51 protein-coding genes (2 of these 51 running past the window's edge) are annotated in these 56323 nt (G+C 71.8%); 33 read left to right on the forward strand and 18 right to left on the reverse strand.

What is annotated here, in order from left to right; translation table 11 throughout:
* Together ACZ4D5_RS31535 and ACZ4D5_RS31540 are read left to right on the forward strand one after the other, a co-directional pair.
* Positions 1 to 174 carry the 3' portion of a hypothetical protein gene (locus ACZ4D5_RS31535; protein WP_467775862.1) on the forward strand. Its footprint begins 294 nt before the window's first position, so the window shows 174 of its 468 coding nt (coding positions 295-468); its start codon lies beyond the left edge, outside the window; the stop codon is at positions 172 to 174.
* Between the two features lie 16 nt (positions 175 to 190).
* Positions 191 to 1441 (forward strand): ATP-binding protein, encoded by a 1251-nt coding sequence (locus ACZ4D5_RS31540; RefSeq protein ID WP_467775863.1) that lies wholly within the window; start codon positions 191 to 193, stop codon positions 1439 to 1441.
* On the opposite strand, the gene ACZ4D5_RS31545 is transcribed toward ACZ4D5_RS31540, so the two are convergent.
* Positions 1438 to 1959, reverse strand: coding sequence for a GNAT family N-acetyltransferase (locus ACZ4D5_RS31545; protein WP_467775864.1), 522 nt, complete (start codon positions 1957 to 1959; stop codon positions 1438 to 1440). The two genes, ACZ4D5_RS31540 and ACZ4D5_RS31545, sit on opposite strands and share 4 nt — an antisense overlap.
* Positions 1960 to 2027: 68 nt before the next feature.
* Here ACZ4D5_RS31545 and ACZ4D5_RS31550 point away from each other — a divergent pair, with 68 nt between their 5' ends.
* Entirely contained in the window at positions 2028 to 2819 is a 792-nt protein-coding gene (locus ACZ4D5_RS31550) for an exodeoxyribonuclease III (protein WP_467775865.1), read from the forward strand.
* A gap of 146 nt (positions 2820 to 2965) precedes the next feature.
* Entirely contained in the window at positions 2966 to 4021 is a 1056-nt protein-coding gene (locus ACZ4D5_RS31555) for a DUF6528 family protein (protein ID WP_467775866.1), read from the forward strand.
* Here ACZ4D5_RS31555 and ACZ4D5_RS31560 read toward each other — a convergent pair.
* Positions 3972 to 4634, reverse strand: a complete 663-nt coding sequence (locus tag ACZ4D5_RS31560) for a MerR family transcriptional regulator (RefSeq protein WP_467776037.1) — start codon at positions 4632 to 4634, stop codon at positions 3972 to 3974. The genes ACZ4D5_RS31555 and ACZ4D5_RS31560 overlap by 50 nt on opposite strands.
* Before the next feature lie 184 nt (positions 4635 to 4818).
* Between ACZ4D5_RS31560 and ACZ4D5_RS31565 the strand changes: the two genes are divergently transcribed.
* The 3 genes from ACZ4D5_RS31565 to ACZ4D5_RS31575 are packed head-to-tail and all read left to right on the forward strand — an operon-like array spanning position 4819 to position 8233.
* Complete coding sequence (locus ACZ4D5_RS31565; protein WP_467775867.1) at positions 4819 to 6408, forward strand: flavin-containing monooxygenase; 1590 nt, start codon at positions 4819 to 4821, stop codon at positions 6406 to 6408.
* Positions 6405 to 7358 carry an alpha/beta fold hydrolase gene (locus ACZ4D5_RS31570; RefSeq protein ID WP_467775868.1) on the forward strand — a complete coding sequence of 318 codons (954 nt, stop codon included), beginning with the start codon at positions 6405 to 6407 and terminating at the stop codon, positions 7356 to 7358. The genes ACZ4D5_RS31565 and ACZ4D5_RS31570 overlap by 4 nt, the downstream gene beginning before the upstream one ends.
* Positions 7355 to 8233: an SDR family oxidoreductase gene (locus ACZ4D5_RS31575; protein WP_467775869.1), complete on the forward strand. Its 879-nt coding sequence runs from the start codon at positions 7355 to 7357 to the stop codon at positions 8231 to 8233. The genes ACZ4D5_RS31570 and ACZ4D5_RS31575 overlap by 4 nt, the downstream gene beginning before the upstream one ends.
* Before the next feature lie 127 nt (positions 8234 to 8360).
* Here the strand turns inward: ACZ4D5_RS31575 and ACZ4D5_RS31580 are convergent, their stop codons facing one another.
* Entirely contained in the window at positions 8361 to 8564 is a 204-nt protein-coding gene (locus ACZ4D5_RS31580; protein WP_467775870.1) for a hypothetical protein, read from the reverse strand.
* Between the two features lie 103 nt (positions 8565 to 8667).
* Positions 8668 to 11907 carry a S41 family peptidase gene (locus tag ACZ4D5_RS31585; protein ID WP_467776038.1) on the reverse strand — a complete coding sequence of 1080 codons (3240 nt, stop codon included), beginning with the start codon at positions 11905 to 11907 and terminating at the stop codon, positions 8668 to 8670.
* Between the two features lie 222 nt (positions 11908 to 12129).
* Here ACZ4D5_RS31585 and ACZ4D5_RS31590 point away from each other — a divergent pair, with 222 nt between their 5' ends.
* Together ACZ4D5_RS31590 and ACZ4D5_RS31595 are read left to right on the forward strand one after the other, a co-directional pair.
* Positions 12130 to 12720 carry a TetR/AcrR family transcriptional regulator gene (locus ACZ4D5_RS31590; protein ID WP_467775871.1) on the forward strand — a complete coding sequence of 197 codons (591 nt, stop codon included), beginning with the start codon at positions 12130 to 12132 and terminating at the stop codon, positions 12718 to 12720.
* A gap of 132 nt (positions 12721 to 12852) precedes the next feature.
* The gene (locus ACZ4D5_RS31595) at positions 12853 to 15102 is read left to right on the forward strand and encodes an MMPL family transporter (RefSeq protein ID WP_467775872.1); all 2250 of its coding nucleotides are present in this window, start codon (positions 12853 to 12855) and stop codon (positions 15100 to 15102) included.
* A gap of 72 nt (positions 15103 to 15174) precedes the next feature.
* Here ACZ4D5_RS31595 and ACZ4D5_RS31600 read toward each other — a convergent pair whose 3' ends face one another.
* Positions 15175 to 15519, reverse strand: a complete 345-nt coding sequence (locus ACZ4D5_RS31600) for an SsgA family sporulation/cell division regulator (RefSeq protein ID WP_467775873.1) — start codon at positions 15517 to 15519, stop codon at positions 15175 to 15177.
* Positions 15520 to 15718: 199 nt separating this feature from the next.
* Between ACZ4D5_RS31600 and ACZ4D5_RS31605 the strand changes: the two genes are divergently transcribed.
* The 4 genes from ACZ4D5_RS31605 to ACZ4D5_RS31620 are packed head-to-tail and all read left to right on the forward strand — an operon-like array spanning position 15719 to position 19600.
* On the forward strand, positions 15719 to 16831 hold the full coding sequence (locus ACZ4D5_RS31605; RefSeq protein ID WP_467775874.1) for an energy-coupling factor ABC transporter permease: 1113 nt from the start codon (positions 15719 to 15721) through the stop codon (positions 16829 to 16831).
* Complete coding sequence (gene cbiQ, locus ACZ4D5_RS31610) at positions 16831 to 17592, forward strand: cobalt ECF transporter T component CbiQ (protein WP_467775875.1); 762 nt, start codon at positions 16831 to 16833, stop codon at positions 17590 to 17592. The genes ACZ4D5_RS31605 and cbiQ overlap by 1 nt, the downstream gene beginning before the upstream one ends.
* Positions 17580 to 18365: an energy-coupling factor ABC transporter ATP-binding protein gene (locus tag ACZ4D5_RS31615; protein WP_467775876.1), complete on the forward strand. Its 786-nt coding sequence runs from the start codon at positions 17580 to 17582 to the stop codon at positions 18363 to 18365. Before cbiQ ends, ACZ4D5_RS31615 begins: the two co-directional genes overlap by 13 nt.
* 35 nt (positions 18366 to 18400) lie before the next feature.
* The gene (locus ACZ4D5_RS31620) at positions 18401 to 19600 is read left to right on the forward strand and encodes a serine hydrolase domain-containing protein (RefSeq protein WP_467775877.1); all 1200 of its coding nucleotides are present in this window, start codon (positions 18401 to 18403) and stop codon (positions 19598 to 19600) included.
* A gap of 379 nt (positions 19601 to 19979) precedes the next feature.
* Here ACZ4D5_RS31620 and ACZ4D5_RS31625 read toward each other — a convergent pair whose 3' ends face one another.
* Together ACZ4D5_RS31625 and ACZ4D5_RS31630 are read right to left on the reverse strand one after the other, a co-directional pair.
* Positions 19980 to 20270, reverse strand: a complete 291-nt coding sequence (locus ACZ4D5_RS31625) for a hypothetical protein (protein WP_467775878.1) — start codon at positions 20268 to 20270, stop codon at positions 19980 to 19982.
* Positions 20271 to 20275: 5 nt separating this feature from the next.
* The gene (locus ACZ4D5_RS31630) at positions 20276 to 20824 is read right to left on the reverse strand and encodes a hypothetical protein (RefSeq protein ID WP_467775879.1); all 549 of its coding nucleotides are present in this window, start codon (positions 20822 to 20824) and stop codon (positions 20276 to 20278) included.
* A gap of 117 nt (positions 20825 to 20941) precedes the next feature.
* Here ACZ4D5_RS31630 and ACZ4D5_RS31635 point away from each other — a divergent pair, with 117 nt between their 5' ends.
* A complete protein-coding gene (locus ACZ4D5_RS31635; protein WP_467775880.1) occupies positions 20942 to 21289 on the forward strand; it encodes a PadR family transcriptional regulator in 348 nt (115 codons plus the stop codon).
* On the forward strand, positions 21286 to 21957 hold the full coding sequence (locus tag ACZ4D5_RS31640; protein WP_467775881.1) for a permease prefix domain 1-containing protein: 672 nt from the start codon (positions 21286 to 21288) through the stop codon (positions 21955 to 21957). Before ACZ4D5_RS31635 ends, ACZ4D5_RS31640 begins: the two co-directional genes overlap by 4 nt.
* Positions 21958 to 22018: 61 nt before the next feature.
* On the opposite strand, the gene ACZ4D5_RS31645 is transcribed toward ACZ4D5_RS31640, so the two are convergent.
* The 5 genes from ACZ4D5_RS31645 to ACZ4D5_RS31665 all read right to left on the reverse strand — a co-directional run bounded on the left by ACZ4D5_RS31645 (position 22019) and on the right by ACZ4D5_RS31665 (position 28840).
* Entirely contained in the window at positions 22019 to 22870 is an 852-nt protein-coding gene (locus ACZ4D5_RS31645) for an EamA family transporter (protein ID WP_467775882.1), read from the reverse strand.
* Positions 22867 to 23367 (reverse strand): YbaK/EbsC family protein, encoded by a 501-nt coding sequence (locus ACZ4D5_RS31650; protein WP_467775883.1) that lies wholly within the window; start codon positions 23365 to 23367, stop codon positions 22867 to 22869. The genes ACZ4D5_RS31645 and ACZ4D5_RS31650 overlap by 4 nt, the downstream gene beginning before the upstream one ends.
* 102 nt (positions 23368 to 23469) lie before the next feature.
* A complete protein-coding gene (locus ACZ4D5_RS31655; protein ID WP_467775884.1) occupies positions 23470 to 25191 on the reverse strand; it encodes a penicillin-binding transpeptidase domain-containing protein in 1722 nt (573 codons plus the stop codon).
* Positions 25192 to 25308: 117 nt separating this feature from the next.
* Positions 25309 to 26940, reverse strand: a complete 1632-nt coding sequence (locus tag ACZ4D5_RS31660; RefSeq protein ID WP_467775885.1) for a penicillin-binding transpeptidase domain-containing protein — start codon at positions 26938 to 26940, stop codon at positions 25309 to 25311.
* 160 nt (positions 26941 to 27100) lie between these two features.
* The gene (locus tag ACZ4D5_RS31665) at positions 27101 to 28840 is read right to left on the reverse strand and encodes a dolichyl-phosphate-mannose--protein mannosyltransferase (RefSeq protein ID WP_467775886.1); all 1740 of its coding nucleotides are present in this window, start codon (positions 28838 to 28840) and stop codon (positions 27101 to 27103) included.
* 62 nt (positions 28841 to 28902) lie between these two features.
* Between ACZ4D5_RS31665 and rsmI the strand changes: the two genes are divergently transcribed.
* From rsmI to ACZ4D5_RS31720, 11 genes are all read left to right on the forward strand, one after another.
* Entirely contained in the window at positions 28903 to 29799 is an 897-nt protein-coding gene (gene rsmI, locus ACZ4D5_RS31670) for a 16S rRNA (cytidine(1402)-2'-O)-methyltransferase (protein WP_467775887.1), read from the forward strand.
* Positions 29800 to 29997: 198 nt separating this feature from the next.
* Positions 29998 to 30423 carry a hypothetical protein gene (locus tag ACZ4D5_RS31675; protein WP_467775888.1) on the forward strand — a complete coding sequence of 142 codons (426 nt, stop codon included), beginning with the start codon at positions 29998 to 30000 and terminating at the stop codon, positions 30421 to 30423.
* Between the two features lie 33 nt (positions 30424 to 30456).
* Entirely contained in the window at positions 30457 to 31326 is an 870-nt protein-coding gene (locus tag ACZ4D5_RS31680; protein ID WP_467775889.1) for a TatD family hydrolase, read from the forward strand.
* A 135-nt stretch (positions 31327 to 31461) separates the two neighbouring features.
* Positions 31462 to 32931, forward strand: coding sequence for a ubiquitin-like domain-containing protein (locus tag ACZ4D5_RS31685; RefSeq protein ID WP_467775890.1), 1470 nt, complete (start codon positions 31462 to 31464; stop codon positions 32929 to 32931).
* A 95-nt stretch (positions 32932 to 33026) separates the two neighbouring features.
* Complete coding sequence (gene rsmA, locus ACZ4D5_RS31690; protein WP_467775891.1) at positions 33027 to 33893, forward strand: 16S rRNA (adenine(1518)-N(6)/adenine(1519)-N(6))-dimethyltransferase RsmA; 867 nt, start codon at positions 33027 to 33029, stop codon at positions 33891 to 33893.
* Complete coding sequence (locus ACZ4D5_RS31695) at positions 33890 to 34777, forward strand: 4-(cytidine 5'-diphospho)-2-C-methyl-D-erythritol kinase (protein WP_467775892.1); 888 nt, start codon at positions 33890 to 33892, stop codon at positions 34775 to 34777. Before rsmA ends, ACZ4D5_RS31695 begins: the two co-directional genes overlap by 4 nt.
* A gap of 181 nt (positions 34778 to 34958) precedes the next feature.
* Positions 34959 to 36335 carry an acyltransferase family protein gene (locus ACZ4D5_RS31700; RefSeq protein ID WP_467775893.1) on the forward strand — a complete coding sequence of 459 codons (1377 nt, stop codon included), beginning with the start codon at positions 34959 to 34961 and terminating at the stop codon, positions 36333 to 36335.
* Positions 36336 to 36366: 31 nt separating this feature from the next.
* A complete protein-coding gene (locus ACZ4D5_RS31705) occupies positions 36367 to 38184 on the forward strand; it encodes an ABC-F family ATP-binding cassette domain-containing protein (RefSeq protein WP_467775894.1) in 1818 nt (605 codons plus the stop codon).
* A 158-nt stretch (positions 38185 to 38342) separates the two neighbouring features.
* Positions 38343 to 40169, forward strand: coding sequence for an outer membrane protein assembly factor BamB family protein (locus ACZ4D5_RS31710; RefSeq protein WP_467775895.1), 1827 nt, complete (start codon positions 38343 to 38345; stop codon positions 40167 to 40169).
* A gap of 70 nt (positions 40170 to 40239) precedes the next feature.
* A complete protein-coding gene (locus ACZ4D5_RS31715) occupies positions 40240 to 42144 on the forward strand; it encodes an outer membrane protein assembly factor BamB family protein (protein WP_467775896.1) in 1905 nt (634 codons plus the stop codon).
* Between the two features lie 212 nt (positions 42145 to 42356).
* Entirely contained in the window at positions 42357 to 43082 is a 726-nt protein-coding gene (locus ACZ4D5_RS31720) for a helix-turn-helix transcriptional regulator (protein WP_467775897.1), read from the forward strand.
* A gap of 38 nt (positions 43083 to 43120) precedes the next feature.
* Here the strand turns inward: ACZ4D5_RS31720 and ACZ4D5_RS31725 are convergent, their stop codons facing one another.
* Entirely contained in the window at positions 43121 to 43402 is a 282-nt protein-coding gene (locus tag ACZ4D5_RS31725) for a hypothetical protein (RefSeq protein WP_467775898.1), read from the reverse strand.
* Between the two features lie 22 nt (positions 43403 to 43424).
* The gene (locus tag ACZ4D5_RS31730) at positions 43425 to 45107 is read right to left on the reverse strand and encodes a sodium:solute symporter family protein (protein ID WP_467775899.1); all 1683 of its coding nucleotides are present in this window, start codon (positions 45105 to 45107) and stop codon (positions 43425 to 43427) included.
* Between the two features lie 212 nt (positions 45108 to 45319).
* Between ACZ4D5_RS31730 and galT the strand changes: the two genes are divergently transcribed.
* The 3 genes from galT to galK are packed head-to-tail and all read left to right on the forward strand — an operon-like array spanning position 45320 to position 48516.
* A complete protein-coding gene (gene galT / locus ACZ4D5_RS31735) occupies positions 45320 to 46402 on the forward strand; it encodes a galactose-1-phosphate uridylyltransferase (RefSeq protein WP_467775900.1) in 1083 nt (360 codons plus the stop codon).
* A complete protein-coding gene (galE, locus tag ACZ4D5_RS31740) occupies positions 46399 to 47358 on the forward strand; it encodes a UDP-glucose 4-epimerase GalE (protein WP_467775901.1) in 960 nt (319 codons plus the stop codon). The genes galT and galE overlap by 4 nt, the downstream gene beginning before the upstream one ends.
* Before the next feature lie 3 nt (positions 47359 to 47361).
* Entirely contained in the window at positions 47362 to 48516 is a 1155-nt protein-coding gene (gene galK, locus ACZ4D5_RS31745; RefSeq protein ID WP_467775902.1) for a galactokinase, read from the forward strand.
* Positions 48517 to 48534: 18 nt separating this feature from the next.
* On the opposite strand, the gene ACZ4D5_RS31750 is transcribed toward galK, so the two are convergent.
* Positions 48535 to 48990 carry a GNAT family N-acetyltransferase gene (locus ACZ4D5_RS31750; RefSeq protein WP_467776039.1) on the reverse strand — a complete coding sequence of 152 codons (456 nt, stop codon included), beginning with the start codon at positions 48988 to 48990 and terminating at the stop codon, positions 48535 to 48537.
* Positions 48991 to 49265: 275 nt separating this feature from the next.
* On the opposite strand from ACZ4D5_RS31750, the gene ACZ4D5_RS31755 reads away from it, so the two are divergent.
* Positions 49266 to 50042: a LuxR C-terminal-related transcriptional regulator gene (locus ACZ4D5_RS31755; protein WP_467775903.1), complete on the forward strand. Its 777-nt coding sequence runs from the start codon at positions 49266 to 49268 to the stop codon at positions 50040 to 50042.
* Here ACZ4D5_RS31755 and tamR read toward each other — a convergent pair.
* Entirely contained in the window at positions 50001 to 50498 is a 498-nt protein-coding gene (gene tamR, locus ACZ4D5_RS31760) for a MarR family transcriptional regulator TamR (protein WP_362339478.1), read from the reverse strand. The two genes, ACZ4D5_RS31755 and tamR, sit on opposite strands and share 42 nt — an antisense overlap.
* Positions 50499 to 50599: 101 nt before the next feature.
* Here tamR and ACZ4D5_RS31765 point away from each other — a divergent pair, with 101 nt between their 5' ends.
* Positions 50600 to 51424, forward strand: coding sequence for a trans-aconitate 2-methyltransferase (locus tag ACZ4D5_RS31765; RefSeq protein WP_467775904.1), 825 nt, complete (start codon positions 50600 to 50602; stop codon positions 51422 to 51424).
* The gene (locus ACZ4D5_RS31770) at positions 51424 to 51792 is read left to right on the forward strand and encodes a VOC family protein (protein ID WP_467775905.1); all 369 of its coding nucleotides are present in this window, start codon (positions 51424 to 51426) and stop codon (positions 51790 to 51792) included. The genes ACZ4D5_RS31765 and ACZ4D5_RS31770 overlap by 1 nt, the downstream gene beginning before the upstream one ends.
* A gap of 12 nt (positions 51793 to 51804) precedes the next feature.
* On the opposite strand, the gene ACZ4D5_RS31775 is transcribed toward ACZ4D5_RS31770, so the two are convergent.
* A complete protein-coding gene (locus tag ACZ4D5_RS31775) occupies positions 51805 to 52488 on the reverse strand; it encodes a TetR/AcrR family transcriptional regulator (RefSeq protein ID WP_362339481.1) in 684 nt (227 codons plus the stop codon).
* The gene (locus ACZ4D5_RS31780) at positions 52485 to 53525 is read right to left on the reverse strand and encodes an acyl-CoA desaturase (RefSeq protein WP_467775906.1); all 1041 of its coding nucleotides are present in this window, start codon (positions 53523 to 53525) and stop codon (positions 52485 to 52487) included. Before ACZ4D5_RS31780 ends, ACZ4D5_RS31775 begins: the two co-directional genes overlap by 4 nt.
* A gap of 262 nt (positions 53526 to 53787) precedes the next feature.
* Here ACZ4D5_RS31780 and ppc point away from each other — a divergent pair, with 262 nt between their 5' ends.
* Positions 53788 to 56323 carry the 5' portion of a phosphoenolpyruvate carboxylase gene (ppc, locus tag ACZ4D5_RS31785; protein WP_467775907.1) on the forward strand. It continues 209 nt past the right edge of the window, so 2536 of the gene's 2745 nt are visible here — the first part of the coding sequence; its start codon is at positions 53788 to 53790; its stop codon lies off the right edge, out of view.

The raw sequence follows: 56323 nt of genomic DNA on the forward strand, positions 1-56323 counted from the left end.
GGGTGCGCCGAGAAGCCGTACGACGCGACGCTGACGCTCAGCGGTCTGGAGCGGCAGGAGCGGGTCGCGTACTACCGGCGGGCGACCGTCGAGCCGAAGAAGCCGGAGGAGTTGCCCGCGGCTGCGGTGAACGTGCAGTTCCAGGGGATCCGGCTGTCGGTTCCGGAGTTCTGAGAGGGCTGGGGACGGCATGGGGCTGCGCACCAAGATCGGAATCGCCATCGCGGGCACCGCGGCCGTGGTGTCCGTCGTGATGGGGCTCCTCGTCCACCACCGCACCGTCGAGGCGCAGTACGCGGGCGCGCGCAGCCAGATCGGGGACCGGCTGCAGACCGCCGTGCAGGACCACGCGGCGGGGATCGACGGGGACCGCACCCTCATCGACCCCGCCGACCTGCCGGGGCCGCTCGCCGGGGCCGTGCGGAACGGGAACTGGGGCGTCTATCTGGACCGCGGCGGGCGGGTGCCGCAGCTGTGGGCGGCGAGCAAGTACGGCAAGGAGGTCGTCGCGCTGAAGCGGCCCTACGACAGGGAGGCGGCGACCGTGCGGGACCTGGACCGGGTGCTGTGGATCTCCGGGGGCATCGGGACGGCGCTCGCGTGTGTGGCGGGGCTGCTGGTGGCCACGCGGCTCGGGCGGCGGCTCAGGGCGAAGGCGGGGGCCGCGCAGCGCATCGCCGAGGGGGATCTGACGGCGCGGCTTCCGCTGCACGGCAAGGACGAGATCACGCAGCTGGCGTCCGCCGTGAACACCATGGCCGACGCGCTCGCGGCGCGGCTGCAGGCCGAGCGCGAGGTGACGGCGAACATCGCGCACGAGCTGCGGACGCCGGTGGCGGGGATGGTGACGGCGGCCGGGCTGTTGCCGCCGGGGCGCCCTTCCGAGCTGGTCCAGGGGTCGGCGCGGCGGCTGCGGGAGCTGGTCGACGACGTCATCGAGGTGGCGCGGCTCGACGGGGCGGGGGAGCAGGTGGCCGCCGAGGTGTGCGGCTTGGGGGAGCTGGTGCGCAGGTCCGCCGCGGCGGGGGCCGCGGGGGCGGAGGGGGTGACGGTGGAGGTGGTGCGGGATGTGGAGGTGGAGACGGATCCGCGGCGGGTGGAGCGGGTGGTGGCCAATCTCGTCAGCAACGCGTTGCGGCACGGGGCGGTGCCGGTGGTCGTCGAGGTCGACGGCGGGGTGGTGACCGTGCGGGATTCGGGGGGCGGGTTTCCTGAGGCGCTGCTGTCCGGGGGGCCGCAGAGGTTTCGCAGTGGGGGTGGGGAGAAGGGGGTGGGGCTGGGGTTGGGGCTGACGATCGCGCAGGGGCAGGCGGGGGTGTTGGGGGCGGGGGTGCGCTTCAGCAATGCGGTGGGCGGTGGGGCCGTGGCTGTGTTCGACCTGCGGTCGGCCGTGAAGCAGCCCTCGGGGGGAGGCGTGGCGTCCGCGGACAGGCGCGGCTAGAGGGCCTTGACGTAGCAGCGGCTCAGGTCGTCGAAGCGGTAGTGGCCGAACTTCTCCGGGGCCGGGGTGTAGCCCGTGGAGGTGTAGAGGGCTATCGCTTCCGGCTGCTTCGTGCCCGTTTCCAGGACCATGCGGACGCGGCCGGCCGCCTTCGCGTCGGTCTCCAGGGCCGCGAGGATGCGGCGGGCGAGGCCGAGGCCGCGGGCCTCCGGGGTGACGTACATCCGCTTCAGTTCGGCGTCGCCGTCCTCGTAGTTCTCGTCGTTCTTGTCCATGGCGCGCCAGCCGCCCGTGGCCAGTGCGGTGCCGTGCTCGTCGTACGCGATGAGGTACAGGCCGCGTGGGGGCTCGAACATGGACGGGTCGAGCGGGGTGACGTCGCCCTCGTCGCCGTAGCGCTCCGCGTACTCGAGCTGGACGCGGTCGTTCAGCCTGATCGCGTCCGGGTGCGCGAACGTGACCGTGCGCAGGTGGACGGCGGGGGAGGCGGCGGACTGCTGAGGCGTCTGGATAGTCATGCGAATCATCGTACTTCTATGCGGTGGCGTGTCGGCTGTGCGCTCCAGTGTGCCGGTATCGTGCCGGGATGCTCACTGTGACCACCGTGAATGTGAACGGGCTGCGTGCCGCCGCCAAGAAGGGCTTCGTGGAGTGGCTCGCCGAGACCTCGGCCGACGTGCTGTGCCTGCAGGAGGTGCGCGCCGAGGAGAAGCAGCTGCCCGACGAGGTGCGGGACCCCGAGGGGTGGTTCGTGGTGCACGCGCCCGCCGCCGCGAAGGGGCGCGCCGGAGTCTCGCTGTACACACGCCGTGAGCCGGACCGGGTGCAGGTCGGCTTCGGGTCCGAGGAGTTCGACGGCAGCGGGCGGTACGTGGAGGTGGATCTTCCGGGTGTCACCGTCGCCAGCCTGTACCTGCCCTCCGGCGAGGTCGGCACCGAGCGGCAGGACGAGAAGATCCGGTTCATGGGGGAGTTCCTCGCGTACCTGAAGGGGCTCAAGGAGCGGGCCGCCGCCGAGGGGCGCCACGTCGTCGTCTGCGGTGACTGGAACATCGCCCACCAGGAGGCCGACCTCAAGAACTGGAAGGGCAACAAGAAGAACTCCGGCTTCCTGCCCGAGGAGCGGGCCTGGCTGGACGAGGTCTTCGCGGAGTACGAGGACGTCGTGCGCGCGCAGCACCCGGGCGTCGAGGGTCCCTACTCATGGTGGTCCTACCGCGGGCGCGCCTTCGACAACGACACGGGCTGGCGCATCGACTACCACGTCGCGACGGCGGGCCTCGCCGAGCGCGCGGTGAAGGCGTACGTGGAGCGGGCCGCGAGCCACGCGGAGCGGTGGAGCGACCACGCGCCCGTGACGGTGGTCTACGACCTCTAGGCGGGCCCTGGATCCCCGCCGGTCCCCCGGGGCACAAAGTCCGGCAGAAGGCTGTCCCGGGCCCGCCCCGCGTGGCAGATTGCGGTCGCGTACATGACGAGTTGCGTGACCAACTGCCAAGGGTCCGGGGGGACTTCATGTCAGTCATGCCTTCGAGGCGTGCCGTGGTGCTCGGCGCCGCGGGCGCCGGGATCGCGGCGGCGCTGCCCGCCACGGGAGCGCACGCGACGGGCGGCGACGGCGGGATCCCCGCCGGCACGCCGCCCGTTCTGCTGACCGAGCAGGCGAGCAGGCGCCTGCTCGTGCTCGATCCGCGGCGGCGCGTCTGGGACCCGGCCGCCGACCCGTCCGCGGTGCGGTGGCAGTTCTCGCCGCTCGGCGATCCGCGCTACAAGGACCTGCGCCCCGACGTGAGTTGGGTGTATCCGTGCGAGGCGAAGGCGCGCGTGCACCGGCGGCGTACGTACGTCCTGACGACCGCGTCGTTCGGGTTCGTGGCGGTCGTCGAGCATCCGACGGGGCGGCGGTACTGGGGCACGGCGATCGGGCCCGGCGACGATCTGTTCAATCCGCACAGCGCGGAGATCCTGCCCGACGGCAACGTGGCCGTCGCGTGCAGCACGGGCGCGCTGGTGCGGCTGTACGCGGCCTCGCAGGGCCCGCGGGCCACGCGGTACGCCCAGGCGGAGCTCAAGGGCGCGCACGGGCTGCACTGGGACGGTGCGCGCAACGTGCTCTGGGCCGTCGGTGACGACGAGTTGGTGACGTACGCGGTCGGCGGGAGCGCCGCGCGGCCGACGCTGAAGCGCACCTTCGCGGTCGGCCTGCCGGTCGGGACGCCGGGCAGGACGCCCGGCGGGCACGACCTCTTCCCGGTGCTCGGGCGGCCGGGACGGCTGTGGGTGACGACCAACGCGGCCGTGTTCCAGTACGAGAAGAGCAGCGGTGCCTTCGTGCGGGACTTCGCCGGGGCCGCGGAGATCTCCCGCAAGTCCGTGAAGGCCGTCGGCGACGATCCGCGCACCGGGCAGGTCGTCACCACCGTGCCGGAGAGCGGCCTGGAGGAGACGTGGTGGACGACGACGGTGAGCGTCCATCGGCCCGAGAGTGCGTACAAGCTGGTCAACGGCGGTATCTACAAGGCCCGTTGGTTCATTCCGCTGGGCCACGGCCACTGGGGCCGGGGGGTGGTGGGTCGCTGAGCCTGCGGTCCAGCGCCATCGAAAGCTCCGCCTCGACCACGCTCTTGGCGACCGGGCGGAGCTGCTCGATGTCCACCTCCGCGCTGTCGGGCAGGTGGGTGCGCAGGATCGTGATGAACAACTCGGCCATGGCGTCGGCGTGTTCGCGTACGCGCTGACCTGCCTCCAGGACGGCCGCCAGGGGAACTCCCTTGCGTACGAGGGTGGATGAGGCGTCCAGGAGGCGGCGGCTGATGTGTACGAGCTCGTCGCCGTCGGTGCCGAGGTAGCCGAGGTCGAGGGCGGCGACGAGGTTCTCGGGGGTGACCTCGCCCGCGAAGTGGTCGGCGAGCTCCTCGGGGGTGAGGCGGACCGGCTGCTCCTCGGTCAGGCCGCCCATGCCGAGCAGTTCGCCGACGTCGCGGCCCTTGTCGAAGGCGTCGGAGAGTTCGGCGATGCCGCTGAGGGTGTGGCCCCGCTCCAGGAGGGCGGCGATGGTGCGCAGCCTGGCCAGGTGGTGGTCGTCGTACCAGGCGATGCGGCCCTCGCGGCGCGGCGGCGGGATCAGCCCGCGCTCGCGGTAGAAGCGCACCGTGCGCACGGTGATGCCCGCCTTCCCGGCCAGCTCCTCCATGCGGTACTCGCGTACGCCGCCTTCGCCCGCGGGGCGGTCTCTTTGGTCTGCCACGTGGGAAGCCTATGTTGTACCGCCGGTAACATTCCCCGGTCCGGCCCCTACCCATGAGTACGCAGGTGTTCTACTCTCCGAATTGCGCCAGTGGTTACTGGCAGAGTCGGGTACTTCGGGAGGCGGCGGCATGGCCGAGCGCGAGCGTGGCCCTGAGCAGGGGCGCGAGCAGGAGCATGTACGGGTGGCGGTGATCGGATCCGGCTTCGGGGGCCTCGGGGCCGCCGTGCGGCTGCGCCGCGAGGGCATCACCGACTTCGTCGTCCTGGAGCGGGCCGGCGCGGTGGGCGGCGCCTGGCGGGACAACAGCTATCCGGGCTGCGCCTGTGACGTGCCCTCGCACCTCTACTCGTTCTCCTTCGCGCCGAACCCCGACTGGCCGCGCACCTTCTCCGGCCAGGAGTACATCTGGGACTACCTGGAGGGCGTCGCCGACACCTTCCGGCTGCGCCCGCACATCCGCCTCAACACCGAGGTGACGCGGATGCGCTGGGACGCCGACGAACTGCGCTGGGAGATCGAGACCAGCAACGGCAGCCTCACCGCCGACGTCGTCGTCTCCGCCACCGGACCGCTCTCCGACCCCAAGACGCCGGACATCCCCGGCATCGGCACCTTCCCCGGCAGGGTCTTCCACTCCGCCCGCTGGGACCACGACTTCGACCTGCGGGGCAAGCGCGTCGCCATGGTCGGCACCGGGGCCTCCGCCATCCAGATCGTGCCGGCGATCCAGAAGCAGGTCGGCAGGCTCACGCTCTTCCAGCGCACGCCCGCGTGGGTGCTGCCGCGCGCCGACCGTGCCATCACCGGCGTCGAGCGCTGGCTGCACAAGCAGCTGCCGTTCACCACGCACGCCCGGCGCGGACTGCTCTGGGGCATCAGGGAGCTGCAGGTCCACGCGTTCACCAAGCGGCCCCACGAGCTCGGCGTCGTCGAGCAGCTCGCCAAGCGGAACATGTACCGGGCCATCAAGGACCCGGTGCTGCGGGACAAGCTGACGCCGGCGTACCGCATCGGCTGCAAGCGGATCCTGCTGTCCAACACCTACTACCCGGCGCTCTCCCGGCCCAATGTCGACGTCGTCGCGAGCGGCCTGAGCGAGGTGCGCGGCAGCACCGTCGTCGCCGCGGACGGCTCGGAGGCCGAGGTCGACGCGATCATCTTCGGCACCGGGTTCCACGTGACGGACATGCCGATCGCCGACCGCGTGATCGGCGACGAGGGCCTCACGCTCATGGAGACCTGGAAGGACGGCATGAACGCGCTGCGCGGCACGACCGCGGCCGGCTTCCCCAACTGGATGACGATCATCGGCCCGAACACCGGGCTCGGGAACTCCTCGATGATCCTGATCATCGAGTCCCAGCTGAACTACATGGCCGACTTCTTGCGGCAGTTGGACGTGCTCGGCGGCCGCGCCGCGCTCGCCGCCCGGCCCCGCGCCGTGCGCGCCTGGAACGAGCAGATGCAGCGGCGGATGCAGCGCACCGTGTGGAACACCGGCGGCTGCGACAGCTGGTACCTCGACGCGAACGGCGTCAACACGACCGCGTGGCCCGGCACGACCACCGAGTTCAAGGCGGCCACGCGCCGCGTCGACCTCTCCGAGTACGAGGTGCTGCGGGCGCCGAAGGCCGCCTCGCCGGCGGCGGCACCCGGGGCCGAGTCCGGTACGGGCCGGGGGAAGAGCGCGGCGGAGAAGGTCGAGGCGGGCGCATGAGCCGACTGACCCACGTCACCAGTGGCCCCTACGCGCCGCCCGTGGCCGCGCGTGAACTGAGCGTCGTCTCCGCCGACGGCGCCCGCGTCCACGTCGAGGTGCACGGCCCCGAGGGGGCGCCCGCCGTGGTGCTCGCGCACGGGTGGACCTGCTCGACGGCCTTCTGGGCCGCGCAGGTGCGCGCCCTCGCCGACGACCACCGGGTGATCGTGTACGACCAGCGGGGGCACGGCCGCAGCGCCGCCCCCGCGGACCCCGGCGGCTACAGCACGCGGGCGCTCGCCGACGACCTCGAAGCGGTCCTCGCGCAGACGCTCGCGCCGGGTGAGAAGGCCGTGCTCGTGGGGCACTCCATGGGCGGCATGACGCTCATGGCCGCGGGCGGCAGGGAGGCCTTCCGTGAGCACGCGGCCGCCGTTCTGCTGTGCAGCACGGGCAGTTCGGACCTGGTCGCCGAGTCCACCGTGATCCCGCTGCTGCGGGCCGGGCGGCCGCGGACCCGGATCACCCGCGCGGTCCTCGGCTCGCGCGCGCCGCTCGGGCCCGTGACGCCGGTGGCCAGGCGCGTGCTCAAGTACGCCACGATGGGCCCCGGTTCGGCCCCGGAGAAGGTCGAGGCGTGCGCGCGGATCGTGCACGCCTGCCCGGCCCCGGTGCGCCACGGCTGGTCGCACGTACTGGCCACGCTGCAACTGGACGTCGAGGTGGGGGAGTTGCGGGTGCCCACCGCCGTCCTGGCGGGCGAGGTCGACCGGCTCACGCCCGTGCCGCACGCGCGGCGGCTCGCGGCCGCGCTGCCCGAGTGCCTGGGGCTCACCGAGCTGACCGGGATCGGGCACATGACGCCGATCGAGGCGCCGGAGGCCGTCACGGAGCGGATCAGGGAGCTCGTCGGGACGTACGTACAGGTGAACGCGCAGGCGAACGCAGAGGTCAAGGAGGGCGCATGAGCAGGGTCAGCCTGGAGGGGCAGGTCGCGGTCGTCACCGGAGCGGCGCGCGGGGTCGGCGAGTTGCTCGCCCGCAAGCTGTCGGCGCGCGGCGCGAAGGTCGCGCTCGTCGGCCTGGAGCCGGACGAGCTGAAGCAGGTCTCGGAGCGGCTGCACGCCGAGTCCGACCACTGGCACGCGGACGTCACCGACCACGTGGCGATGGCGCGGGTTGCCCAGGAGGTCAAGGAGCGCTTCGGGAAGGTCGACGTCGTCGTCGCCAACGCGGGCGTCGCCGGCGGCGGTCCGTTCCTGGACTCCGACCCGGACGCGTGGCGCCGCGTCATCGAGGTGAACCTCATAGGCAGCGCGGTGACCGGCCGCGCCTTCCTGCCCGTCCTGATGGAGAGCCGCGGCTATCTGCTGCAGATCGCCTCGCTCGCCGCGATCACGCCGACGCCGATGATGACGGCGTACTGCGCGTCGAAGTCGGGTGTCGAGGCGTACGCGCACTCCCTGCGGGCCGAGGTCGGCTACAAGGGCGTCAAGGTCGGCGTCGGCTATCTGTCCTGGACGGACACCGACATGGTGCGGGGCGCCGACCAGGACGACGTGATGCGGGAGTTGCGGCAGCGGCTGCCGTGGCCCGCCAACAAGACGTATCCGCTGGGTCCCGCGGTGGACCGGATCGTCGCCGGCATCGAGCGCCGCTCCAGCCATGTGTACGCGCAGTGGTGGCTGCGGGGCATGCAGGGCATCCGCGGCTATCTGCCGGGGGTCATCGGGTCGGTGGGCCAGCGCGAGATGCGGCGCTTCGAGCCGCGGCTCGGCTCGGTCTCCACGGGCCTTGTCGGGGCGGGGGGTTCCGCGGACGAGGCGGTGCGCGGCCGGAGTTGAGCCGGAGTTCGTGCCCCGCAAGGGGCGCGGGGAACCGCGCGATCAGCCACGTCCGGCGCGCGGACGACATACGCAGGAGGCCCCCCGGCGTCCCGGGGGGCCTCCTTCGCGCAAGCATGGCGCAGCGTCAGGCGTCGTAGTCCTGGTTGAACTTGTCCTGCTGCTCCTGCGCCGCTTCCCGGGCCTGGTCAGGGGCCTGCGAGGCACGGTCACGGGCCTCGTCCTGGGCCTGCGAGGCACGCTCGCGCGCCTCGTCCTTGTCGCCCATGGCGTCCTTGGCCTTGTTGGCGAGGTCCTGAGCTTTGTCCTGGAACTGGTCCTTGATGCCCATGCGATTCACTCCCGATGTTGGGTGAGGGGATTGGGCCTCGACCAGACTGACACGCACGGACATACCTCGCATTTCGATCAGTGACGGGCGGTGACGAGGGCGGTCACGCACGCGGTGGCAGCGGCGGCCTGCGGCGGTCGGGGACGTTCGCGTAGCAGGGCGGCACGGAGGCCGGGTGCTGCTCCAGGAGGTCGAGCGCCAGCCTTACCGCGTCGTCGAGTTGGGCGTGCCGCCCCTCCGCCCAGTCGAGCGGGGTGCGCAGGGCCTCCAGGTCCGGGGTCACGCCGTGGTTCTCCACCGCCCAGCCGTACGCGTCGAACCAGCCCGCGTTCATCGGCACCGTGATCACCGTGCCGTCGCCGAGGGTGTGCCGCCCCGTCATGCCGACGACGCCGCCCCAGGTGCGCTGGCCGACCACCGGGCCGAGCCCGAGCAGTTTGAACGCCGCCGTGATCATGTCGCCGTCGGAGGACGTCGCCTCGTCGGCGAGGGCGACCACGGGGCCGCGGGGCGCGTTCGAGGCGTACGACACCGGCTGGGCGTTCCGTGTCAGGTCCCAGCCGATGATCTTGCGGGTCAGCTTCTCGACGACCAGTTCGCTGATGTGTCCGCCCGCGTTGCCGCGCACGTCCACGATCAGGGCGGGCCTCGACACCTCCAGGCGCAGGTCCCTGTTGAACTGGGCCCAGCCGGAGCCGCCCATGTCGGGGATGTGGAGGTAGCCGCACTTGCCGCCGCTCAACTCCCGCACCACGCCCCGGCGTTTGGCCACCCAGTCCTGGTAGCGCAGGGGCCTCTCGTTGATCAGCGGCACGATCGCGACCCTGCGGGCCCGCCCCTCGCCCTCCGCGGGCTGGAAGGTGAGCTCGACCGTCGTGCCGCCCGCGGCCGAGAGCAGCGGGTAGGGGCCGGTCACCGGGTCGACCGCGCGGCCGTCGACGTGCGTGAGGATCGCGCCCTCGCGGATGCCCGCGCCGGCCAGCGGCGAGCGGGCCTTGGAGTCGGAGGAGTCGCCGGGCAGGATCCGCTTGACCATCCAGCCGTCGTCCCTGCGTACGAGATTGGCGCCGAGCAGGCCCATGGCGCGCTGGTAGTGGGGCGGGCCCTCGTTGCGGCGCGAGGGGGACACGTACGCGTGCGACGTGCCCAGCTCGCCGAGGACCTCGCGCAGGAGGTCCGCGAACTCGTCGGGGGACGCGACGCGTTCGACGAGGGGACGGTACTGCGCGAGCACCGCGTCCCAGTCGATGCCGCACATCTGCGGCTCCCAGAAGTAGGCGCGGATGATGCGGCCCGCCTCGTCGTAGGCCTGGCGCCACTCGGCGGCCGGGTCGACCTCGTGCAGGATGCGGCGCAGGTCGATCCAGACGGTCGAGTCGCTGTCGCCCTGTTCGGTGGAGGGCATGGCGCTCAGGTCGCCGTCGTCGACGACCACGAGCCGGGTTCCGTCGCCGCTGAGCGCGAACCAGTCGAGGTGGTCGACGAGTTGGGACTTCTTCGTCTTGGTGATGTTGAAGTACTCGAGGGTGGGGCGGCCCGAGGTGTCGGCGGGGTTGGCGAAGGTCTCGCCGAGCGCGCCGGAGATCGGCCACCGCAGCCAGACCAGGCCGCCGTCGCTGACGGGGTAGAGGGCGGAGTACTTCGAGGCGGTGACCGGGAAGGGCGTGACCCGCGCCTCCAGGCCCTCGGCCTCGACGGTCGTCGTGCCGTCGCCCGCGCCGCTCTCGTCCGGGTCGAGGCCGCCGGTCGCCGGGCGCCCGTCGGGCAGCAGCGCGAAGGGGGACGGCGTCGCGGACGACAGGGGTACGAGGTAGGGGCGGCAGCCGAGGGGGAAGGACAGGTCTCCGGTGTGCACGTCGTAGACGGGGTCGAAGCCGCGCCAGGAGAGAAAGGCGAGATAGCGGCCGTCGCGGGTGAAGACGGGGTTCTCGTCCTCGAAGCGGCCGTTGGTGACGTCGACGATGGTCCGGTCCGTGATGCGGGCCATCTTGATCTGCCGGAGCGAACGGCCGATGCCCGGGTGCGACCAGGTCAGCCAGGCGCCGTCGGGGGAGAAGGCGAGGTCGCGGACGGGCCCGTTGATGGAGCGGATCAGCTCGGTGACCTCGCCGTCGGAGTCCTCCGTGGCGTCGATCAGGAGGAGGCGGCCGTCGTTCGAGGCGATGGCGAGGCGTTCGCCGTCCGGGTCGGAGACCAGTTCCTGGACGCGGCCGAGCTCGCCGCTCGCGAGCCTGCGCGGCTCGCGGTCGCCGCTGGCGCGCGGCAGATAGGCGATCTCGACGGCGTCCTCGCCCTCGGCGTCGGTGATGTAGGCGACCTGGCCGCCGGTGCCGAGCATCTCGGGCAGCCGGACGCGCACGCCGGGGGTGTCGACGATGGTGCGGGCCGGGCCGTCCCGGTGGGTGAGCCAGTACAGGGAGCCGCGCACGACCACGGCGCTGGCCCGCCCCGTGGTGTCCACGGAGAGCGCGTCGACGTGCTGCGCGGCCGGCACCTGGTAGACGCGCCGCCCGGTGCGCGGGCCGCCGAGCCGCACGTCGAGCCTGCGCGGCACGGAGTCGGCGGTGAGGTCGTCGACCAGCCAGATCTCGCCCGCGCACTGGTAGACGACGCGCGTCCCGTCGCTGGACGCGTGCCGGGCGTAGAAGGCGTCGTGGTCGGTGTGGCGGCGCAGGTCGGTGCCGTCGGGCAGGCAGGAGTAGAGGTTGCCGACGCCCTCGTGGTCGGAGAGGAAGGCGATGCGTCCGGAGACGAACATCGGCGCGTCCAGATGCCCGTCGAGGTCGCCGAGGATCTGCTCGCCGTGCACCCACAGGCGGCCCGTCGCGCCGCCGCGGTAGCGCTTCCAGGCGGCGGGTTCGTGCGGCGGCTTGCCGGTCAGGAGCAGGGTCTTGCGCTCGGCGTCGCCGTCGGCGAGGGAGTCGGTGATCGCGATGTCCCAGACCGGGCCCCAGGGCAGCTTGCCGCCGGGCGAGCCGTCGACGGGCACGCTGTAGGCCCAGCAGAAGTACGAGAAGGGCTGGCCGTGCGAGGAGACGGCGAGGATGTCGCCGTCGGGCGACCAGCCGCAGACCCGGGTGTCGGTGGAGCCCCAGTAGGTCAGGCGGCGCGAGGGCCCGCCGTCCACCGGGGCGAGGTGGATCTCCGGGTCGAGGCTGCGCCAGGTCGTGTACGCGATGTGGCGGCCGTCGGGCGAGAAGCGGGGGTGGCTGACCTTGGTGCGGTCCACGGTCAGCCGCCAGGCCCGTCCTGCCGGGGCGCCCTCGGCGGTGAGGGGGGCCACCCACAGGTCGTCCTCGGCGGCGAAGCAGAGGCGGTCGCCGCTGAGGTGGGGAAAACGCAGGTAGGCGTGGTCGTCCGGAGCACCGGCGTCCGGAGCACTGGCGTCCTGGGCTTCGTCGCGCGCGTCGGTCACCTCACCATGCTTTTCCGGGGGACGGACCCCGGCAACTTGTGGCGCAGCACACGTACGAAACCGTTTCGTTTCGTTAAGGGGAGGGGATACAGTCGTCGCGTACGAAACCGTTTCGTTCCCGAGCGGTAGGCCGAGCAGGAGGTGCGGATCATGGCCGAGTCGGCGTCGACGCGGCGCAGCAGGATCACGCCCGAGCGCGAGGCCGAGCTGTACGAGGCCGTGCTCGACCTGCTCCGCGAGGTCGGTTACGACGCCCTGACGATGGACGCCGTCGCCACCCGCACGCGGTCCAGCAAGGCCACCCTCTACCGCCAGTGGGGGAGCAAGCCGGAGCTGATCGCCAGGGCGCTGCGGCACAACAAGCCGGCCTCCCTGGCGGACATCGACACCGGGTCGCTGCGCGGCGACCTGTACGAGATGGTGGCCCGCTCGGACGACTGCCAGATGGAGAAGGACGCCGCGCTGATGCGGGGTCTGTTCCATGCGATCCACGACAACCCCGAACTCCACCAGGCGCTGCGGAACCTGCTCATCGAGCCGGAGCTCACCGGTCTCAACGACCTGATGCGCAGGGCGGTGGAGCGCGGCGAAGTCGCCGCGGACAACCCGGCGTTGGAGTACGTCGTCCACATGATGGTCGGCGGTTTCGCCGCCCGGGACCTCATCGAGGACCGCCCGGTCGACCGCGAGTTCCTCGCCTCGTACATCGATGCCGTGATCCTCCCCGCCCTCGGCGTCTGAGTCCCCGTACCCCCTGTAACCCGTAGACAGCAACACCCCCGCAACACCCCCCGTACCTGACGCGACCGCTCACGTCGTCGGGCTGATCACCCTTGCCCCGCACCACCACGACCTGACCGGGAGTACGCCTCCGTGGCCACTTTCCTCTACAAACTCGGCAAACTCGCCTTCCGGCGACGGCACTTCGTCGCCCTGATCTGGGTGGCGCTCCTGACGCTCGCCGGGGTCGGCGCGGCGTCGGCGCCCACCGCCGCGTCCAGTTCCTTCTCGATTCCCGGCACGGAGGCGCAGAAGGCCTTCGACCTGCTGGAGAAGCGGGCCCCCGAGGCCAGCGCCGACGGGGCCAGTGCCCGCGTCGTCTTCAAGGCCCCGGGCGGGGAGAAGGTGACGGACCCGGCCAACAAGGCGGAGATCGACAAGACCGTCGCCGCCCTCAGGTCCGGCTCGGAGCACGTGGCCCGTGCGGACAGCCCCTTCCAGGCCAAGACGGTCAGCAAGGACGGCTCCACGGCGTACGCGTCGGTCTCGTACAAGGTCACCGCGATGGAGCTGACCGACGACGACCGTGAGGCGCTGGAGAAGACCACCGACAACGCGCGGGAGTCCGGGCTCACGGTCGAGGTCGGCGGCGACGCGCTGACGGCCATGCCGGAGACCGGGGCCACCGAGATCATCGGCATCGCGATCGCCGCGGTCGTCCTCGTCATCACCTTCGGCTCGCTGGTCGCGGCGGGGCTTCCGCTGATCACCGCGCTGATCGGCGTCGGCATCGGCGTCTCGTCCATCACCGCGCTCGCCAACGCGCTGGACCTCGGCACCACCACGTCGACGCTCGCCATGATGATCGGCCTCGCGGTCGGCATCGATTACGCGCTCTTCATCGTCTCGCGCTACCGCGGTGAACTCGCCGAGGGGCGGGACCGCGAGGAGGCGGCGGGCCGGGCCGTCGGGACCGCGGGATCGGCGGTCGTCTTCGCCGGACTCACCGTGGTCATCGCGCTGGTCGGCCTCGCGGTGGTCAACATCCCGATGCTCACCAAGATGGGCTTCGCGGCGGCCGGCACGGTCGTCATCGCCGTCCTGATCGCGCTCACGCTCATCCCGGCGCTGCTGGGGTACGCGGGCAAGCGGGTGCTGCCCATGGGCGAGAAGAGCAGGCTGTTCGGCGGTGGCCGCAAGAAGGCGGGCGACGCCGAGGGCGCCGGCGCCGAGAAGCAGAACATGGGCACGCGGTGGGCCCGCTTCGTGGTCCGGCGTCCGGTCGCCGTGCTGCTGGTCGGCATCGTGGGGCTCGGCGCGGCGGCGCTGCCGGTCTCGAAGCTGGAGCTGGGCCTGCCGGACGACGGTGCGCAGCCGACGTCCACGACGCAGCGCAAGGCGTACGACCTGGTGTCGGAGGGCTTCGGGCCCGGCTTCAACGGCCCGCTGATGGTGGTCGGCGACCTCGAAGGCGCCGACGACCCGAAGGCGGCGGCGCAGCGGATCACCAAGACGATCTCGGGCCTCGACGACGTGTTGACGGTCGCCCCGCCGATGCTCAACAAAACGGGCAACACCGCGATCATCAGCGTCGTGCCGTCCTCGAAGCCGAGCGGCATCGAGACGGAGGACCTGGTCCACTCGATCCGTGACACCGGCTCGACGATCAAGTCCGACACCGGCGCCGACATCATGGTCACCGGCACCACGGCCATGAACATCGACGTCTCGCAGAAGCTGAACGACGCCCTGCTGCCCTATCTGGCGCTGGTCGTGGGCCTGGCCTTCCTGCTCCTGATCGTCGTCTTCCGCTCGATCCTCGTCCCGCTCAAGGCGGCGCTCGGCTTCCTGCTCTCGGTCCTCGCGGCCCTCGGCGCGGTCGTCGCGGTCTTCCAGTGGGGCTGGCTCGGCTCGCTCTTCGGCGTCGAGCAGACCGGCCCGATCATGTCGATGATGCCGATCTTCATGGTGGGCGTCGTCTTCGGCCTCGCGATGGATTACGAGGTCTTCCTGGTGACGCGCATGCGTGAGGCGTACGTCCACGGGGAGCGCCCCGGCCAGGCGGTCGTGACCGGCTTCCGGCACGGGGCCCGGGTGGTCTCGGCGGCGGCCGTCATCATGATCGCGGTCTTCGCGGGCTTCATCGGCTCGTCGGAGCAGATGGTGAAGATGATCGGTTTCGGTCTGGCGATCGCGGTGTTCTTCGACGCGTTCGTGGTGCGTATGGCGTTGGTGCCGGCGGTGCTTGCGTTGCTGGGGCGGAAGGCGTGGTGGCTGCCGGGGTGGCTGGACCGGGCGTTGCCGAACGTGGACGTGGAGGGCGAGGGCCTGCGTTCCGCGGAGGAGAAGGCGGCGGACCGGGACCAGGATCCTGACGGTGATCGGGAGCTGGCGCGGGTCTGAGCCGGATGGTCGTCCCGAGGCGGGGGCGGCGGGGAGAAGCGCCACGGCGTGCGCCTCTTCGTCGCCCCCGCCTCAGTGTGTGACGGGGGCGGCCGTGGCGTAGGTGCGGCGCAGGAAGCGGATCAAGGCCGAGGCGTCGAACTGGACCACCGTCACCCCGTCCTGTTCGTGGAACTCCACCACCGTCTGGACCCGGCCGCACGGCCATACGTGTACGTCGCCCGCGGCGGTGGGGGCCCGCATCCCCTTTTCCAGGAGCCCGCGGGCGAACACCCGGTCGTGGGAACCGGGGAGGCCGACCCGCACCGCGTGCGGGTCGGCCTCCGGGTCGTAGTGCAGGACGACGGGGACGGCCCGGTGGCCCTCGGAGGAGTCCGTGACGAGATGGGCGCGTGCGTACTGCTCGACTGCGGACATCGCTGAACTCCTCATCCGTGCGGGCACTCCACTCCCTAATGTCCCATATGTACCGAGATCCGCCCCGGATGGGCTTTGCTCTATCGGAACCGACGCGCTCTTGCAAGCCGTTTGCAACAAGCCACATCATTGAACCGTCCACCTCGAACGGTTCACGAGCGGTTCGCCCTGTCCAGGGCCCCTGCCCAGGAGCGCGCGCATGCATGTCCCCGACGGATTCATCAACGCACCTGTTTCAGCCGCCGCCGGGGTCGTCGCCGCGGGCGCCGTAGCCGTCAGCCTCAAGGGCGCACGGCGTGAACTGGACGAGCGCACCGCCCCGCTGGCCGGTCTCGTCGCCGCCTTCATCTTCGCCGTGCAGATGCTGAACTTCCCCGTCGCGGCAGGTACCAGCGGGCATCTGCTGGGTGGCGCGCTCGCCGCGATACTCGTCGGGCCCTTCACCGGCGTGCTCTGCGTCTCCGTCGTCCTGCTCATGCAGGGCGTCCTCTTCGCGGACGGCGGCCTGACCGCGCTCGGCGTGAACATCTCCGACATGGCGATCGTCACGACCGTCGTCGCGTACCTCGTCTTCCGCGGCCTGGTGAAGGTGCTCCCCAGGAAGCGCCGCTCCGTCACCGTCGCCTCCTTCGTCGCGGCGCTGCTCTCCGTGCCCGCCGCCGCGGTCGCCTTCACCTTCGTCTACGCCCTCGGCGGCACGACCGACGTGTCGATCGGCAAGGTCGCCACCGCCATGGTCGGCGTCCACGTCCTCATCGGCATCGGCGAGGCCGCCATCACCGCGCTCACCGTGGGTGCCGTCATTGCCGTACGCCCCGATCTCGTGCACGGGGCGCGCGGACTGACCCAGCCGCTCAAGCTGCGCGTCGGCGGGGAGCTGGTGGACGCGCCCGCCGCCGAGCCGGTGCCCGTCGCCCCCCGCTCCACGCGCACGGTGTGGATCGCCGGCATCGTCACCTCCCTCGTCCTCGCCGGCTTTGTCTCCTTCTACGCCTCCGCGAACCCCGACGGCCTGGAGAAGGTCGCCCGCGACAAGGGCATCGACAAGAAGGCCGAGGAGCACGCCACCGCGGACTCCCCGCTCGCCGACTACGGCGTCAAGGACATCACCGACGCGCGCCTGTCCGGCGGCCTCGCGGGCGTCATCGGCGTGGGCGTCACGGTCGTCGCGGGCAGCGCCGTCTTCTGGGCGCTGCGGCGTCGCCGTACGAACGACGCGTCCCCGGCCGCGGTGCCGGAATCGGAACAGGCCCTCCCGTCTCCCGCCACCGCCCCCGACCGAGGCCCTTCGGGCCGCACCCCTTCCCTCTGATGGGCGCGGGCCACGCCCACCGGCTCTACCGGCACGGCAACTCGCCGGTGCACGCCCTGCCGCCGCACACCAAGCTCGCCGCGGTCTTCTGCTTCGTCGTCGTGGTCGTCTCCACGCCGCGCGAGGCGATGTGGGCCTTCGGGCTCTACGCCGTACTGCTCGCCGCGGTCGCGTACGCCGCGCGCGTCCCGGCGGGCTTCCTGCTGAAGCGGCTCCTCATCGAGGTCCCGTTCGTGGCGTTCGCCGTGCTGATGCCGTTCGTCGCCCAGGGCGAGCGTGTCGACGTGCTCGGCATGTCCCTGAGCGTGAACGGACTCTGGGGCGCCTGGAACGTCCTGGCCAAGGGCACGCTCGGCGTCGCGGCATCCGTGTTGCTCGCCTCCACCACGGAGCTGCGCGAACTCCTCCTGGGACTGCAGCGGTTGAAGCTGCCGCCGCTGCTCGTCCAGATCGCCTCGTTCATGATCCGCTACGGCGACGTCATCACCGACGAGATGCGCCGCATGAAGATCGCCAGGGAGTCGCGCGGCTTCGAGGCGCGGGGCGTGCGGCAGTGGGGCGTCCTCGCCAAGTCCGCGGGCGCGCTCTTCATCCGCTCGTACGAGAGGGGGGAGCGGGTGCACCTGGCCATGGTCAGCCGCGGCTATGCCGGGTCGATGCCGGTCATCGACGAGGTGACGGCCTCGCCGGCGCAGTGGACGTACGCGCTGGCCCTGCCGACCGCCGCGCTCTTCGTATGCCTGTTGGGATGGACGCTGTGACCACCACTTCCCCGGACGCCGTGACGCCCGCTTCCCTGGAGGTCTCGGGCCTCGCCTTCGCCTACCCCGACGGCCACCAGGCCCTGTTCGGCGTCGACTTCCGCGTCGGGCGCGGCGAGCGCGTGGCACTGCTCGGGCCGAACGGCGCGGGCAAGACGACCCTCGTCCTGCATCTGAACGGCATCCTGACCGGCGGCGCGGGCAGCGTGACCGTGGCCGGGCTGCCCGTCGGCAAGAAGCACATGGCTCAGATCAGGCGCCGGGTCGGCATCGTCTTCCAGGACCCCGACGACCAGCTGTTCATGCCGACGGTGCGCGAGGACGTGGCCTTCGGGCCCGCGGCGGCCGGGATGCGGGGGCCGGAGCTGGAGGCCCGCGTGATGAAGGCGCTCGGGCAGGTCGGCATGGCCGCCTTCGCGGACCGGCCGCCGCACCACCTCTCCTTCGGACAGCGGCGCAGGGTCGCGGTCGCCACGGTGCTCGCGATGGAGCCGGAGATCCTGGTCCTGGACGAGCCGTCCTCCAACCTCGACCCGGCGTCACGGCGCGAACTGGCCGACATCCTGCGGTCGTTGGACGTGACGGTCCTCATGGTCACGCACGACCTGCCGTACGCGATGGAGCTCTGTCCGCGGGCCCTGATCCTCAGCGACGGCGTCATCGTGGCGGACGGGCCGACGGGGGAGCTGCTCGCCGACGGGCAGCTGATGGGCGCGCACCGTCTGGAGCTGCCGTTCGGCTTCGATCCGAAGTCGGTGAGGGCGGGAGGATAGGGAATCGACGGCACGGGGTCGCTGTTGGCCTTGTCATGGACGAGGTCATAGGTGTCATGGCGGGCACAGGTGTCACGGGTGAGGTGCACGGCACGGTGGCCGCGGGCTACGAGCCGGTGCGCGACGCCTTCGTACGCAACTTCAGTGAGCGCGGGGAGCGGGGCGCGGCGGTGACCGTGTACCGCGACGGGCACAAGGTCGTGGACCTGTGGGGCGGCACGAAGGACGTCGACGGCGACGCTCCCTGGGCGCCCGGCACCGCGCAGATCGTCCGCTCGGCGACCAAGGGCGTGGCGGCGGCCGCGCTGCTCCTGCTCCACCAGCGCGGGGAGCTCGACCTGGACGCGCCGGTCGGTTCCTGCTGGCCGGAGTTCAAGGCGCGGGGCAAGGAGGGGGTCCTGGTGCGGGACGTGCTCGCGCACCGGGCGGGCGTTCCAGCCCTCGACCGTCCGCTGACGCCCGCGGAGGCGCTGGACCCGGACCTCGGTGCGGCGGCGGTCGCGGCGCAGGGGCCGTTCTGGGAGCCGGGCGAGGAGCACGGCTATCACGCGCAGACGTACAGCTGGCTCACCGGTGAGCTGGTGCGGCGCGTGACGGGCAGGCCGATGGGGGAGTGGATCGCCCAGGAGATCGCGGGGCCGCTGGGGCTCGACCTGTGGGTCGGGGTGCCCGAGGCGGAGGCGGGGCGGGCCGGCCGGGTGGGGCGCATCGAGCCGCCGGTCGCGGCGGGAGGGCTGAAGCTGCGGCCGAAGCGGAGCGTGGCGCAGGCCTACGCCGACCCCGAGTCGCTGACCCGCCGGGCCTTCGGCGCGATCGACCCCCTCCCCGACGAGAACGACCCGGCGTACCGGGCGGCCGCCCTGCCCGCGTCCAACGGCATCGCCACGGCGGACGGACTCGCCCGTTTCTACGCCGCGCTGATCGGCGAAGTGGACGGCGGGCGGCGGCTGTTCACCCCGGAGACCGTGGAGCTCGCCCGGGGCGAGGCGTCGGCGGGCCCCGACCGCGTCCTGGTCGTGAACACCCGCTTCGGCCTCGGCTACATGCTGCACGGCGCGGCCTCGCCGCTGCTGGCCCCGGGCTCCTTCGGCCATCCCGGCCGCGGCGGCGCCCTGGGCTTCGCCGACCCGGAGGCATCCCTGTCCTTCGGCTACGTCACGAACGGCATGAACAAGGGGGTCACGGCGGACCCGCGGGCGCAGGCGTTGGTGGCGGCGGTGCGGGGGGTTTTGTAGCGGCGGGGGTGGTTCGGCCCGTCAGGACTCGGCGGCAGCCGCGCGCACCGCTCTCCGCGCGACGCGGTGGGCGTCACGGAGAGCCTCGGGGGTGCCGGTCCGGCGTGACGTGCCCGCACCGCTCACAGGCGCGTTCGCCAGGCATGGAGCTCGTCGACCGTCTTCCTCTCCAGGCCCCGGGGCGGGCGCCGGTGAAGGCCGCTGTGGCCGGGACCTTCTCCGCGGGGTCGAACGGCGCAGGCGGGAAACGTATGACCGGCAGCCGCGGCAGACCCAGGACCGGGGCGAGGAAGGTGTTCGCCCCGTTCTCCCAGCCCGTTGCCCGGACCAGGTCGAAGTCCTGGCCGAGCGCCGTGAGCCAGAGGCCCGTCGGTGCGCGTCAGGGGTTCGTCCGCGCGGACGCCTTCTCGGCCCGGTCGGCCCGGTCGACCCGGCGCAGGACCAGCAGGCCGCCGATCCCCGGGACCAGCGCGCGCCACCTCGTGCCCGGCGAAGTCGGCGAGGCCGTCGCCGGGAGCATCCACGTCGCCGCGATGACGACGAGGTACGCGGTGCCGTGCAGAGGGCCGAGCAGCGAGGAGAGCGGCTTCGCGTGGACGGTGAGCAGGTTGAGCAGGAGGAGGACCAGGGACGCGGCTTCCACGCCCGCCCCGACGCGGAGAACGCGCACGGCGCTCACGCTCCCGTCGTGGAGCCGGGGCGGACGATCATGAGGACCGTCACCGTCGCCCACAGGACGTTGAAGACACCGGTCAGCATGTGCAGACGGGCCACCGCGGGGCGCGCAGTCTCAGCGGCGGACTTCCCGCCGTCCCCGTCCACCCGGGCCCCGCCGGTCCCGTCCGCCAGCTCCAGCAACCCCCGCTGCCCCGGCAGGATCGCCACCCCGAGGAGTACCGCAGCGATCGTCGTCAGGAGCAGCGAGGCGATCAGCCAGGCGTCGGTGAGGACGCCGAGCCGCGCGCCCGTGGCGATGCCGAACACCGGCACCGCGAGGCCCGCGAGGGCGTAGCCGCGGCAGATCCGGTGCAGGAGCGCGGCGACGTCGGCGGCCCGACCGCCTCGCGGTTCCGTGTCATCCCCCGGTTCCGCGCCGCGGTCCACCGCCCCCTCACCCCCCAACGCCCGCTGCGCGTACCGCGGAAACATCGACGCGGCCACGGTGATCGACCCCACGGCAAGGATCGCCACCAGGACATGGACGGACAGCAGCAGCTTGGTCACCGCGGGACCTCCGGAACAGAACCGCACGCTTGACGTGCTTGCGTTGGCAGCCAACGCAAATATGTTGGCTGCCAATACATACACTGCCTACGCCTCCTTTGGGTAGGCTGCCTCTCCATGAAGGCGGATGCGGTGCGAGGGCACCTGGACGGACTGCTGCTGGCCGTGCTGGAACAGGGGCCGCTGCACGGGTACGCGATCATCGTCGCGGTGCAGCGCCGCAGCGGAGGCGCGCTCGAACTGCGGACGGGCACGATCTATCCGGCCCTGAACCGGCTCGAACGCCTGGGCCTGCTGAGCAGCAGCTGGCAGGAGGCCGCGGGCGAACGCCGCCGCCGCTGCTACGAACTCACGGACGCGGGCCGCGCCACCCTCGCCGGTGAGCGGGCGGCCTGGAGCGAGTTCACCGCGGCGATCGGCTCGGTTCTGAACCCCGGCCCCGCGCGGCCCGGACTCGCCACATGAACCCCGGTCCCGTCGAGGAGCACATCGACGCCCTGGCCGCCGCCCTGCACGGCCCGGCCCGCGCCAAGGCCCGGCTGATCGGGGAGATGCGGGACGGTCTCGCGGACATGGCCGACGCCCATGCCGACGACGGCATGACCCGGGAGGACGCCGCCCGTAGGGCCGTACGGGAGTTCGGGACCGTCGACGAGATCGCCCCCGGCTGTCAGCGCGAACTGACCGTCGCGCAGGCCCGGCACACCGCGCGGACCGTCGCGCTCACCGCGCCCTTCCTGGTCGCCTGCTGGTATCTGGCCCGCACCGGAGGCGACGGCCGGGGCCGGCAACTGCCGGACACCGCACAGCTGTTGGCCGTCCACCTGGCCTTCGTCGCGACCCTCGCCGCACTGCTCGCCGCGGCGGCCCTCGCCGTCACGGGCACCCTCGCGCGCCGGCTGCCGACGCCGCGCAGGCTGCCGCTCGTGGTCGCCTGGTCCGGCACCACCGCGAGCGTCGCCATGGCCGTCGCGACGCTCGCGCTCGCCACCGCCGCGGGCCTGGCCACGAACTGGCCCCTGCTCGCCTGCGCCGGAGTGCTGGCCGCCGCCTCGCACGCCGTGGTGGCGGCATCGGCCCGCGCCTGCCGCCGCTGCGCCCGACTGCCCCTCGGGCAGGCGGCGGTGAGCTGACCCCGCGGTCAACCGGCCCCGAACCGACCGGAGTCGGGTCACCCGGCAGGGCCGCCACCCCTCACCCCGCGTGCAGCATCAACCCGATCCCCGCCACCATCAGCCCCGCGGCGACCAGCCGCGGCGCCCCGAACCGCTCCTTGAAGAAGACCGCGCCGATCGCCGCGCCGACGATGATCGAGGACTCCCGCAGCGCGGAGATCGGCGCCAGGTCGGCCTTCGTCTGGGCCCACAGGACCAGGCCGTACGCCGAGACGGAGAGCGCCGCGCCGAACAGGCCCACGACCGCGAACGGCCGGAGCTTCGGGACCAGTTCGCCCCGCCAGCGGTACGCCGCGTACACGGGCACCGCGATGCCCTCCAGGATCATCAGCCACGCGATGTACCCCATCGAGGAGCCGGAGGCCCGCACCCCGAGGCCGTCCACCACCGTGTACGCCGCGATGGAGACGCCCGTCGCGAGCGCCGCGCCGATCGCCGCCCAGTCGGGGCGGCGTCCCGATCCCCGTATGCCCCACAGGGCGAGCCCCGTCAGGCCCGCGCACGACACCGCGACGCCCGCCGCCTGCCAGCCGTCGGGGATCTCCCCGGCGAAGACGGCGGCGAGGACGGTGACCACCAGGGGCGCGGTGCCGCGCGCGATGGGGTACGCCTGGCCGAAGTCGCCCAGCTTGAACGACCGCATCAGCAGGGCGTAGTAGGCGACGTGCAGGAGCGCGGAGAGGACCAGGCAGGGCCAGGCCCCGGCCGCGGGGATCGCGACGAAGGGGGCGAGGAGCAGGCCGATCAGCGTGCCGCCGCCGGAGATGAGCGTGAAGCCGACCAGCTTGTCCGTGATGTGGTGGGCTATCGCGTTCCAGCTGGCGTGCGTGACGGCGGCGAGCAGCACCGCCGCCGCGACCAGGGGGGTCACTTGGCGGTCTCGCGCACGTCCACCAGCGCGCCGCCCGCGTGGGCGATCAGCGTCTTGGGCGCCATCGGGAAGACCGAGTACGGCGTGCCGGCCGCCGCCCACACCACGTCGTGGTCGAGCAGGGAGCGGTCGGCCAGGACGCGGGTCCTGGTGGCGTGGCCGAAGGGCGGTACGCCGCCGATCGCGTACCCGGTGGTCTCCCGGACGACGTCGGCCTTGGCCCGGGTCACCTTCTCCGCGCCCAGCTCCCGCCGCACCAGCTCCAGGTCGACCCGCGAGGCGCCGTCCATCAGGACCAGGACGGGCACCCCGTCTGCCGCGAAGATCAGCGACTTGCAGATCTGGCTGAGCTCGCAGCCGATGGCCGCGGCCGCCTCCTGGGCGGTACGGGTCTGATCGGGGAAGCGGCGGACCCGGGAGACAAGTTCGCCGAGACCCAGTTCCTGCAGGGCCTCGGCGAAGCGGGGGTGGACGGCTGACGATTCGGTAGCGCTCATGCCCGGCACGCTAGCGGTCCGTGTACGGGACACGCGACCAGGTATCCGCATACCGGACAGCCGCCCCGCTCACGCGAACACGGCCGCCCGGACACCTCCCCGTCAGCCCCCGGCCAGCAGCATCGCCCGCACCACAGGCCCCGCCGAGTCGCCGCCGTGGCCGCCCGCCTGGACGACCGCCGCCGAGGCCAGGTCGCCCCGGTACGCGGTGAACCAGCCGTTCGGCTTCTTCTGGCCGTCGACCTCCGCGGAGCCGGTCTTCGCGCCCGTGTCGGAGCCGAGGCCCGACATCGGCTTGACCGCCGTACCCGCGACCGCGGTGTAGTGCATCAGGTCACGCAGCGCCGCCGCCGTCGCGCCGGACATCTTGCGCGGCGCCGTCGCGAGCGTACGGTCGTCGACGTCGGGCGAGACCAGATAGGGCTGCCTGAACGTGCCCGACTTCACCGTCGCCGAGACCGACGCCATGTTCAGCGGGTTCATCCGCACCCCGCCCTGCCCGATCAGCGAGGCCGCCATCTGCGCGTGCGACTGCACAGGGACCGCGCCGTCGAAGGAGGGCACGCCGATCGACCAGTTGTCGCGGCCGAGCCCGAAGACCTCCTGGGACTGCTTGGTCAGGGAGTCGTTCTCCAGCTTCTTCGCCTGGCTGATGAAGGCCGTGTTGCAGGAGCGCGCGAAGCTGGCCCGGAACGTGCCGCCCTTGATCTCGAACTTGTCGTCGTTCTGGAACTTCCAGCCGCCGTACGTCTCGTACTTGGGGCACGGGTGCTTCTTGTCGACCCCGGCGAGCTTCCTCTCCAGGAGCATCGACGACGACACGACCTTCATCGTGGAGCCGGGCGCGAGCGAGCCCTGGAAAGCCGTGTTGAAGCCGGTGGGGTTGGAGTTGGCGGCGGCCAGGATCTCGCCGGTGCTCGGCTTGATCACGACGACGGACGCCCGCTGCCGCTTGGCCGTCTCGCGCTCGGCCGCCGACTGCAGCTTCCCGCTGAAGGTGGTCTTCAGCGTCCCCGGGGTGCCGGGGGAGAGGGTCACCAGCGTCTTGTCGGGCGTCGACTTCGCGTCGTCCTTCTTCTTCGTGGTCACCCCCGAAGCGGACTTCTTCTCGTTCTCCGCCCGCACCACGCGCAGCTCGACGCCCGCCTTGCCGCCCGCCTTCTTGCCGTACTTCTCCCGCAGCCCGTCCAACACCGTGCCGAGCGAGGGGTACTTCGCCGCGGTCAGCGCGCCGCCGTCCCGGTCCACCGCCTTGATCGGCGGGTCGCCCGCCTCGCCGGTGACCAGACGGTCGCCCTCCTCCAGCTCCGGATGCAGGACGGAGGGCCGCCAGCCGACCAGCGTCTTTCCGTCGCTCTTCCTGCGGACGACGGTGAGTTCGGAGTCGTACGAGAAGGGCTTGTTCTTTCCCTCGTACGAGACCGTGGCCATCGCCTTGAACGGAACCCTGGCGCCCGACCGCCTGCCCGGCATCAGCTCGACCTCGGTGAGGTGCCCGTCCTTGCGGTACGACGTCAGGGCCTTCTTCGCCGCCGCGCTGTCGTCGGTGAGCGCGGCCGCCTCGGCGGCGTCACCCTTCGCCCACGCGTCGAGGAACGCCCGCGACGTGGCCCGGACTTCGGCGGCCTTCGGCGGGCCCGTGGCCACCTGCTTCTCGTCGACGGTCGCGCCGTCCGCGCCGGAACCGGAGCCGGAGAGCGCGAACGCGGCGGCCCCCACACCGCACACGACGACGGCCGCCGCCCCGCCGAGCGCGTACGGATGCACGCGTACGTTCCTGAAGCCGAGTCTCTTGCGCTCCGTGACGCGCCTTCGCTTGCCCACAAACCCTCCGCAGTTCCCCAGAGCCCCGGGGCTCCTCACCGGAAGGCCACCTTAGAGGCGTACGGAGAAGCCCTCGACCACTTCGTCGCCCGGCCGAGCGACCTTTCTGACGGGCCGTTATCCTGCCCGCAGCACCTCGGCCACGATCGGGCCCGCGGCGTCGCCGCCGTGCCCGCCCCTCTGCGACATCGCGGCGGCCGCCACATCGCCCCGGTAGCCGGTGAACCAACTGTCCGACTTCTCCTGCCCGTCGACCTCGGCCGAACCGGTCTTCGCGCCGATGTCCGCGCCGAGCCCCGCCATGGTGCGCGCCCCGGTGCCGCTGACCGCCGTGCGGTTCATCATCTGGCGCAGCTGCTGGACGGTGGACGCGGACAGGCCGCGCGCGGTGGCCAGTTCGCGGTCGTCGAGGGACTTCGGCACGATCACCGGCTGCCGGAAGGTGCCGGTCATCGCCGTCGCCGTGACCGAGGCCATGCTCAGCGGGCTCATCTGGACCTGGCCCTGGCCGATCGCGTTGGCCGCGCGGTCGGGTCCCGGCGAGGCGGGGACGGAGCCGTCGAAGGAGGGCACGCCGACCTTCCAATTGTCCTGACCGAGGCCGAAGTTGTGCTGCGCCTCCTCGGTGAGGGACTCGTCCGTGATGCCGTCCTCGTCGATGAGCTTCACGAACGTCGTGTTGCAGGAGCGCGCGAAGCTCTCCGAGAACGTCGCGGACTCGTTCGGCGTCATGCCCGTCAGGTTCTTGAACGTCTGGCTCTGCCAGGTCGCCGACGCCGGGCACGGCGCGACGGCGCCCGCCTTGGTGACGCCCTTGTCGATGAGCATCGCCGCCGACAGGATCTTCATCGTCGAGCCGGGGGCCACCTTGCCGAGGAACGCCGCGTTGAACGCGTCCTCACGGTTGTTGGCGACCGCGAGGATCTCACCGGTGCTCGGCTTCACCGCCACCACGGACGACTCGTCGTTGCGCAGGACGGCCCGCTCGGCGGCCTTCTGCACGCCCGCGCTGAGCGTGGTGCGCAGCTTGCCGGGCCTGCCCTTGGCGAGGGTGAGCAGCGTGCGGGTGCCCGCATCCTCGTTCTCATGCTGCACGTACAGCTCCACGCCGGGCGTGCCGCCCGCCGTGTCGCCGTACTTCGCCCGCAGTTGGTCCAGGATCGGGCCGAGCGAGGGGTAGTCCTTCTTGTTCAGGACCGTGCCCGCGCGGTCGACGGCCTGGATGGGCGGCGCCGCGGCCTCGCCCGTCACCAGGGTGTCGCCCTTCTCCAGGGACGGGTGCACGACGGTGGGGCGCCAGTCGACGAGCGCGCGCCCTGTGGTCTTCCCGCGGACGACGGTGAGTTCGGAGTCGTAGGCGAGCGGTTTGCTCTTCCCCTTGTACGACACCGTCGCCGACACGGAGAACGGCACCCGGGCGCCGGCCGCCTTCTTCGGCGTGAGCTTCACCTTCGTCAGGTGCGCGTCCTCGCGGTAGCCGGTCAGGGCGAGCGAGGCGGCCTGCGCGTTGTCCGTGTACGCGGCCGCCTGCCGGGCGTCGCCGTCGGCCCACGCCGCGAGGAACTTCCGCGCGGTCTCCTCGACCTCGCCGCTCGTGGGCGGCCCCGTCCTCGCGGCCGCGGGCCCGTCGCCCGCCGAACCGCCGCCTCCGGTGACGCCGTTCACCAGGTTGTACGCGCCGTACCCGGCGCCCCCCACCATGACGGCGAAGACCCCGCCGACCAGAGTGGCCTTTGCTGCTGTGCGCACGATGCGCTCCCCTCCCCAGGAGACTTCCCGAAACGTGTTCGGAAAGGCCGATCGCCCTGAACCCTAAGGGGGCGGAGGGAAGCGCGGGCCTGTCGTTGTCCGAAGGTGTCCGTGGTGTGCATTACACCCACGGCTCGAACCCGCGGCCCGAACCCGCGCGTCACACCCAGGTATCCAGCCACATTCGCGACCGCCAGGAATCGATCGGGATCGCGGTGCCCGTGTGGATCGGCCAGAAATAGATGAAATTCCAGATGACGAGGAGAACGAGTACGCCCGAACCCGCGGCGCCCACCACACGGCGCCGCTCGCTCGATCCCGGCGGCCCCAGAATCGCGCCGATCATCATCGCCAGCGCGAGACACAGGAACGGCACGAAGACGACCGCGTAGAAGTAGAAGATCGTCCGCTCCTGGTAGAAGAACCAGGGCAGATAGCCCGCCACGACCCCGCAGACGATCGCGCCCGCGCGCCAGTCCCGCCGGAACACCCACCGCCACAGGACGTACAGGAGCGCGAAGGCCGCCGCCCACCACAGCAGCGGGGTGCCGAGCGCGAGGACCTCGCGGGCGCACTTCTCCGTGGTGTCGGCCGGACAGCCGTCCTTGCCGGGCAGCGGCGACTCGTAGAAGTACGAGACGGGGCGGCCGTCGACGATCCAGCTCCAGGGGTTGGACTGGTAGGTGTGCGGCGAGGACAGGCCGACGTGGAACTCGTAGACCGCGTGTTCGTAGTGCCACAGGCTGCGCAGCCAGTCCGGCAGCCAGGTCCAGTTGCCGCCCTGCCCGTCGGTCGCCGCCCAGTTGCGGTAGTAGCCGCCGGTGCCGTCCGTCGGGGACAGGATCCAGCCGAGCCAGGACACCACGTACACGGCGACGGCGACCGGCACCGTCGACACGAACGCCGGGAGCACGTCCCGCCTCAGGACCGCGCGGTAGGGCCGCACCGCCCCGGCCACCCGGCGCGCGCCGACGTCCCAGAACACGGTCATCAGGCAGAAGAAGACCATGACGTACAGGCCGTTCCACTTGGTCCCGAAGGCGAGACCCAGGCAGAGGCCGGCCGCCCACCGCCACGGCCGCCACCCCAGGCGCGCCGTCTCGGCGACGTACGCGTCCGGACGCACGCGCCCGTCCTCGTCGGTGGGCAGCGCGGCCGCGAGCCGCGCGCGTGCCTTGTCCCTGTCGATCAGGAAGCACCCGAAGGCGGCGAGCACGAAGAACATCAGGACCTGGTCGAGCAGCGCGGTCCTGCTCATCACGAAGTGCAGGCCGTCCACCGTGAGCAGCGCGCCCGCCAGGCACCCGAGGAACGTGGAGCGGAAGAGCCGCCGCCCGATCCGGCAGAGCATCAGGACCGACAGGGTGCCGAGCACCGCCGTCATGAAACGCCAGCCGAACGGGTCGAAGCCGAACAGCCACTCGCCGATCCCGATCACGTACTTGCCGATCGGCGGGTGCACCACGTACGCCGCGTCGTGCGGGATCGCGATGTCGCCGCCCTGGCGCAGGACGTCGTCGTTGATCTTCTCCGGCCAGTTGACCTCGAAGCCGCGGTGGATGAGGGCCCAGGCGTCCTTCGCGTAGTACGTCTCGTCGAATATCACGGCCTTGGGGCTGCCGAGGTTCCAGAACCGTGTGAGCCCGGCGACCAGCGTGACCAGCAGCGGGCCCACCCAGCCGGACCAGCGCACCACCGTGTCGGCGGCGTGCCTGGACAGGCCGAGCGTCATCCACAGGCGGGGGCTCGGCTCCGTGTACGGCGGGACGAGGCGTGCCGTGACGTCCTCTCTGGGCCGGGCCACGTAGCCGAATCGGCGCAGCCGCCCCTGCCAGGAGGGCTGCTGCTCCTCGGCCGGCGGGCCCTGGCGGGTGTCCGGGGAAGACGCGGTACTGGTCACCGCGCCATCGTAGGGAACCAGACTGTGCGAGTCCCGTCCGTGGGCCCTGCGAGGATGGATCCGTGACAGGAAGCGCTGATTCCCCCGGAACCCTGGTCCTCGCGGGCACCCCCATCGGTGATGTCGCCGACGCACCGCCGCGGCTCGCCGCCGAGCTGGAGTCGGCCGACGTCGTCGCCGCCGAGGACACCCGCCGCCTGCGCAGGCTCACCCAGGCCCTTGGCGTGCAGGTGGGCGGCAGGGTCGTCTCGTACTTCGAGGGCAACGAATCGGCGCGCACGCCCGAACTCGTCGAGGCCCTGGTCGGCGGCGCGCGCGTGCTGCTGGTGACCGACGCGGGGATGCCGTCGGTGTCCGACCCCGGCTACCGCCTGGTCGCGGCCGCCGTGGAGCGCGACGTGCGCGTCACCGCGGTGCCCGGCCCCTCCGCCGTGCTCACCGCCCTCGCCCTCTCGGGGCTGCCCGTCGACCGCTTCTGCTTCGAGGGGTTCCTGCCGCGCAAGGCGGGCGAGCGGCTCTCGCGCCTGAAGGAGGTCGCCGACGACCGCAGGACGCTCGTCTACTTCGAGGCCCCGCACCGCATCGACGACACGCTCGCCGCGATGGCCGAGGCGTTCGGCGAGGAGCGCAGGGCCGCGGTCTGCCGCGAGCTCACCAAGACGTACGAAGAGGTCAAGCGCGGTTCGCTGAAGGAACTCGCCGAGTGGGCGGCCGACGGCGTGCGCGGCGAGATCACCGTCGTCGTCGAGGGCGCCCCCGAGAAGAGCGCCGCGGAACTGGGCCCCGACGAGCTGGTGCGCAGGGTGCGGGTGCGCGAGGAGGCGGGCGAGCGGCGCAAGGAGGCCATCGCCGCGGTGGCCGCCGAGGCGGGCCTTCCCAAGCGCGAGGTCTTCGATGCCGTCGTGGCGGCAAAGAATGCGGATCGGGGCAGCCCATCGGAGGGCAAAGGACTATCGTGAAAGGCAAAGCGCGGGCCGCGCGCCAGGCCTCTTTCCTAAGGAAAGGCCAAATCGGCTCCAATGCTCGACAGGTCTGATGCGCTCGCTCCGGGAAAGGCGTCCACTGGTCGAAGGGACGCACCCGTCCCCACGCTTCCGGTCCGGGAAAGAACCCGAACCCCGGTAGTGCTTGTCCCTCGGGCAAGAGGAGCAGCTGGCATGAGTGAGATCGCAGACACCGGCCACACCACGACGGCGATCAGCGTCGTTCACGAGTCGTACGCATTCGCCTGCATGCGGTGCGGGCATGGCTGGGAGCAGTCGTACGAGATCGAGCATCACGTGGACGCCTCGGGTCAGGAATTCGTGATGTACCTCGCGGACGGCCGGCACGTGCCGTCACCGCTGACCCGGCCCACGTGCCTGAACTGCGGTGGCCATGTCGTGCGGATCATGCGGGCCGGACAGGTGTCGTCGGTGCTCGACATGATGCGCCGGCAGCACGAGCGGGTGCCGTCCTCGCGGAGCGGGACCAAGCCGGCCGAGGGCGAGGCGGAGCCGGACGGCGCGGCGGGCAAGGAGGAGCACCCGCACCACTGGCACCTCGCGGACCTGCTGCACGTCTTCCACCGCAAGGCGGGGTGAGCCGCCCCGCGGGGGCCTTCGTAGGATCGCGGCATGGCTGACAAAGACGCTGCGCCGCCGCTCCCCGAACCTCTGCGGGTACCGGTCGCCGACTCGCACACCCACCTCGACATGCAGTCGGACACCGTGGAGGAGGGCCTCGCCAAGGCCGCCTCGGTCGGTGTGACGACCGTCGTGCAGGTGGGCTGCGACGTGCGCGGCTCGCGGTGGGCCGCGCAGACGGCCGCGTCGTACGAGAACGTCCACGCCGCGGTCGCGCTGCACCCCAACGAGGCGCCGCGGATCGTGCACGGCGACCCCGACGGCTGGTCCCGGCAGGGGGCGCGCGAGGCGGGCGGCGACGCCGCGCTCGACGACGCGCTCGCCGAGATCGACAGGCTCGCCGCGCTGCCGCACGTCAGGGGCGTGGGCGAGACCGGCCTCGACTACTTCCGCACCGGCCCCGAGGGCATGGCCGCCCAGGAGCGGTCCTTCCGCGCCCACATCGAGATCGCCAAGCGGCACGGCAAGGCCCTGGTCATCCACGATCGCGAGGCGCACGACGATGTGCTGCGGGTCCTGAAGGAGGAGGGCGCCCCCGAGCGCACCGTCTTCCACTGCTACTCCGGCGACGCGGCGATGGCGGAAGTCTGCGCGGAGCACGGCTACTTCATGTCCTTCGCCGGCAACGTCACCTTCAAGAACGCGCAGGGGCTGCGGGACGCGCTGGCCGTCGCGCCCCTCGAACTCGTGCTCGTCGAGACGGACGCGCCGTTCCTGACGCCCGCGCCGTACCGCGGACGGCCCAACGCGCCGTATCTCATTCCGGTCACGGTACGGGCCATGGCCGAGGTCCGCGGTATCGGCGAGGACGCCATGGCGGAGGCGGTCTCCGTCAACACGGCGCGCGCCTTTGATTACTGACGGATAACGACACCGGTCCAGCTCAGAGGCGTAGTCCTGGGCAACGCGGCGACACAGCGTAGCCGGTCTGCTTTGGAGAGTGACGAGAGCTCCGCTAGGTTCTGTCCGCCCGGACCGGAACCCTGGAGCGTCGTCGTGAGCAATTCGCAGTACGAGACGTACGAGACGTCTTATGGGGCGTACGAGACGCCCTACGAGGCGTGGCCGGGTGCGTCGTACCACGGCGGGGAGGCCGGGGCGGGCGGGTACGGGGCTCCGTCGTCGTACGAGGGTGCCTCCCCGTACCAGGGCGCGTACGAGGACACGTATCGGCCCGCCTATGAGGCGGCTGCCGAGGCCGCCGCCACGGAAGCCGTTCCGGACGCCGCCGAAGCCCGGCTCCCCCGGCAGTCGCCCGCCTCCGCGTCCGCCGCGTCGGCCGGGCCGCGGTCCGGCGGGCGGGCCGAGGCGCGGCGGGCCGCGCGGCGCAGGAAGACCTCGCCCCGGGCGGGCGGGGCGGCGGGTTCCGAGCGGCCCGACTCGATGCGGCGGCTGCTGCCGCAGGCCCTCGTCGTCGCCTTCCTCGCGGGCGGCACCTCCGCGTTCGTCGCCAACGACAAGGCCGTGCAGCTCATCGTCGACGGCAAGCCGCGCACGCTGCACACCTTCGCCGACGACGTGGGCGAGCTCCTCGCCGACGAGGGCGTGGACGTCGGCGCCCACGACATCGTGGCGCCCGCGGCCGGGACCGTCCTCGCCAGTGGCGACGAGATCGCCGTCCGCTACGGCAGGCCCGTCCACCTCACCCTCGACGGCGAGCGGCGCAAGGTGTGGACCACCGCCCGCACCGTCGACGGGGCGCTGCGGCAGCTCGGGGTGCGCGCGGAGGGCGCTCATCTGTCGGCCTCGCGCAGCCGGCGGATCGACCGGGACGGGCTCGATCTGGACGTCCGTACGGAGCGGACCGTCAGGATCATGGCCGACGGCCGGGAGCGGACCATCCGTACGAACGCGGCGACCGTGCGGGAGGCCGTCGCGGAGTCCGGGGTGACGCTGCGGGGGCAGGACACGACCTCGGTCGCGCTCGACAGCTTCCCGCGGGACGGGCAGACCGTCACCGTCATGCGGGTCACCGGGACGAAGGAGGTGCGGGAGGAGCCGATCGCCTTCGAGGTGGAGCGGACCGAGGACGCGTCGCTGTTCCGCGGCACGGAGGTCGTGGCGCAGGCGGGGCAGCAGGGCGTGCGGCGCGTCACGTACGCGCTGCGGACCGTCAACGGCGTGCGGCAGAAGCCGCGGCGGATCAGGTCCGAGGTGGTGCGGGAGCCGCGCAAGCAGGTCGTGAAGGTCGGCACGAAGCAGATGCCCACGTCGGTGGCGGGGGCGGACGGGCTCAACTGGAGTTCGCTGGCGCACTGCGAGTCGGGCGGGCGGCCGAACGCGGTGGACGGGTCGGGGACGTACGGCGGTCTGTACCAGTTCGACACGAGGACCTGGCAGGGTCTCGGCGGCACGGGCCGCCCGCAGGACGCCCCGGCGGCCGAGCAGACCTTCCGCGCGAAGAAGCTGTACGTCCAGCGGGGCGCGAGCCCGTGGCCGCACTGTGGTCGGCGGCTCCACGGGTAGGCGGCCGCCACCGCCGCGGGCAGGCGTTCCGCACGGCGGAACGGGTGGGGCACGTGGGGCGCCGGGCAACCGGCGCGGCCCCGTAACCTGGTGCGGTGAGCACTGAGCACGGCGCCCTCCTCGGCCCCGCCGACATCCGCGAGCTGGCCGCTGCCCTGGGCGTACGCCCGACCAAGCAGCGCGGCCAGAACTTCGTCATCGACGCCAACACCGTACGGCGCATCGTCCGCACCGCCGAGGTCCGCCCGGACGACGTCGTCGTCGAGGTCGGCCCCGGCCTCGGGTCGCTGACCCTGGCCCTGCTGGAGACCGCGTCCCACGTCACCGCGGTCGAGATCGACGACGTCCTCGCCGCGGCGCTGCCCGCGACCGTCGAGGCCCGTCTCCCGGAGAAGGCCGGCTCCTTCGGGCTCGTGCACAGCGACGCCATGCTCGTGGGCGAGCTCCCCGGGCCCGCGCCCACCGCCCTCGTCGCGAACCTTCCGTACAACGTGGCCGTGCCCGTGCTGCTGCACATGCTCGACACCTTCCCGACCATCGAGCGCACCCTCGTGATGGTCCAGGCCGAGGTCGCCGACCGGCTCGCCGCCGGGCCGGGGTCCCGGGTGTACGGGGTGCCGTCCGTGAAGGCCGCCTGGTACGCGGACGTGAAGCGTGCGGGGTCCATCGGGCGCAACGTCTTCTGGCCCGCGCCCAACGTCGACTCGGGCCTCGTCTCGCTGGTGCGGCGCGAGGAGCCGGTCAGGACCAGCGCCTCGAAGAAGGAGGTCTTCGCCGTCGTCGACGCCGCCTTCGCGCAGCGCAGGAAGACCCTGCGGGCCGCGCTCGCCGGGTGGGCCGGGTCCGCCGCCGCTGCCGAGGCCGCCCTGGTCGCCGCCGGAGTCTCGCCCCAGGCGCGCGGCGAGGCCCTGACCGTGGAGGAGTTCGCCCGCATCGCCGAACACAAGGAGGCCGGCGCGTGAGCGTCACCGTACGGGTTCCCGCGAAGGTCAACGTCCAGCTGGCGGTGGGTGCCGCCCGCGCCGACGGGTTCCACGACCTCGCCAACGTCTTCCTCGCCGTCGGGCTCTACGACGAGGTCACCGTCACCGCCGCCGACGAGCTGACCGTGACGTGCGAGGGCCCAGGGGCCGAGCAGGTGCCGCTGGACCGTACGAATCTCGCGGCCCGGGCCGCCGAGCTGCTCGGCGCGCGGTACGGCATCGCGCCCGACGTGCACCTCCACATCGCCAAGGACATCCCCGTCGCGGGCGGCATGGCGGGCGGCAGCGCCGACGGTGCCGGCGCGCTCGTGGCGTGCGACGCGCTGTGGGGGACCGGGGCGTCCCAGGGTGAACTGCTCGACATCTGCGCCGAGTTGGGCAGCGACGTGCCGTTCGGTCTGGTGGGCGGCGCCGCGCTCGGGACCGGGCGCGGCGAGAAGCTGGAGCCGCTGGACGTCGGGGGGAGCTTCCACTGGGTGTTCGCCGTCGCCGACGGCGGGCTGTCCACGCCCGCCGTGTACCGCGAGTTCGACCGGCTCACGCCCGTCGCGCCCGCCCCCGAGGCGTCCCCCGCCCTGCTCGCCGCCCTGCGCGACGGTGACGTCGAGGCGCTCGCCGCCTCCGTCTCCAACGACCTGCAGCCCGCCGCCCTTTCGCTCTTCCCCTCGCTCCGCGACACGCTCGCGGCGGGGACGTCCGCCGGTGCCCTTGCCGCGCTCGTCTCCGGTTCGGGGCCGACCACGGCTTTCCTCGCGCGTGACGCCGCAGCCGCGGAGCGTGTGGCCGACGCCCTCCTCGCCTCGGGTACCTGCCGAGCCGCGCGCGTCGCGGCATCCCCCGCTCCGGGTGCCACGCTGCTCTAGGCAGCGCCCCGAAGGGGCGCGGGGCTGTGTCGACATGGGGCTCCGCCGCGTGGGCGCGACCGGCCACGACGGTACGGCGGACGGCCGACGGCATGGCGCGGCGGAGCGCTCAGGTACTCAGATCCGCATCTGAGTACGCGGGCGCTGACGCCGCCGCGGGGCGGCACGCGACCGTACGTACATGGGATCAAGCGTTCGCGAACTGGCCGAGCAGACGCCCTCCGGGCGTGACCGGTACATCGACCTGCTGCGGGTCGCCTCGCTCGGCACGGTCGTGCTCGGGCACTGGCTGATGGCCGCCGTGACCGTCGGCGGCGACGGCGGTGTGGAGGTCGGCAACCTCCTCGCCGTCGTCCCCGGGCTCCAACTCCTCACGTGGGCGCTGCAGATCATGCCCGTCTTCTTCTTCGTCGGCGGCTTCTCGCACGCGCTGTCCCACCGGTCGTCGAGCCGCAGGTTCGAGGGCCGGTCCGGGTACTCGGCCTTCCTGCGGGCGCGGCTCCAGCGGCTGCTGCGGCCCACCATGGTGTTCATAGGCGTGTGGGGCGCGGGCGCGCTGATCCTCCAACTGGGGGGCCAGGGCGGCGGGTTGCTCGACGTCGCGCTGCGGCTCGTCGCCCAGCCGCTGTGGTTCATCGGCATCTACCTGGCGATGGTCGCCTTCACGCCGCCGCTGCTGCGGCTGCACGAGCGCTGGGGGTGGGGCGCGTTCGGCGCGCTCGTGGCGGCCGCGGGCGCCGTGGACCTGGCGCGCTTCGCGTTCGGCGTGCCGTACGTGGAGTTCCTGAACTTCGCCTTCGTCTGGCTCGCGGTGCACCAGCTGGGCTTCCTGCGCGCGGACGGGCGGCTGCGGCTGCGGATGCCGTACGTCCTGGCGGGGGCGGGGCTCGCGGGGGCCTCCCTGCTCGTGGCCCTCGGCCCGTACCCCCTCTCCATGGTCGGGATGCCCGGCGAGCGCGTCTCGAACATGGCGCCGCCCACCTTCGCCCTGCTCTGCCACGGCCTGTGGCTGGTCGGCGCGGTCGAGCTGGTGCGCGGCCCGGCGACGCGGTGGCTGGCCCGCCCGAAGGTGTGGCGCGGCGTGGTCGCGGCCAACGGCATCTCCATGACGGCGTTCCTGTGGCACCTGACGGCGATGCTCGGGGTGTACGGGGTGCTGCTCGCCCTCGACGTCCCGCTGCCCGAGCCCGCGTCGGCGGCCTGGTGGGCGCAGGTGCCGCCGCGCATGGCGGCCGCGGCCGCGCTCACCGCGGTGCTCGTCGCCGCCTTCCGCCGCTTCGAGAGGCCGGGGGCGGCGCGGGAGACCGGGCCGGGCGGCGGCCCGGTGTCGGGCCCGGCGGCCGCGGTCGGCGTCACGCTCTGCCTCTTCGGCGTGCTGGGTCTGTCGATGGTCGGCTTCGGCGGGCTCCTGGAAGGGCGTACCGCCCTGCTGGTCGCGGTGCACGTGACGGCGCCGGTCGCGGTGGGGATGGCGCTCGCGGGATGGTTCCTCGTGGAGCGTGCGGGCCGCGGGCGCACCCACCGCAGGGGAGCCACCCGTGCGGGCGACTACGCTTGAGGATCGATCGATCCCCCCTGTCAGGAGTGAAATGGCCGTCAATCTGGTCAATGTCGAGGCAGTCAGCAAGGTGTACGGCACCCGTGCCCTGCTCGACGGCGTCTCACTCGGCGTGTCCGAGGGGGACCGGATCGGCGTCGTGGGGCGCAACGGCGACGGGAAGACCACCCTGATCCGGATGCTCGCCAAGCTGGAGGAGGCCGACACCGGGCGGGTCACGCACAACGGCGGGCTGCGGCTCGGCGTGCTCACCCAGCACGATTCGCTCGACCCCGAGGCCACCGTCCGGCACGAGGTCATCGGCGACCTCGCCGACCACGAGTGGGCGGGCAGCGCCAAGATCAGGGACGTGCTCACCGGGCTGTTCGGCGGGCTCGACCTGCCCGGCTTCCCGCAGGGCCTCGACACCGTCATCGGCCCGCTCTCCGGTGGCGAGCGGCGCCGCATCGCGCTGGCCAAGCTGCTCATCGCCGAGCAGGACCTGATCGTGCTCGACGAGCCGACCAACCACCTCGACGTCGAGGGCATCTCGTGGCTGGCGGGGCACCTGCGGACGCGGCGCTCCGCGCTCGTCTGCGTGACGCACGACCGCTGGTTCCTGGACCAGGTGTGCACCCGCATGTGGGACGTACAGCGCGGTTCCGTCTTCGAGTACGAGGGCGGGTACTCCGACTACGTCTTCGCGCGCGCCGAGCGCGAGCGCATCGCGGCCACCGAGGAGACCAAGCGGCAGAACCTGATGCGCAAGGAGCTCGCCTGGCTGCGGCGCGGCGCCCCGGCCCGCACCAGCAAGCCGAAGTTCCGCATCGAGGCCGCCAACGAACTGATCGCGGACGTGCCGCCGCCGCGCGACACCAGCGAGCTGATGAAGTTCGCGACGACTCGGCTCGGCAAGACGGTCTTCGACCTGGAGGACGTGTCCGTCCAGGCCGGTCCGAAGATGCTGCTCAAGCACCTGACCTGGCAGCTCGGCCCCGGCGACCGCATCGGCCTGGTCGGTGTGAACGGCGCGGGCAAGACCTCGCTGCTGCGCGCCATGGCCGAGGCGGCGCGCAGCGAGGGCGACGTACAGCCCGCGGCCGGAAGGATCGTCGTCGGCAAGACCGTGAAGCTGGCCTACCTCTCGCAGGAGGTCGCCGAGCTGAAGCCGACGCTGCGGGTCCTGGAGGCCGTGCAGCAGGTCCGCGAGCGCGTCGACCTCGGCAAGGGCCGGGAGATGACCGCCGGGCAGCTCTGCGAGACGTTCGGTTTCAACAAGGAGAAGCAGTGGACGCCGGTCGGCGACCTGTCCGGTGGTGAGCGGCGCAGGCTGCAGCTGCTGCGGCTGCTCATGGACGAGCCGAACGTCCTCTTCCTCGACGAGCCGACCAACGACCTCGACATCGAGACGCTGACGCAGCTCGAAGACGTCCTCGACGGGTGGCCGGGATCGATGGTCGTGATCTCCCACGACCGGTTCTTCGTCGAGCGGACGACGGACAAGGTGTTCGCGCTTCTGGGTGACGCCACGATGCGGATGCTGCCGCGCGGCATCGACGAGTACCTGGAGCGCAGGCAGCGGATGGCCGAGGCCGCCGTCGCCGTGGCCCCCGCGCAGGCCGCGCCCGCACAGGGCGCGGCGACCAAGACCGTCTCGGCCGCCGACGCCCGTGCCGCCAAGAAGGAACTCCAGAAGATCGAGCGGCAGCTGGACAAGGTCTCCGAGAAGGAGACCAAGCTCCACGCACAAATCGCGGACAATGCCACGGACTTCGCGAAGGTGGCCAAACTGGACGCCGAACTCCGTGAACTGATCGGCGAGCGCGAGGAGTTGGAAATGCGCTGGCTGGAGCTGGCGGAGGACGCGTAGAGCTCCCGTGGAGCTCGCGTAACGGACGCATCACGGGCCGGTCCTCCCTTGGGAACAGGGGCAGGACCGGCCCCGTGTGGTACGGGGTCAGGGTGATAGAAAGGCTGACCTGAGAGCACCATTTGGCGTGCCGAAAATCAGTGAAGGGGGAAGCGCTGATGACTCAGCCGCCCAACCAGCCGCCGCACGGCGGTTACGGAGCTCCGCAGGATCCACGGAACGCGGGGGCGCCGCAGCCACCGGGCCGGCCACCGCAGCAGCCGGGTCAGCCGCCGCAGGCCCCGCCGCCCGCCGCCCCCCAGCCGGGGCAGCCTCAGCCCGGTTACGGCTACCCGCAGACGCCGCCGCCCGCGTCCGACAACCCGTACGCGCAGCCGACCCAGCCGCAGCAGCCGGGGCCCTACGGCCAGCCGCAGCAGCCCGGTCCCTACGGCCAGCAGCAGCCCGGCCCCTACAGCCAGCCGACCCAGCCCGGCCCCTACGGCGGCCAGCCGCAGTACGGCTACCAGCAGCAGCCGCCCACGCAGCCGCAGTTCCCCGCCGGACCCGGCGCGAGCGGCGGCGGCAACGGCAGGCGCAACAAGGTGCTGGTGATCGCCGCCGCGGCCGTGGCCGCGCTGCTCGTCGCGGGCGGTGTCACCTGGGCCGTCGTCGGCGGCGACGACGGCGAGAAGAAGCCCGAGGCGAAGAACAAGGACCCCAAGCCCAGCGCCTCGGCCCCGGCCAACCCGGGCAACGGCAGCGGCGACGGCTACGACGGCAAGGAAGACCTCAACGAGGGCCGTCAGCCCGGCGAGGCCAAGGTGCTCTGGTACAAGGAGGCGCCGAAGGTCCCCGGCTCCGGCGGCGACGCCCCGGGCATGTGGGTCAAGGACAACATCGTGGTCAAGGCCGCGTACAAGCAGCTCCTGGCCTACGACGTCACGACCGGCAAGACCGCCTGGAAGGCCATCACCTTCCCGCAGAAGATCTGTGCCGCCACCAAGACGGCCACCGACGACGGCAAGATCGTCGTGGCGTACAAGGAAGGCACCAAGTCCAGCGCCAAGTGCAACCAGCTCCAGGTCGTCGACCTGGCGACGGGCGGCAAGGGCTGGGGCAAGCCGGTCAAGGAGGAGGGCCTCTTCGACTTCGCGCTGCAGACCCACCTCGTCCTCGTCGGCGACGTCCTGATGGTCGGCCGCGACCAGTCCGGCACCGCGCTGCGGATGAGCGACGGCAAGAAGCTCTACGTCGCGGACAAGAAGGAAGAGGGCACCTGCTTCCCCAACGGCTTCGCCGGCGGCAAGAAGCTGATCATGGCCCTGTCCTGCGGCGCGAGCACGGACAACGAACACGACGAGCTGCAGCAGCTCGACCCGAAGACCGGCCGCGCCCTGTGGACCAAGAAGTTCCCCAAGGGCTGGCGGATCGGCAAGGTCTACGGCGTCAGCCCGACGATCGTGTACCTCCGCAACGAGGAGAAGAAGCAGTGGAACATCACGGTGCTGAAGGAGGACAGCGACAAGACGCGCTCCGAGGTCAGCATCGACGACAACTTCGCGCCGCAGTGCGACACTTCGGTGCTCAGCCGTGAGCTGGGCGGCTGCCTGGGCGTGACGTCCGACGACAAGAACCTCTACCTGCCGACCGACGAGAAGAGCGGCGCGAACGAGATCGTCGCGATCAGCCTCGACACCGGCAAGGAAGCCTGGCGCACCAAGTCGCCGCTGGACGAAACGATGCTGCCGCTGAAGATGGAGGACGGCTCGGTCATCGCGTACGTCACTCCGTCCTACGACTCCGGCGGCCGCGTCGTCTCCATCCCGACGTCCGGCTCGCACAAGCCCAAGACCCTTCTGCAGCACCCGAAGGGCACCTCGCGGATCGAGAGCGGCTTCTACTCGAAGGACGTCGACTACGTGGACGGGCGCTTCTACATCTCGACCACCAGCATCATGAGCTCCTCCGGTCAGTCGAAGCTGATGCTCGCCTACGGCAAGTGACCTGCCCCGCCGCTCGGCACCACCCTCTCGACCGCTCTCGTCCCCAAGGCCCCAAGGAATAGACGACGTCATGACCCAGCCGCCCCAGCCACCGCAGCAGCCCCCGAACGAGCCCCCGCAGGGCGGCTTCGGCGCGCCCCAGGAGCCCCCGGCCGGTGGCTTCGGCGCCCCGCAGGACCCGCCGCCCGCCGGCTTCGGCAAGGCCCCGGAGCCGTCGTACGGCTACCCGCAGGCACCCCAGCCCCCGGCCCAGCAGCCGCAGGCCCCGCAGACGCCGCCGCCCGCGCAGCCCCCGGCCCCGCCCGGTCAGCCGCCGCAGACGCCGCCGCCCGCGGCCCCTTCGGCGCCCCCGGCCGGCCAGCCCACCTACGGCTACCCGCAGGCTCCTCAGGCACCGCAGGCTCCCCAGGGCTACGGCTACCCGACCCAGCCCGCCCAGCCGCAGTACCAGCAGGGCTACCAGCAGCCGCCCACCATGCCGATGCAGCCGCAGCCCGTGGCCGGCGGCGGGGGCGGCAAGAAGATCAGCAGCCAGATGACGATCATCATCGCGGCGGTCGCCGCGATCGCGCTGATCGTCGGCGGCGGTGTCTTCTACGCCTCGACGAAGGACGACGACTCCAAGACCACCTCGCAGGGCTCCGGCGAGAAGGGCGGCAAGGACGGCAAGGGCGGCAAGGAAGGCAAGGACGGCGAGTCCCTGCCCGAGCAGGGCCCGGCCAAGGAGAAGGCCCCGTCGAACACGACGGCCAAGGTCCTCATGCAGCTGCCCCAGCCGGAGATCCCCAAGGACCAGATCTGGACCGCCACGGGCTCCGTGCTGACCGACGACGTCTACGCCAAGGCCGGCGTCAACGAGCTGAACGGCTACGACCCGGACACCGGCAAGAAGAAGTGGACGGTCCCGCTCTCCGGCATGACCTGCGCCATGTCGCGCGAGGTCACCGAGGACGGCATCGCCGCGGTCGTCACCGAAGAGGCCAAGCGGAACAAGAAGGGTGACTACGAGCAGTGCACCAACGTCTCCGCGATTGACCTGAAGTCCGGCAAGAAGCTCTGGACCGAGAGCGCCGACGCCAACGGCGTGAAGGCGACGTTCAAGGAAGTCACCATCTCGGGCACCACGATCGCCGCCGGCGCGGGCACCTCCAGCGGCGGCGCCGCCTGGGACGTCACCGGCAAGTCGCTGTGGTCGCCGAAGGTCGGCAAGTGCGAGGACGTCGGCTACGCGGGCGGGGACCAGCTGGTCGCGGTCCGCAAGTGCGGTTCGTACGGCGACTACCAGTACAAGGTCCAGCTCCTGGACCCGAAGACCGGCGACGACAAGTGGACGTACCCGCTCGCCGACGGCATCGACAACGCCAAGATCATCTCGACGAACCCGGTCGTCTTCGGCCAGGACACCACCGAGATCACCGCGTCCGGCGTCACGGACGTCTTCGCCATCGGCAGCAACGGCAAGCTGCGCTCCAAGATCTCCCTGGAGGACGGCAAGTACGACCACGACTGCGGCGTCAACATGGTCAACGACTGCAAGGCCATCGCCGTCGGCAACGACCGGCTGTACGTCCCGACCCGCCAGCACGACGGCAGCGGCGAGAGCTACAACCGCACCAACGAGATCGTGTCCTTCTCGCTGGCCACCGGCAAGCCGACCAGCGACCGCGCGGTCGCCGGTGACAACGGCGAGATCTTCCCGGTCCGCATGGACGGCGGCAACGTCATCGCGTACAAGGCGCACGGCTACCAGAAGGGCGCCCAGATCGTCTCCCTCGACGGCAAGACGATGAAGGAGACCAAGCTCCTGGAGACCCCGAGCTCCGAGGCGGTCACCGACGCGATCAGCGGCATGGTCCCGAAGTCGAACGAACTCGTCTACGGCAACGGGCACTTGTTCCTCGGCAAGAAGCTGCTGAGCAAGCCCTACTCGAAGGACGAGAAGGAGTACGTGGCGATCGGCTTCGTCGCGAAGTAGGCCCAGGTCCACGCATGGCGGCCGTCCCCTCGGAGCGCGAGGGGGCGGCCGCCGTCGTATCCGTACCACCTGTCGCCCCCAATCACCCCTGAATGGACGGGATTTCGGCATTCCGAGCCGCTTCTGACCGGTAGGGGGCGCGCAACGTCGAACAAGCGTGTAGCTTCCGGGAGATGGAGGGCCGGGGGGCCTGGGGGAACTGGGGGGTTGCTATGGGTGTGCGGCTCATGGTGGTCGACGATCACCGACTGCTCGCCGAGGCACTCGCCTCGGCGCTGAAGCTGCGCGGGCACCGGGTGCTCGCCGCGGCCGCGCCCGCCGCGGGCGCGGCGGAACTGGTCATCAGCAGGGCGCCCGAGGTCTGTCTCCTCGGCACGGCCACGCCGGCCGAGCCGGGCATGTTCGACCCGGTCGTGAAGATCAAGAGGGAGCGTCCGCAGGTGGCGGTCGTGGTGCTCGGCCCGGTGCCGAACCCGCGCGGGATCGCCGCGGCCTTCGCCTCCGGCGCCTCCGGGTACGTACGCCATGACGAGCGCATCGAAGGAGTGGAGCGCGCCATCATGAAGGCGCGCGCGGGGGAGGCCGCCGTCGCGCCCCAACTCCTTCAGGGCGCCTTCAGCGAGCTGCTCAACCCGGCCGCGCAGCCCGACGACGAGGGCCAGCGCCTGCTGCAGATGCTCACGCCGCGCGAGGTCGAGGTCCTGGTGCGGGTCGCGGACGGCGAGGACACCCGGCTGATCGCGGCCGGGATGGGGATAGCCCCGAGCACGGCGCGCACGCATGTGCAGCGGGTCCTGATGAAGCTGGGCGTCGGATCGCGCCTGGAGGCCGCGGCCCTCGCCGCGCGCACGGGTCTCCTGGAGCGCGCCGAGCGCCCGACGTCGTCCTATGCGAACAACACCACGGACATGCCGACGGGGCCCGAGTCACCGCCGTGAACCCGGGCCCCGTACGGGTGAGTTGATCCCTCGCGGGGTCAGTCGTCCGCCGGTTCCTCCGCGGGTGCGGCCGTCGGCCGCAGCCAGAGCCAGCCGAGGAAGAACAGGCCGAGGGCGAGCATGCCGAGGCCGGTCCAGAGGTTGATGTTGATGTCCTCGGCCTTCCTCAGGTCGGCGTCGGACGCGGTGATGCCGGCGATCGTCACGATGACGCCGTAGACGACGAACAGGCCGCCGATGATCCGCCGGATGTCGAAGAGGCGGGCGGCCGTCGCGGACTTGCGCTCCAGCTCGGAGACTTCGTTGTGCAGCTCGGACATGGTGTCGGTCCTCCGATCGGGTCTAGAGCGAGTACGGCAGGTAGCAGGCGGCGGCGAGCGCGACCGCGCCCCAGCCGAGCAGGGCGGGCTTGCGGTACCACGCGTCGTCGCCCGCCGCCGCGTCCTCGTCGCCCCCGCCCTCCAGGCCGGGCGAGGCCGTTCCGTAGACCAGACCGGCCAGTTCGGCCTCCGGCTTGGGGGCGGTGAAGAGCGTGACGACGACCATCACCACGGCACCGGCGACGAAGCCGACGATCGCCGAGACGAAGTTGGCGCCCTGGTCGGTCGGGATGTCGATGACGCCCTGCTTGTAGATCCAGAAGTAGTTCACCATCGCGGCGGTCGTGCCCGCGAGCAGACCCCACACACCGGACTTCATCGAGGCCCGCTTCCAGAACATGCCGATGATGAAGACGACGAACATCGGGACGTTGAAGAAGGAGAACAGGGTCTGCAGGTAGCCCATGATGTTCGAGAAGCTAGACGCGATGAACGCCGTGCCGATCGAGGCGAGCACGCCGATCGCCGTGATGAGCCGCCCGAAGTTCAGGTAATAGCCGTCCTCGCGGCCCTTGACCACGTACTTGGCCCAGATGTCGTACGTGAACACGGTGTTGAAGGACGAGACGTTGGCCGCCATGCCCGCCATGAACGCGGCGAGCAGACCGGTGACCGCGATGCCGAGGACGCCGTTGGGCAGCAACTCCTGCATCAGATAGGGGATCGCGTCGTTGTACGTCAGGTCCGACCCGGCGGTGCCGATCTTCGGGACGAGGACGGCGGCGACCAGCCCCGGGATCATCACCAGGAAGACGATGAAGATCTTCGGGAAGGCGGCGATCAGCGGGGTGCGCTGGGCGGCGCTCAGGTTCTTCGCGGAGAGCGCGCGCTGCACCTCGGCGAAGTTCGTCGTCCAGTAGCCGAAGGAGAGCACGAAGCCGAGGCCGAGGATGATGGTCAGCCAGTTGGCGCCCAGCGGGTTGGCGTCGCCGATGCCGGTGCCGCCCCAGGCGGTCATGAAGTTCTCGCCGTGCTGCTTCTCGATGGAGCCGGTGAGTCCGTCCCAGCCGCCGACCTTCTTCAGGCCGATGACGCAGATCGGGATGAGGGCGGCGAGGATCACGAAGAACTGCAGGACCTCGTTGTAGATCGCCGAGGAGAGGCCGCCGATCGTGATGTACGCGAGCACGAACAGGCCGGCGACGACGATCGCCACCCACTGCGGCCAGCCGAGCAGCGCCTCGACGACGATCGAGAGGGCGTAGAGGTTCACGCCCGCGATGAGGATCGCGGCGAAGGCGAAGAGCGCCGAGCTGAGCAGGTGCGCGGACCTGTCGAACCGCTGGAGCAGGAACTCCGGGACGGAGCGGACCTTGGAGCGGTAGTAGAACGGCATCATCACGAGGCCGAGGAAGACCATCGCGGGGATGGCGCCGATCCAGTACCAGTGGACGACCGCGACGCCGTACTGCGCTCCGGTGGCCGCCATGCCCAGGATCTCGGTGGCGCCGAGGTTCGCGGCGACGAAGGCGAGACCGGTGACCCAGGCGGGCAGTGAGCGTCCTGAGAGGAAGAAGTCGAGGCTCGTCTTCACGGAGCGCCGGGCGGCGAATCCGATGCCGAGGACGACCGCGAAGTAGATCGCGAGGATCGCGTAGTCGAGCCCGTTGGTGGGGAGCCGAAGCCCATCGGCCAGGGTTTGCATGGGGAACTCGCTTCGTTGCGCGAACTGATCAGACGGGAACCTACGCCTCGCTTTTCAATAAGTGAACAGTTCCGATGATGTTCTTTGTTTGATTGTGACCGGAACCCTGCCGTAGTTGCCCAGGGTGAGCGGGCGGCCCCTTGACTGGCCTGGTAGGTCGTGGTTTGTTATGTGCGGTTCTGTTTGGTGGGTGTTGATGAGGAGCCCTGAACGTGAAGAAGACCTCGACCCGTCTCGCCGACGGTCGTGAGCTCATCTACTACGACGTGCGCGACGACGCCGTCCGCGAGGCGGCCGACCGGCGCCCGCTCGGGCCCGTCTCGACCACGTCGGAGATCCGCAGGGACCCCCTCCTCGGCGACTCGGTCGCCATCGCCTCGCACCGCCAGGGCCGCACCTACCACCCGCCGGCCGACGAGTGCCCCCTGTGCCCCTCCGCGGGGGACCGGCTGAGCGAGATCCCCGACTCCTCGTACGACGTCGTGGTCTTCGAGAACCGCTTCCCCTCGCTCGCCGGCGACGCGGGCCGCTGCGAGGTGGTCTGCTTCACCTCCGACCACGCGGCGTCCTTCGCGGACCTCACCCCCGAGCAGGCGGGTCTCGTCCTGGAGGCCTGGACCGACCGCACCGCCGAGCTCTCCCATCTGCCCTCGGTGGAGCAGGTCTTCTGCTTCGAGAACCGCGGCGCCGAGATCGGCGTGACCCTCGGCCATCCGCACGGGCAGATCTACGCCTATCCGTTCGTCACCCCGCGCACGGCCCTGATGCTCCGCTCGCTCGCCGCCTTCAAGGAGTCCTCGGGCGGCCTCAACCTCTTCGACGACATCGTCGCGAGGGAGAGCGCCGGTGAGCGGGTCGTCCTGGAGGGCGAGCACTGGGTGGCCTTCGTGCCCCACGCCGCCCACTGGCCCTACGAGGTGCACCTCTACCCCAGGCGCCGGGTGCCCGACCTGCTCGCGCTCGACGAGGCGGCGCGCGCGGAGTTCCCGCGGATCTACCTGGAACTCCTCAGGCGCTTCGACCGGATCTTCGGCGAAGGCGGAAGCGGCGGGGAGGACCCCACTCCCTACATCGCCGCCTGGCATCAGGCGCCCTTCGGGCCGCTGGAGGGGGTGGCGGGATATGAGGGGATCAATCGTGATGATTTCGCCCTCCACCTTGAACTTTTCACGATTCGCCGCACTTCGGGCAAGCTGAAGTTCCTCGCGGGTTCCGAATCCGGCATGAGCGTGTTCATCAACGACGTGCCGCCGGAAGCCGCGGCCCAGCGACTGCGAGAGGTAGCGAGTTCATGAGCGGTAAGTACCTGGTCACCGGTGGAGCGGGCTATGTCGGAAGCGTGGTGGCCCAGCACCTGATCGAGGCCGGGCACGAGGTGACGGTCCTCGACAACCTCTCGACCGGCTTCCGCGAGGGCGTCCCCGCCGGCGCCGCCTTCGTCGAGGGCGACATCCGCGACGCCGCCAAGTGGCTGGACTCCTCCTACGACGCGGTGCTGCACTTCGCCGCCTTCTCCCAGGTCGGCGAGTCCGTCGAGAAGCCCGAGAAGTACTGGGACAACAACGTCGGCGGCACCATGGCGCTGCTCGCCGCGATGCGCGACGCGGGCGTGCGCAGGCTCGTCTTCTCCTCGACGGCCGCGACGTACGGCGAGCCCGTGAACACCCCCATCACGGAGACCGACCCGACCGCCCCCACCTCGCCCTACGGTGCCTCCAAGCTCGCCGTCGACCACATGATCACCGGCGAGGCCACCGCCCACGGCCTGGCCGCCGTCTCGCTGCGCTACTTCAACGTCGCGGGCGCGTACGGCGAGTTCGGCGAGCGCCACGACCCCGAGTCGCACCTCATCCCGCTGGTCCTCCAGGTCGCGCAGGGCCGCCGCGAGGCGATCAACGTCTTCGGCGACGACTACCCGACCCCGGACGGCACCTGCGTACGCGACTACATCCACGTCGCCGACCTCGCCGAGGCGCACCTCCTCGCGGTCGAGGCCGCCACCCCCGGCGAGCACCTGATCTGCAACCTCGGCAACGGCAACGGCTTCTCCGTGCGCGAGGTCATCGAGACCGTGCGCGAGGTCACCGGGCACCCCGTCCCCGAGGTGACGGCCCCGCGCCGCGGCGGCGACCCGGCGGTCCTGGTCGCGTCCGCCGCCACCGCGCACGACAGGCTCGGCTGGCGCCCGTCCCGCGCGGACCTCGCGGGCATCGTCGCCGACGCCTGGGCGTTCGCCCAGCGAAAGGGATAATCCATGGGCACGGCATCCGAAGTCGCCGCGCGGTTCGAGGAGTTGTACGGATACGCGCCGGACGGCGTCTGGTCGGCCCCCGGCCGGGTCAACCTCATCGGCGAGTACACGGACTTCAACGAAGGCTTCGTGATGCCCCTCGCCCTCCCGCACACCGCTCTCGCCGCCGTCGCCCGGCGCTCGGACGGCGTCCTGCGCCTGCACTCCGCCGACATCGACGCCCCGCTCGTCGAACTGCGCGTGGACGAGCTCGCGCCGCTGTCGGACGGGGGCTGGGCCGCGTACCCGGCCGGGGTCGTCTGGGCGCTGCGGGAGGCCGGGCACCCGGTCGGCGGCGCCGACCTGCACCTCGCGTCGACCGTCCCGACCGGCGCGGGCCTCTCGTCCTCCGCCGCCCTGGAGGTCGTCACCGCCCTCGCACTCGACGACCTGTACGGACTCGGGCTCACCCGGCCGCAGTTGGCGGTCCTCGCCCAGCGTGCCGAGAACGCGTTCGTGGGCGTGCCCTGCGGTGTGATGGACCAGACGGCGTCGGCGTGCTGCACCGAGGGCCACGCCCTGCACCTGGACTGCCGCGACCTGTCGATACGTCAGGTGCCCTTCGACCTGGCGGCGCAGGGGCTGCGGCTCCTGGTCGTCGACACCCGGGTGAAGCACGCGCTCGGCGACGGCGCCTACGCCGAGCGCCGCGCCGGGTGCGAGGCGGGCGCGCGGGCGCTCGGGGTCTCGCACCTGCGTGACGTCGCGTACGCGGAACTGCCGGACGCGCTTGGCAAGTTGACGGACGAAAAGGTCCGCAGGTACGTGCGCCACGTGGTGTCGGACGACCGCCGCGTCGAGCGGGTCATCGGGCTCCTGGACGCCGGTGACGCCCGCGCCATCGGCCCCGTCCTCACCGAGGGCCACGCCTCGCTCCGCGACGACCTGCGCATCTCCTGCCCGGAGCTGGACCTGGTGGTGAGCTCGGCCAACGCGGCCGGCGCGCTCGGTGCCCGGATGACCGGCGGCGGCTTCGGCGGCTCCGCGGTCGTCCTGGTGGAGGAGGCGGACGCGGAGGCGGTGACGGAGTCCGTCCTCGACGCCTTCGCGGCGGCGGGCTTCACGGCGCCGCGGGTGTTCCCGGCGGTGGCCTCGGCGGGCGCGCGCCGCGAGGTGTGAGCCCCGCGCGGGCGGCGCCTAGGCCAGGCGCTTGGTCAGGGTGAACTCCTTGGCGCCCTCGGGGTAGTCCGGGATCACGCACACCAGCTCGTACCCCTGGTTCCGGTAGAAGCCGGGGGCCTGGAAGTCCCAGGTCTCCACACGGGAGTTGAGGCAGCCGCGCTCCTCGCGGGCCATGCGCTCCGCCTCGTCGAGGAGGCGCGAGCCGAGGCCCGCGCCGCGGTGGCGGTCGTCGACCCAGAGGTGATCCACGTGCAGCCAGCGGGCCCACGTGTGCGCGGCGAGCCCCGCCGCGAGGCCGCCCGCCCCGTCCAACGCCCAGAGGGCCAGCGGGACTTCCTGGTCGTCGACCGTCCCGCGCAGGGCGCGGAGCTCGGGAGACGCCGCCGTGTTCGACTCGCTCAGCCGCGAGCGAAGCAGAACGAGCCGCTCCTTGTCGACTCCTGTCTCAATACGAAACATACGGCTCACCATAAACGCGTCGGCCAATCAGTTCTGCAAATCGCCTTCCGCTCCCGGCGTCCGGCCCTACTCTGAAGGACAGTGCCGGTGGGGGCCGGCGCTGATCAGGGGGCGAGACAGTCGGGTACGACGCCCGGCGTGGGGGTGGCAAGCGGAGCGCGGCGGCGGCCGTGACCCTGCGGCGACCCCCGTTCCGGGCGCCGTACCTGCGCCGATTCGTTCTCCGGCGATCTTCCGACGGGGACATCCCCTGCTCCTGTGGAGGGAGCGCGGGGAAGGGGGTTTCTGTGGTCCGCATTCGAGTCCTGGTCGTCGACGACCATCGCATCTTCGCCGAGTCGCTGGCCGCCGCGCTGGCGGCCGAGCCCGACGTCGACGTGTCCGCGGCCGGCAGTGGCCCCGCCGCGCTCCGCTGCCTGGAGCGGGCGGTCACCGAGGGCCGCAGATTCGACGTGCTGCTCGTCGACGCCGACCTCGGCAGCACCGCGAGCGCCCTCCAGGGCGCCCGCCCCGCCGTCCCGGTCCAGGAGGGCAACGCCGACGGCCTCGTCGACGGCATCTCCCTGGTGGCGGGCGTCCGTTCGGGCCAGCCCTCCGTGCGCACCGTCGTGCTCGCCGAGAAGGACGACCCGCGCCGCGCGGCCCTCGCGCTGCAGGCCGGGGCCTCCGGGTGGGTCGCCAAGGACTGCTCGCTCTCCCGCCTCCTCACGGTCATACGAGGAGTGCTCAGGGACGAGACCCACCTGCCGCCCGCCCTGCTCACCGGCGTCCTGCGCGAGCTGACCGCGGCCCGCAAGCACCGCACCGAGTCCGAGCGCCTCGTGGAGTCCCTGACCCCGCGCGAGCGCGAGGTCCTGCGCTGCATGGTGGCGGGCCTCGGCCGCAAGGCGGTCGCCGAACGCCTCTTCCTCTCCCCGCACACAGTGCGTACGCACATGCAGAACGTGCTGGGAAAGCTGGGCGTGCACTCCACTCTGGCGGCGGTCGCGCTCGCCAGGCGCGCGGGTGTCGGCCCGGTCGACCTAGCCGGGGATGTTGTCGAACGGGGCGGTCAACTGGCGTAGCAGCCCGGCCAGTTCGCCCCGCTGGGCGCGGGAGAGCTCCGCGAGGATCGCCCGCTCCTGTTCGAGCAGTCCCGCGAGGGCCTGGTCCGCGCGGTCCTGGCCCTCGGCGGTGAGGCGCACGAGCACGCCGCGGCGGTCGCTCGGATCCGGCAGGCGCTCGACGAGGCCCTTCTTCGCGAGGCGGTCGATGCGGTTCGTCATCGTGCCGGACGTCACGAGTGTCTGGGTCAGGAGCTGGCCGGGGGAGAGCTGGTAGGGAGCGCCCGCGCGCCGCAGCGACGTCAGGACGTCGAACTCCCAGGGCTCCAGATTGTGCTCGGAGAACGCGAGCCTGCGGGCCCGGTCCAGGTGCCGCGCGAGCCTGCTCACACGGCTGAGCACCTCGAGTGGTTCCACGTCGAGGTCCGGGCGCTCCCGGCGCCACGCAGCGACCAGCCGATCGACCTCGTCCTCCATGACGATCAGTGTAGGGGGTCTGTCGACATGAAGTCTCTTGACGTCAAGATATCTCTCGGCTGAGGATGGGGTGGCGCCCACATTTCCACGAGGAGGCCACCGTGTCCGCTGCCGTCTGGGATCCGCGTCAGTATCTGCGTCATGAGGGCCACCGTGCCCGGCCCTTCGTGGATCTACTCGCCCGTGTCCCCGAACCGCCCGCCGGGGATTCCCGCCCGCCCCGCGTCGCGGACCTCGGCTGCGGGCCCGGCAACGTCACGCGCCTGATCGCCGAGCGCTGGCCCACCGCGCACATCACCGGCTTCGACAACTCGCCGGACATGCTCGCCGGGGCGGCGGCCCTGGCCGGGCCGACGGCGGGCGGCGGACACCTGGACTTCGCGGCGGCGGACGCCACGTCGTGGGCGCCGGCCCCTGAGACGTACGACCTGATCCTCTCCAACGCGACCCTGCAGTGGGTGCCGGGCCACCCCGGCTCCTTCCCCGCGTGGATCTCCGCCCTGGTGCCCGGCGGCACGTTCGCCTTCCAGGTGCCCGGCAACTTCGACGCCCCGAGCCACGTCCTGATGCGGGAGCTCGCCGGGTCCGACCGCTGGCGCGACCGCCTGGGCGGCCTGCTGCGCCACGCGGACGCGGTGCTCTCGCCGGGCGCCTACCTGGAGCGCCTCGCGGACCTCGGCTGCGAGGTCGACGCGTGGGAGACGACCTACCAGCACCTCCTGACGGGCCGGGACCCCGTTCTGGACTGGGTCAAGGGCACGGGCCTGCGCCCGGTCCTCACGGCGCTCGCGGACGACGAGGCGGCGCGGGAGACGTTCCTGACGGAGTACGCGGACCTGCTGCGCAAGGCCTACCCGCCGACCCCCCACGGCACGGTCTTCCCGTTCCGCAGGGTGTTCGCGGTGGCCCGCAGGGCGGGGTCCTGATGCTCGCGGCCGTCGATCACGTACAACTGGCCGCCCCGCCCGGCAGCGAGCCCGCCCTGCGCGCGTACTACGTCGGGGTGCTCGGCATGGCGGAGACGCCGAAGCCGCCCGTGCTCGCGGCGCGCGGGGGCTGCTGGTTCGCGGCGGGGGCCGTCCGGCTGCACCTGGGCGTGGAGGAGGACTTCCGGCCCGCGGGAAAGGCCCACCCCGGGCTGCGCGTGCGGGACATCGAGGCGTACGCCGACCGGCTGGCCGCGCACGGCGCCGAGGTGACCTGGGACGAGAACCTGCCGGGGCACCGGCGCTTCTACTCGCGGGACCCGGTCGGCAACCGCCTGGAGTTCCTGGAGCCGAGCCCCGGCGACTGACGCGCCGGGCGCTCAACTCTTCCTGTGCCCTATCAACCGCGGCTTCGGCTCCAGGCCGTCCAGGCCGTGCCAGGCCAGGTTGACCAGGTGGGCGGCGACCTCCGCCTTCTTCGGCTTGCGCACGTCCAGCCACCACTGGCCCGTCAGCGCGACCATGCCGACCAGGGCCTGGGCGTAGAGCGGGGCGAGCTTCTGGTCGAAGCCGCGGGTCTTGAACTCCTGGCCCAGGATGTCCTCGACCTGCGTCGCGATGTCGGAGATCAGGGACGCGAAGGTGCCCGTGGACTGCGCGACGGGGGAGTCGCGGACCAGGATGCGGAAGCCGTCCGTGTACGTCTCGATGTAGTCGAGGAGGGCGAAGGCGGCCTGTTCGAGGAGCTCGCGCGGGTGCCCGGCGGTCAGGGCCCCCGTCACCATGTCGAGCAGTGCCCGCATCTCGCGGTCCACCACCACCGCGTACAGCCCCTCCTTGCCGCCGAAGTGCTCGTACACGACGGGCTTGGACACCCCGGCCTTCGCCGCGATCTCCTCCACCGACGTGCCCTCGAACCCCTTGGCCGCGAACAGCGTGCGACCGATGTCGAGGAGCTGCTCCCGGCGCTCGGCACCCGTCATCCGGGTCCGGCGGGTGCGCCGGGGCTTCTCTTTGCTGGAGGGGCTGGAGTTGCTGGAGTCGGTCGCCACGTCGTCAATCATGCCGCGTCGGCGGCGCGGGGGACGCGGCGGGACTCGATGCGCGACTTCGAGGGCCAGCGCACGTCGTACGCCCAGCCGAGCCGCTCGCACCAGCGGATGATCCGGGCGGAGGAGTCGACCTGGCCCTTCATCACGCCGTGCCGCGCGGCCGTCGGGTCGGCGTGGTGGAGGTTGTGCCAGGACTCGCCGCAGGACAGGACCGCGAGCCACCACACGTTGCCCGAGCGGTCACGGGACTTGAAGGGGCGCTTGCCGACCGCGTGGCAGATCGAGTTGATCGACCACGTGACGTGGTGCAGCAGGGCGACGCGGACGAGGGAGCCCCAGAAGAAGGCCGTGAACGCGCCCCACCACGACATCGTCGCCAGGCCGCCGACCAGCGGGGGGACGGCCAGCGACACGATCGTCCAGAGCAGGAACTGCCGGGAGATCCGGCGGATCGCCGGGTCCTTGACCAGGTCCGGCGCGTACTTCTCCTGCGGCGTCTGCTCCTCGTCGAACATCCAGCCGATGTGCGCCCACCACAGGCCCTTCATCAGGGCGGGGACGGTCTCGCCGAAGCGCCACGGCGAGTGCGGGTCGCCCTCCGCGTCCGAGAACCTGTGGTGCTTGCGGTGGTCGGCCACCCAACGGACCAGGGGGCCCTCGACCGCCATCGACCCGGCGATCGCGAGCGCGATCCGCAGCGGCCGCTTCGCCTTGAAGGAGCCGTGTGTGAAGTAGCGGTGGAAGCCGATGGTGATGCCGTGGCAGCCCAGGAAGTACATGAAGACGAGCAGGCCGAGGTCCAGCCAGCTCACCCCCCACCCCCAGGCCAGCGGCACCGCGGCCACCAGGGCGAGGAAGGGGACGGTGATGAACAGGAGCAGCGCGATCTGTTCGAGGGACCGCTTCTGCTCGCCGCCCAGGGTCGCGGACGGCGCCGGGGCGGGGTCGGTGGAGGTGGTGGCCGCGGTGGCGGCGGCGGTGGTCGCCGCCGCCCGCGGAGCGTCCTCGATCACATCGGTGTCTGAGTACGCATCGGACGTTGTCGTCATGGGCACGTCCCCTGTGGGGTCGAAGAGTGAGGGTTGTCTGCGGGTGCGCGCGAGCGGACCGTGTGTTTCCTACGGTTCCGTAACCTACGGCGACGTAAGTATGGCAGCGAGGAGGCCGGCAGCAAGAGGCCGCGAGCTCCGTGCCCTGAGTGACACCTATCCTTGGAGACGGTCGGACAGCGCGGTCCGCTCTGTATCTCCCCCGGATCCTTCCCCGGGACCCCTCCCAGACGTGCTTCAAACACTGCAAGGAGCCGCACCTGTGAGCAGTGCCGACGACCAGGGCCGCCAGGCCACCAGCACCGCCAGCACCGAGCTGCGCGCCGACATCCGCCGCCTCGGCGATCTGCTCGGCGAGACCCTCGTACGCCAGGAGGGCCCCGAGCTCCTCGAACTGGTCGAGAAGGTCCGCCGTCTGACGCGCGAGGACGGTGAGGCCGCCGCCAAGCTGCTCGGCGGCACGGAACTGGAGACCGCGGCCAAGCTGGTCCGCGCCTTCTCCACGTACTTCCATCTGGCGAACGTCACGGAGCAGGTCCACCGCGGCCGCGAGCTGCGCGCCAAGCGCGCCGCCGAGGGCGGCCTCCTCGCCCGCACCGCGGACCGCCTCAAGGACGCCGACCCCGAGCACCTGCGCCAGACCGTGCAGCACCTGAACGTGCGCCCCGTCTTCACCGCGCACCCCACGGAGGCCGCGCGCCGCTCCGTGCTCAACAAGCTCCGCCGGGTCGCCGAGCTCCTGGAGACCCCGGTCATCGAGTCCGACCGGCGCCGCCACGACACCCGCCTGGCCGAGAACATCGACCTGGTGTGGCAGACCGACGAGCTCCGCGTCGTGCGCCCGGAGCCCGCGGACGAGGCCCGCAACGCCATCTACTACCTGGACGAGCTGCACGCCGGCGCCGTCGGCGACGTCCTGGAGGACCTCACCGCCGAGCTGGAGCGCGTCGGCGTCGAGCTGCCCGAGGGCACCCGCCCCCTCAGCTTCGGCACCTGGATCGGCGGCGACCGCGACGGCAACCCGAACGTGACCCCGCAGGTCACCTGGGACGTCCTGATCCTCCAGCACGAGCACGGCATCAACGACGCGCTCGACATGATCGACGAGCTGCGCGGCTTCCTCTCCAACTCCATCCGCTACACCGGCGCGACGGAGGAGCTGAAGGCCTCCCTCCAGTGCGACCTGGAGCGCCTCCCGGAGATCAGCCCGCGCTACAAGCGCCTCAACGCCGAGGAGCCGTACCGCCTCAAGGCCACCTGCGTCCGGCAGAAGCTGGAGAACACCAAGGAGCGCCTGGCCAAGGGCACCGCGCACGAGGAGGGCCGCGACTACCTCGGCACCGCCGAGCTGCTGCACGACCTCACGCTGATCCAGACCTCGCTGCGCGAGCACAAGGGCGGCCTCTTCGCCGAGGGCCGGATGAACCGCACCATCCGTACGCTCGCGGCGTTCGGCCTCCAGCTGGCGACGATGGACGTACGCGAGCACGCGGACGCCCACCACCACGCCCTCGGCCAGCTCTTCGACCGCCTCGGCGAGGAGTCCTGGCGCTACGCCGACATGCCCCGCGAGTACCGCCAGAAGCTGCTCGCCAAGGAGCTGCGGTCCCGGCGCCCGCTCGGCCCCTCCCCGGCGCCGGTGGACGCCGCGGGCGAGAAGACCCTCGGCGTCTTCCTCACCGTCAAGAAGGCCCTGGAGGTCTTCGGGCCCGAGGTCATCGAGTCGTACATCATCTCGATGTGCCAGGGCGCGGACGACGTGTTCGCCGCGGCCGTCCTCGCGCGCGAGGCGGGCCTGATCGACCTGCACGCTGGCTGGGCGAAGATCGGCATCGTGCCGCTCCTGGAGACCACCGACGAGCTGCGCGCCGCCGACGTCATCCTCGACGAGATGCTCGCCGACCCCTCCTACCGCCGTCTCGTCGCCCTGCGCGGCGACGTCCAGGAGGTCATGCTCGGGTACTCCGACTCCTCCAAGTTCGGCGGCATCACCACCTCGCAGTGGGAGATCCACCGCGCCCAGCGCAGGCTGCGTGACGTCGCGCACCGCTACGGGGTCAGGCTCCGGCTCTTCCACGGCCGCGGCGGAACGGTCGGCCGCGGTGGCGGCCCCTCGCACGACGCGATCCTCGCCCAGCCCTGGGGCACCCTGGAGGGCGAGATCAAGGTGACCGAGCAGGGCGAGGTCATCTCCGACAAGTACCTGGTGCCTTCGCTGGCCCGCGAGAACCTCGAACTGACCGTCGCGGCGACGCTGCAGGCCTCCGCGCTGCACACCGCCCCGCGCCAGTCCGACGAGGCGCTGGCCCGCTGGGACGCCGCCATGGACGTCGTCTCGGACGCCGCGCACTCCGCGTACCGCAGGCTGGTCGAGGACCCGGACCTGCCGACGTACTTCCTCGCGTCGACGCCGGTCGACCAGCTCGCCGACCTGCACCTGGGCTCCCGGCCCTCCCGGCGCCCCGGCTCGGGCGTCTCGCTCGACGGCCTGCGCGCCATCCCGTGGGTCTTCGGCTGGACCCAGTCGCGGCAGATCGTGCCGGGCTGGTTCGGCGTCGGCTCGGGCCTGAAGGCCCTGCGCGAGGCCGGTCTGGACACCGTGCTCGACGAGATGCACGAGCACTGGCACTTCTTCCGGAACTTCATCTCCAACGTCGAGATGACGCTCGCGAAGACGGACCTGCGGATCGCCAGGCACTATGTGGACACCCTCGTGCCGGACGAGCTCAAGCACGTCTTCGACATGATCGAGGAAGAGCACGAGCTGACCGTCCGCGAGGTCCTGCGCATCACCGGCG

This window comes from Streptomyces sp. NPDC025651 (genome assembly GCF_055558735.1).

Coding starts and splice junctions, on each gene's coding strand:
- ACZ4D5_RS31540 (WP_467775863.1), top strand. CDS start 191: ATGGGGCTGCGCACCAAGATCGGAATCGCCATCGCGGGCACCGCGGCC.
- ACZ4D5_RS31545 (WP_467775864.1), bottom strand. CDS start 1,959: ATGACTATCCAGACGCCTCAGCAGTCCGCCGCCTCCCCCGCCGTCCAC.
- ACZ4D5_RS31550 (WP_467775865.1), top strand. CDS start 2,028: ATGCTCACTGTGACCACCGTGAATGTGAACGGGCTGCGTGCCGCCGCC.
- ACZ4D5_RS31555 (WP_467775866.1), top strand. CDS start 2,966: ATGCCTTCGAGGCGTGCCGTGGTGCTCGGCGCCGCGGGCGCCGGGATC.
- ACZ4D5_RS31560 (WP_467776037.1), bottom strand. CDS start 4,634: ATGGAGGAGCTGGCCGGGAAGGCGGGCATCACCGTGCGCACGGTGCGC.
- ACZ4D5_RS31565 (WP_467775867.1), top strand. CDS start 4,819: ATGGCCGAGCGCGAGCGTGGCCCTGAGCAGGGGCGCGAGCAGGAGCAT.
- ACZ4D5_RS31570 (WP_467775868.1), top strand. CDS start 6,405: ATGAGCCGACTGACCCACGTCACCAGTGGCCCCTACGCGCCGCCCGTG.
- ACZ4D5_RS31575 (WP_467775869.1), top strand. CDS start 7,355: ATGAGCAGGGTCAGCCTGGAGGGGCAGGTCGCGGTCGTCACCGGAGCG.
- ACZ4D5_RS31580 (WP_467775870.1), bottom strand. CDS start 8,564: ATGGGCATCAAGGACCAGTTCCAGGACAAAGCTCAGGACCTCGCCAAC.
- ACZ4D5_RS31590 (WP_467775871.1), top strand. CDS start 12,130: ATGGCCGAGTCGGCGTCGACGCGGCGCAGCAGGATCACGCCCGAGCGC.
- ACZ4D5_RS31600 (WP_467775873.1), bottom strand. CDS start 15,519: ATGTCCGCAGTCGAGCAGTACGCACGCGCCCATCTCGTCACGGACTCC.
- ACZ4D5_RS31605 (WP_467775874.1), top strand. CDS start 15,719: ATGCATGTCCCCGACGGATTCATCAACGCACCTGTTTCAGCCGCCGCC.
- cbiQ (WP_467775875.1), top strand. CDS start 16,831: ATGGGCGCGGGCCACGCCCACCGGCTCTACCGGCACGGCAACTCGCCG.
- ACZ4D5_RS31615 (WP_467775876.1), top strand. CDS start 17,580: ATGGACGCTGTGACCACCACTTCCCCGGACGCCGTGACGCCCGCTTCC.
- ACZ4D5_RS31620 (WP_467775877.1), top strand. CDS start 18,401: ATGGACGAGGTCATAGGTGTCATGGCGGGCACAGGTGTCACGGGTGAG.
- ACZ4D5_RS31635 (WP_467775880.1), top strand. CDS start 20,942: ATGAAGGCGGATGCGGTGCGAGGGCACCTGGACGGACTGCTGCTGGCC.
- ACZ4D5_RS31640 (WP_467775881.1), top strand. CDS start 21,286: ATGAACCCCGGTCCCGTCGAGGAGCACATCGACGCCCTGGCCGCCGCC.
- ACZ4D5_RS31650 (WP_467775883.1), bottom strand. CDS start 23,367: ATGAGCGCTACCGAATCGTCAGCCGTCCACCCCCGCTTCGCCGAGGCC.
- ACZ4D5_RS31675 (WP_467775888.1), top strand. CDS start 29,998: ATGAGTGAGATCGCAGACACCGGCCACACCACGACGGCGATCAGCGTC.
- ACZ4D5_RS31680 (WP_467775889.1), top strand. CDS start 30,457: ATGGCTGACAAAGACGCTGCGCCGCCGCTCCCCGAACCTCTGCGGGTA.
- ACZ4D5_RS31700 (WP_467775893.1), top strand. CDS start 34,959: ATGGGATCAAGCGTTCGCGAACTGGCCGAGCAGACGCCCTCCGGGCGT.
- ACZ4D5_RS31705 (WP_467775894.1), top strand. CDS start 36,367: ATGGCCGTCAATCTGGTCAATGTCGAGGCAGTCAGCAAGGTGTACGGC.
- ACZ4D5_RS31710 (WP_467775895.1), top strand. CDS start 38,343: ATGACTCAGCCGCCCAACCAGCCGCCGCACGGCGGTTACGGAGCTCCG.
- ACZ4D5_RS31715 (WP_467775896.1), top strand. CDS start 40,240: ATGACCCAGCCGCCCCAGCCACCGCAGCAGCCCCCGAACGAGCCCCCG.
- ACZ4D5_RS31720 (WP_467775897.1), top strand. CDS start 42,357: ATGGGTGTGCGGCTCATGGTGGTCGACGATCACCGACTGCTCGCCGAG.
- ACZ4D5_RS31725 (WP_467775898.1), bottom strand. CDS start 43,402: ATGTCCGAGCTGCACAACGAAGTCTCCGAGCTGGAGCGCAAGTCCGCG.
- ACZ4D5_RS31730 (WP_467775899.1), bottom strand. CDS start 45,107: ATGCAAACCCTGGCCGATGGGCTTCGGCTCCCCACCAACGGGCTCGAC.
- galE (WP_467775901.1), top strand. CDS start 46,399: ATGAGCGGTAAGTACCTGGTCACCGGTGGAGCGGGCTATGTCGGAAGC.
- galK (WP_467775902.1), top strand. CDS start 47,362: ATGGGCACGGCATCCGAAGTCGCCGCGCGGTTCGAGGAGTTGTACGGA.
- ACZ4D5_RS31750 (WP_467776039.1), bottom strand. CDS start 48,990: ATGGTGAGCCGTATGTTTCGTATTGAGACAGGAGTCGACAAGGAGCGG.
- tamR (WP_362339478.1), bottom strand. CDS start 50,498: ATGGAGGACGAGGTCGATCGGCTGGTCGCTGCGTGGCGCCGGGAGCGC.
- ACZ4D5_RS31770 (WP_467775905.1), top strand. CDS start 51,424: ATGCTCGCGGCCGTCGATCACGTACAACTGGCCGCCCCGCCCGGCAGC.
- ACZ4D5_RS31775 (WP_362339481.1), bottom strand. CDS start 52,488: ATGATTGACGACGTGGCGACCGACTCCAGCAACTCCAGCCCCTCCAGC.
- ACZ4D5_RS31780 (WP_467775906.1), bottom strand. CDS start 53,525: ATGACGACAACGTCCGATGCGTACTCAGACACCGATGTGATCGAGGAC.